Genomic DNA, 55,764 nt, shown 5'->3' on the forward strand with positions numbered 1-55,764 from the left:
TCTCTTTTCGCAGGAAAATGGTTGAAGGCATCGCGATCGAGAGGATTGTAGATAACGACGGCGGTCTCGTAATCGGGAAACCCTTGGTCGGAAAGCCGGACTTCGCGCTTGCGGTAAGCGGTTTCTTCCACCTCGTATTCCATTTCGCCCAATATGCCCTCTAAAATCGCGGCATAACGTCCCTTGTGATTTTCATACAAGACTTCAAAGGCGCGCCGCACGGTTTCGAAATTCTCTTCCTCGACGAGAATGTAATAAAGACGGTCCAAGGTAAAATAGGGCTGGTCCCCGAGTACTTCGTCGACGGCATACTCCCATTCCGGTTTTAAAACCCGCACAAACTTTTGAAAGCCTGCGACCAGGGCTTCAAAGTCCATCTCAAGAAGCCAGGAAAAAAGCTTTGCCTCGTCCGCCTGTCGCAAAATTTCCAGCCACTGGATAAAACCTTTGGGGCTTATTTGGTCCCGCTGCCAGCAGTCGATGTCAGAAATAAAAAAGAGCTGCCTCAAGTTGGCATAACGTATGACCTCAGAGCGCTCCTCGGGGTCCATTTCCCGCGTAATAAGGTAAAGCTCCTCATTGGATAACGCCTGGGTCAGTTTGAGTGGCTCATGAGCATGCAGGATAAGATCCCCACGTTCCTTGATGGAGCTCTTGGAAAAGACTTTCAGCTGCTCTTCGGGTCCTAGAGATTCGAAATCTTCGGTAGGTATGGTCACAAAATCACATTACTTGATTGGTTGCAGGATGATCTAAAGGCCTTATTTTACACTAGGCTGCACCGACGCCTTAAAAAAAAGGAGGTACCTGGATTAGAGGTACCTCCTTTGCCGTCCCTCCGGAGAAAAAGGGGGGAATCTCCGTAGGGATCTGAAACCTTTTTCACCGTTTAGGGGAAAAGCACTCTGTCTAATTGTGGTGAAAGGGTAACATGGGAGAAAGTGGATTTCAAGGGAGTTAATAATATTTTTTAATAAGTTATAACTAATTAATTTTATTGAAGTTACACTTTTTAAATATATTAAAATAAGTATTTTGCTAATGAAGGAGGTTGGATTCGAAGACAAGATCGTTTAAAGCTACGCCGATGGCCGATTCAGAGATGGGATAAAGCGTGACCTGATTGGTGCGGTTGAGCGCGGCTGCAATGCCGGAAACAAACCCATTTTCGAAAGCAAGAAACTCAACTCCTTGGACATCATCCGCTTTTTTTTGCAAAAGAGATTTAAACTGTTTCAATTCTGCTTCGGTCGTCTTCAGAAAAATGAGGCGGCCGCGGCGCATTTTTTTTGTGACATTCTGGGCTTTGAGAATGCTCACATACCCGCAATCGATCCAAAGGAGCGGTTCCCCCCTATCCCCCGTCACGACAAGATCGGGTTTGTAATGCATGCCTACGTCCACTTCGATTTGCAGCTTGGGATCATAGAACAGAATGTAGGCAAGCATCTTCAAAACGACATGCTCACGCAACTCGCTGTCCTCTTTGACGAGGATCATCTTTTTATGGAATTTTTTAAATTGGATATCCAGCGTAAATTTTTCAATCATGCCAGGATTTTATAAGAAAGGCGCGGGAAATACGAATATCTTAGAGGATGGGAAATTACAGTAAGAACCGTAGCCCCGCTAGATGTCGTTTTGCCCCCGCACCTGAACAGGGCTACGGTCTTACCATAAGGAAGAACGTCGTCATCCTTGCAAGTCAGATGCCAAATGGAGCCTTCGCTCTTAAAATCATAACACCATAAAAATCAAAGACTTAGAATTTACGAGCTAAGATTTCAGGGGCTTCGGCGACAGAATTGTGCGGGTGGAGACGCTTTTGTTGCCTCGGCGTCGTTCTCAATAATTATATTTGACATTGAAAAGGTCGGGCGTATACTACGGAACAAACAAGCTAGGTGTGAAGCTTTAGGGTTATACAACCGCAAGTTTTGATAGCTTGCGGTTTTTTTATCGAAGGCTGCCTGTTGTTTCACAAGAAAGGAACATGCAAGATGCCCCAAGGAACTGTTAAGTGGTTCGATAATAAAAAAGGTTATGGTTTTATCACGCCTCAGGGAAGCGGCAAAGATGTGTTCGTCCATCACACCGCGATCCAGGGGGATGGATTCAAAACCCTTAACGAAGGTGACTCGGTCGAATTTGAAATCGTTCCCGGTCCCAAAGGCGACCAGGCCGCTAACGTCGTTAAACGTTAAGCCTCAATCGTCCAACGAATCCCCCACTTCGAAAAAACGAGTGGGGGATTTGTTTTTATAAAAATTAAAGCAGAGAGAAGCAAATGTTGTTCACGAAGATTAAACTCCATTATCCGCGCTTTGTAAAAACCATGGCGATTGCCATGGCATGGGAAACGTCCATGTGTTCCCATGAAAGCGTCGTGGGTTTAAGGAGGTCTTCGGAGATTTAGCAGGCAACAAAATAGGCAACCTTAAGCCCACGACTGAGAAATCGGTCGTGGGCTTTTTTTTTGATTTTTTTCACAACAACCCAACAAGGAGGGGTTATGAAACCGCAGTACATAGAAAAACCCAGGAACAGATTTGCGTTCAAAAGGAACAAGGATCCGGTCAAGTTGACGGCCCTCTTGTACCTGAAGGAAGCCTTACAGGGAGAGCGCTACGAGGAATGCGCCGAGTTTATCGCTACGGCTCAGGAATTCGGCGCGACTCAGCGGGAAATTCAAAATCTCCTCGAAGATCCGCGGAGGATTCCTTAAATGACGGGAGAAAACGACGGAATGTGTCCGGAAAAACGAGGGTCAGGAGGATATGGGGGGTTTGCCTATCGATTCTTTGGCGATTCTTCTTCGTATCTCTCCTGCCCTCATCCGTCTCTTTTCTTCTTCGGTTTCGGCGATGAGGCGGGGAACCTCTTTGGGTTTACCCGTCACAGGATCCAGATTGACCATCGTAAAGTAACAGGAATTCGTGTGCCGCTTGCGGCCCGTCTTCAAATTCTCAGCGACGATTTTGATGCCGATTTCCATCGAGCTTCTCCCGACGTAATTCACGGAAGCCAGAAAAGTCACGAGCTCGCCAATGAGGATAGGTTCGTGGAAATCCACGCGGTCGACGGATACCGTCACGCAATTCGGGTCCGAATGCCGGGACGCGCAGACATACGCCACGCTGTCCGCAATCGATAAGATCGTCCCGCCATAAATCGTGCCGCCGAGATTGGCGTGCTGCGGCATCATCAGCTGGTTCATTTCGGTTTTGGAATCACTTACTTTTTTTGCGGTCACTTTTCTTTCTCCGCTTTTCTTTTTTGTTCTTTACGGAAGATTTGGGCAATGCCTCCCCGACAACAAGCCTTTCCTTGAATTTCTTGGAATAAGCTTTCACTTCGCATTCGCGGACAAGGGCCCGGGCACGTCCGCCACAAGGTTCCTGATAAAGAAGCTCGACGGGAAGGCGCGTCCGCGTGTAGCGCGAGGCTTTTCCTTTCTGATGCATCTGAAGACGGCGGTCCATGTTTTTGGTCACTCCCGTGTAGAGAGAGCCGTCGTTGCAGCGCAGGATGTACAGCGTCCAGGGATCCTCCGCCACGGTACCCCGGTCTTTTTCCAGCATCTTATAGATCATCTTCTTATAGGTAGAATGCATACGGTTCTTTTATCGGATTTATCCGGACAAATTTGATGCACGGAAAACTACGCGCGTGCTTTGTGGGGGGCCGCGCCGGCGCCCAGGAGCACATCCAAAGCTGCCGCAATTTGGGCGTGCCGGAATCCAAAAGCGTGGGCATACAGAATTCCGGAACCGAGAAATTCATGGTCATAGGGATTTCGGAGGAAAAGGACTTCCAACCCCCGGACCTTGGCCTGGAGGCTTTCGAGGAGCCGGCGATTGCCCGGGAAAAGATGCGCGTCAAAACAAAAGAAAAGTACGCGTCCGCCTGAAACTTTTTCGAGACATTCCCGGACCTGGCCTTCATCGGGATCCAAAGGAAGTAAAACCGTCGTTTTAGGCATGATGCCGTGTCTTGCGAGGAGTTCCGCCACGCATTTTGCATCGTTCTCTAGTTCAGGTTCGAGTGCAAACTTGACGCCGATCTCGGAAAGCCGGGGAAAGATTACCGTGACTTCTCGTGCATTCTCTTCCCTGCTCCTGGACGGCGGATTTCCCTTGGCGACCCCTTCACGGGCGATTTTTTCAGCCAGGGTTTTTCCGTCTTTTTCGGGCAAGGGAATTCCCTGTAAAAAACGCTCGGGCCGGAGTTTTTTAAGCGCTTCTATTCTTGCGGCGCTTTTTTCCAGCTCCTCGGAATCCAGCCTGCCGTCTTCATAAGCTTTTTTGAGCTCATGAAATGCCTCGCGCTGATCTTTGGCGCTGGAACAAATGAGAATCACGTCATGGCCGGCCGCGGCCGTCTGCACTGCGGCTTCCGCCACGCTGCCGCGTTGGCGAAGCGCGCCCATCTCGAGGTCATCGCTCAATATCAAACCCCGATAACCGAGTTCCTTCCTTAAATAATCGTGGATGATTTTTCTGGAAAAGGTAGCTGGAATGTTTTGCGGGTCGAGATTGGGATACACGGGATGCGAGGACATTACCGAATGGACTCCGGCCTGAAACGCCGCGAGGAAGGGCTTCAGATGGATTTTTTTCATTTCCTCCCACGTCGTCGGCAGAACGGGAAGGCCCAGATGCGCGTCCAGCGGCGACTGCCCTTGTCCCGGAAAATGCTTTGCGCATGCGGAGACCCCGGCTTCCTGCATTGCGGCAATGCGGGCGGCGCCGAGGCGCGCTGTAAGGTCCGGATTCCGTCCGTAAGAACGGATGCCGATGTTCGGGCTGTGAACTTCCGTCAGAACGTCGAGAGTTGGGGCAAGATTCAGGTCAATTCCCAGGCGCCGGAGTTCCAAAGCCTCGATGCGCCCCTGTTCCCGCACGTACTTTTCGCGGCCCGCATAGCCGGCCGCCAGATTATCGGGAAAAAAGGTAATGCCTTCCTTCAAATGGATGACGCGCCCGCCCTCATGGTCCACAGCGATGAGAAGCTTCCGCTGCAAGGCGCCTTCGAGCGAAGCAAGAAAAGTGCGAAGCTGCTCCGTGGAATGGAAATTCCTGCGGAAAAGGATCAAACCTCCCGCGAAGGTTTCGCGGAAAAGGGCGACAAGCTCGGGCGTCACCTCCTGCCCGGCAACGCCGATCATCAAAGTCTGGCCGATACGTTCTTCCAGTTTCATCGCGGCGATTTTATCACAATTGCCGCGGGCATCCTATCTCCCGGTCCCGGATCGGACCGGGACTGAGAAAACCGTTTCGGCGTAAAGCCGGAATCGCTGCCGGTCCCCGTTGTCACGGCGGCTCCTAATATGTTATGCTCCCTCACTTCTATGAAAAAAATCGACTACGCCAAATTGCTGACCGAGCAGCGCAACCCGCGCACGCGGAACCTGGACCGGCTCGACACCGCAGGAATTCTCCGGCTCATGCACCATGAAGACATGAGCGTTCCACGCGCGGTGTGGAAAGTGCGCAAGCAGGTCGCGCGCGGGGTGGACATGGTCGTGGCGGCCGTACGGGCCAAAGGCCGCGTTTTCTTCGCCGGCGCCGGCACGAGCGGAAGGCTCGGAGTGCTCGAGGCGGCTGAATGCCCGCCGACGTTCAACACGCCGCCGGGTCTCTTCCAGGCCGTCATCGCGGGCGGTAAAAAGGCCGTGTTCCGTTCCCAGGAAGGCGCGGAAGACCGCGAACAGGAAGCCTTCCGCATTTTTTCCAAAAAACTGCGCCGGGGAGATCTTGTCATCGGCATTGCGGCCAGCGGCGTCACGCCTTTCGTGCGCGGGGCCCTGCGAGCCGCGCGCAAAAAGCAGAACAAGACGATTCTCGTCTCCTGCAACAAGAAAACACTTCCCCGCGAACTTGTCGACTGCCTCATCGTTCCGGAAACCGGCCCTGAAGTCATTTCCGGATCCACGCGCCTCAAAGCGGGAACGGCGACGAAACTTGTCTTGAACATGCTCACCGCAGCCTCGATGGTCCGCCTCGGAAAAGTCTATGAAAACTGGATGGTCGACCTCCAGCCCAAGTCCAAAAAGCTGCGCAGCCGCGCCCTCCGGATCATCCAGCATCTCGGCGAAGTCTCGCCGCGCGAGGCCGAAAACTGCCTCGCCGAGTCGCGCAGGAATGTAAAAGTGGCGATTCTCATGGCGAAGAAAGGCTGGGATTACGAACAGGCCCGTTCCCGTCTGAAAGAAACCGCGGGCTTTCTCGGCAAGGCCCTGTCCTGATGGGGAAACTCGCGCTGGGGCTCATGTCCGGCACCTCCGCAGACGGAGTTTCTGTCGCGGCCGGAAGCTTTGGCGGCGATTTCAAAATTTACGGGTACGAAACCTACGATTTTCCTCCCGCTCTCGCGCTTCAAATCAAGCGAGCCCGTTCGCTTAAGATTGACGAGTTCTCGCGGCTGAACGTTTCCCTCGGAAAATTCTTCGGGCGGTGCGCGCTTTCTTTCATCACGAAAAACAAATTAAGCCGTTCACGGATCGCGGTCATCGGCTCTCACGGACAAACCCTCTACCATGGACCCGCGGACAATCCCCCTAACACCCTGCAGGCCGGCGAACCGAGCGAAATCGCGGAGATCACCGGCCTTCCCGTGGTCGCGGACTTCCGGCCCCGTGACATCGCGGCAGGCGGCGAGGGAGCCCCGCTCATTCCTTTCTTCGACCAGTTCTTTTTCGGCAAGGGGCGGCCACGCGCCTTGCAAAACATTGGCGGAATCGGAAACGTTTCGCTTGTCGGGAAACCGGTACGGCCGCTGGCCTTTGATACGGGGCCGGGCAATTGCCTGATGGATTTGGCAGCCGCAAGATTTTCGCGCGGGAAGAGTTCCTGCGATCGAAACGGCATTCTCGCTTCACGCGGGAAAGTGGATTTCAAAGCCGTGAACGAAATGATGCGCCATCCTTTCTTCCGCCGGAAGCCTCCCAAATCCACGGGACTGGAACTTTTCAATGAACGTTTCGTCCCCGCGCGCCTGTGGCGCCAGGAGAGAGAAGACTGCCTGGCGACGCTGACGTATTTCACGGCGCATGCGATCCGCCAAAGCTATGAGGCATTTCTTCCCCGCGGCGTCGCGGAAGTCATCGTGAGCGGCGGCGGCGCTTTCAACAAGACGCTGATGAAATTTCTCCGACAACTCCTCGCGCCCGTACCCGTCCGGTCCATCGCCGACTACGGCATGCACCCGCAGGCCAAAGAACCTCTGGCATTTGCTTTTTTTGCGTGGGAAGCGATCCACGGCAGAATCAATCATTTTCCCGCAGGGACGGGAGCTCAAAAAACGCGCGTGCTGGGAAAAATCATTCCGGGAGGACGTGGTGCATCTCATTGATTGGCTTGTCATCCTCGTTTATACCGTCATTACTCTGGGGCTGGGCTTTCTTCTAACCCGAAAAGCTTCCAAGGGCATTGAGTCTTATTTTGCTTCGGACCGCAAACTCGCATGGTGGCTGGCGGGAACCTCCATGGCAGCCACGGCATTTTCTTCGGATACTCCCCTTCTTGTCACGGGTATCGTGAGAAGAAAAGGCATCTGGGGCAACTGGGAAATATGGGCGCTGGCGATCAGCACCATGTTTTCCGTTTTCTTCTTTTCGCGGCTGTGGAAACGCGCTGGCGTCCTGACCGAAGTCGAGCTCGTGGAATTACGCTACAGCGGCAAGCCCGCGGCTTTTCTGCGCGGCTTCAAGGCGATTTACTGGGGCATGATTTACAACGCCTTCATCATGGGGGCCTGGCCCATGACCGGACTCGTCAAAGTGATGCAGGAGACGACGGACTGGTCCAAAGTCACTTCGATCATTTTTTGCATGGCCATCACCATGATCTATTGCCATTTTTCCGGCTACTGGGGCGTGGTGGTTACGGACTTTTTTCAGTACATCACGGCCATGGCGGGCGCCATTCTGCTGGCTTTCTATGCGGTCCACGCGGCCGGCGGCATGCAGGCCATGCTTCATCAATTGAGCCCGGAAAAGCTTATGATCATCCCGCCGGCTTCGGGACATGCGCCTCTAGAATACCTGCAGTCCCCTTTCGGATGGTTTCTCGCTCTTCTTACGATCCAGTGGTGGGCCTGGAAAAATACGGACGGCGGCGGCATCCTGGTCCAGAGAATCGCCTCCTGCAAAAACGAGCGCCATGCGGTGCTGGCCACGCTGTGGTTCAACATCGCGCAGTATGCGCTGCGGTCCTGGCCCTGGATCATTACCGCGCTTGCCTCGCTCGTCCTTATCCCGGACCTGGCGGACCATGAGCGCGCTTATCCCCGCTTGATCGCCATGCTGCTTCCCACGGGCCTGAAAGGCATGATGATCGCTTCATTCTTTGCCGCCTTCATGTCGACCATGAGCACGCATCTGAACTGGGGGGCTTCCTATTTCGTGAATGATTTTTACAAGCGTTTCATACGTCCCGAAGCCTCGGAGAAACATCTGGTGACCGTCGCGCGCCTGGCCCAGATATTTCTCGCCTGCGCGGCCATGGGCGTGGCTTTTTTTACAAGCAGCATTTCCGGCGTTTTCACGTTTGTCCTGAACCTGAGCGCGGCCATCGGCCCGGTTTATCTTCTGCGGTGGTTTTGGTGGCGGACCAATGCCTGGAGCGAAGTCCTGGCGCTGGCTTCAAGCCTTCCGGTGATTTTGCTGCGGCCGCACTTTTTCCACGCGCTCGGAGTTCCGGAAAATCTGGCCTTTGATCTCCTCTTCATGATCCTGGGCAGCGCGGCGGTCTGGCTGCCGGTGACTTTGATGACGGCGCCCGCCCCTGACGATCAGCTGCGGCTCTTTTACGCAAAAGTCCGTCCCCCCGGGTTCTGGTCCCGATTTGCGCAGGAAACGGAAGCCGCGAGCGAATGGACTGAAGCTCTCAAAGTTTGGGGGATTTCGACGGCCGCGATCCTGCTCGTCACGATCGGGCCCTTGAAGCTGCTGCTCGGTCAAATACTGAGCGGCGCGCTTTTGACGGGATCCGCCGTAATCTTGTGGATCTACGTCGGAACCAAACTGCAGGAAAAGAAATAATTACAAATACCCTCTTAGGATCCGCCACGCGTTTTGCCGTAAAGCCATAAGATCGGAACGCAGGTCCGGCTGTTCACCTGCGATCAAATCTTCAAAATCCTTTTGCGGAAGATCGAGCGACGCGACCGCGGCCATGGTGCGCCGGTCCGTTTCCGAACGAAGCGTTCCCATGATTTCCCCGGTGCTTCTCCCGTCGACAAAGCGGAGGCGCACGAATTCGGCGATCCTGTTAAGGGCCCTACGGAACGAAGATCGGTGCTTTTTGGGGTGTCCCTCTTTTTTCTTCATGATTCCCTCTTTCAGAATTCGAACTTACTAAAGCTTAATAGAAAGGTACTTCCCCCTTATTGAGGGAACAAGTGCTTCTTACTAGCAACAGATAGCCTGCTATCCTTTGACAATTTTTTGATGAAATTGATTCAATTTATTTTTGAATGCTTTTCTTGAATTTCGCCCATTTTGAGGTTAGTTTTGTTAGTACTAATTGTCACCACCTCAAACGAGACGGCTAATAAAGGGAATCCTTCATGAAAACGATGCATGCGCGAAACGTCCTCATTCTCATTACCGGGTTACTATTGGCGGGATGCGGCGGCCAGGTAGACCCCGCGGCATCGGTGAAAACGCCCAATTCGCTGGAAGCGGCCATGTCGCTTTTAAATCAGGGAAAAACCCTGGAAGCCGTGGGCAACCTTACGGAAATCATCAAAGCGGATCCGAACAATGCCGAAGCGTTCCGGATGATGGGCGATATCTTTTTCGCGAAAAACGAGATTCAGCGGGCGGAATCGTTCTACATGCGTGCGGTGGAACTGAACACGCCGAACGGCGCGGTGTACGACAGCCTCGGGCAGCTCTACATTAAAAAGGGAGACGCGCCGGGCGCGGTGCAGTTTTTTCTCAAGGCCGCCGAAAAATCTCCGAATCTTCCCGACCCTTACTATCACCTTGGCGTGCTCGCGCTGGCTTCGAAGGAAACCGAGGCCGCCATCAACTTCTTCAAGAAAGCTTTGGCCGTGGATCCGAACCATCAGCCGACGCTCGTGATGGTGGCGCAATTGGAAGAAGCGGCCAAAAAAGTGGAAGCCGCCGGTGGCCAGCAGCAACAGCCGCCGCAGCAGTAACCCTCAGGAATCGGTCAACTCCGGCAGAAGGATCACTCGCAGAGTCTCGCTATTTTCGTTCCGGAAGAATTTGGTCTCGAATTCCGATTTGCGCCCCCCCACTTCCACGGGCTCACCCGGCGGCACTTGGTAGGTGGCAGCCAGCCGGCTGACCGCGACAACGCCTTTCCCTTCCTCGGTCTGATAAGAAATTCCCGGTACGACCTCGATTTGGATCACGGCTCCCTCCACTTTAGGGTGAAGCAGGAGAACCGATTCCACTCCGCTGAGCGGGACGGAGCTGGCGAGATAGCCTTCCTTTTTGAGATAACCCTCATACCATTCAGGCTCTGCGGTTTTGGAAAGGGGAAGTTTTATCTCCTCGCCTTCTTTGACCTGGAAGAAAAGCATGGCGTCCGGCGGTTGAGGCTTAGAAGACGCGGGCGCGTCCGGAGCGCCGACCGGTTCCATGATTTTGATTTTGGCGACGAGCTGGATTTTTTCGCCGGCTGCGCGGCAAGGAGAGGAATAGAAAAAGACCGCGCAAAAGACGGCGGCCAGCAGGCCTGCGGAAAAGTATTTTTTTGCCGCATCAAGAGACATGAATCTACCGTCCCGACAGCTTGGCAAAACAGCCGCAGGCAATCAGGCCTGTTCCTACGATATAGATGTTGATGGCCTGGAACTCAAAAACCGCCGCCTGGTGCAAGAACCTGCCGATGACGCTCGCAATGCACACCACGATCCCCAGCACTCCGATAAAATTTCCGATGTGTTTCATGGAAGCCTTCCTTTCGAGAAAGGGTTGTTTAGGCCTTTTTGACCGTCATGCGGGCCTGGCTTTTTTCCCGTAGGCGGCGTTCATGTTCGACGGCGGCGCGGAGATCCAGGGCTTCCGCCAGAGGATCGTAATTCCGGTCGTAGGCCACCGTCTCTTCGGCATTGTCTTTTTCATGAATGGGCTGGATGCTGTTTTTCGTTTTCACGTTTCCTCCCGTTTGCTTTTTAAGCCTTGGACTGCCGCGAGCTTCTCCTTCAAAAAAAATTGCTCCAAAATGTCATGCGCCTGCACGAGGACCGGCTCGCCGTCCCCGACCAGAATGATCTCAAAAAAAAGCGCCCGGAGCCGTTCCAATCCGAGCCGCGCTTTGGCGGCATCCTTGTATTTTGCCGCCGGAAGCAGATTGAGCCGCCCCGCGGGCACGCCGATAAGCGCATCGCCCAGAATCAAAAGGCCGCGGTTCCGCGCGTAAAAAGCACATTCGCCCGGCGATTTCTGGTCCGGCAAATGCAGCACTTCCAGGCCGCAGGCCAGCCTTTCGCCTTCCCTGAAAACGTGATCCGGCGCTTCCTTCAGAAACGGTTTGTCCTTTTCGTGGATCGCGACAGGTATTTTCCAATCGCGCCGCAAGTCATAGGCCGTGCGCTCATGATCTTTGTTGGTCAGATAAATGGCTTGGAAAGGCCCCAGCGCTTCCACCTGCCCGCGCTCCTCGTCCGACATCACCGCGGGATCGACGAGGACTCTCTCCTGGCCCGCGGCCAACACGGTTCCGTTGAACGCGTAGCCTTTTTCGGGAGACCTCCACGACCACGTCCAGACGTCTTTGACGATTTGCCTGAGCACGGCAAGCTCCGGTTCTCAGCCCGCGGCGGCCGGGACAAGGGGCGCGAAAACATGACTGCCATTTTCCAGTTCCCAGCGCCTTTTGCCTTTGTGTTCGAGATAAAGGGACCTTAGGGAAGCGATGAGACCGCCATTTTCCTCGCGGATCCAGGGAAACGTGCTGCCCGACGATCTGAGATTTTTCTTCTTGTCGCAGGGATAGCCCAGGAGGATCGTGTCCCCTTCGTTCAAATCCAGGCCTTCGGGCTTGCGGATGATTTTTTTTACCTGATACTTTGCCTCGCAGCGGCAGGCAAGATGCGCCAGGGATTTGGCGCCGCAAAAAGATTCGCTTCCGGATTTCAAATAAGTGAGCTCGGCCTCGACATCCACACGCTTGACATAGCCCTGGACCCAGGAATCGTAAACCGCCGAAGGCACCGCAGCCTGCGCGCCGGCAGGAAGAACGAGAAGGATGGAGAGCATCGCAAGAAAACCACGGCGTTTCATTTTTCCTCCCTGGGATGGGCCGATCGATCCGCGGGTTTACTGCCCGGGCATCGACAATTCGGCATAAGGGCTGTCGTCCGTATTTGGATCCGGCGCTTTTTCCACCTTTTCCTTAGGCGGGGCGGCAGGCCGGCTTTTTTGCTTCATGATTTTTTCGATCCGCTTGCGCGTCGAAGGATGCTGAAAGGACATTTTGGCTTTGATCAAGAACGGAGAAAAGTCGTAATACTCCTCGTATAAATAAGGCTCCAGGTAAGAAACAAAAACCGCCCTTTCCACCCGCTCGTCCTCGTTTTGCGCGGCCGCGGTGAATTTATCCACGGCACGCTGGAGAAAATCCGCTTTCCAGCGCGGAAAAAAATCGCTTTCGACGACCGAGGGTTCGTGGATGAAGACTTGCGTCTGGCTCGATTTCGGAGCGTCCTTGTAAGCGATCAGCAGCGTGAAGATGGTCCGGAATTTTCCGGAAGGCAGCGCGGCAGTCGCCACGTAATATTCGATTTTCGCGAGCGGAACACGGCGTCCCGCGGCATCGATGTCGCTCAAACCAAACGAGGTGCCCTGGATGCGCTCGGGAACCGGGAATTCGCGGCCCTCTTCGGATTCGCTGACGATGTTCAACTCTTCGTCCCTGCGGTAATCTTCCTGGCGCACGGTCATTGCCGTTTTGGAAGATCCGCGGGCCTTGCGCGCGGAAGGCGCGGACACGGCGGCGGATTGTTTTGCCCTGTCTTCCGCGGCATCTTTATCGATCATGGCCTTGATGACCGCCGGCAGCTCCCGCAGGGTTTTTTCCACGTAACGTGACGAAAATTCAACGAGTGCCTGCGCGAAATCGCCGCCGTACTGCGCTTCGAGAGCGAAAAACTGGCCCCGGACCAGCGACGAGAAACGGTCGCGGAAATTGCGCACGAAAACCGGATCAAAGGCGAAATCGCCGCTTCCGACCGTGGTCGACATCCTCAGACTTTTCGTGCCGCCGTCCGGCATGCGCAGGGTAATAGATACGCGCACTTCGTAAAATCCCTGTTTGAACGGCTTGAGCACGACCTCCGAATCGAAATGGCCGAGGTTCAAGGCCGTACCGTCGGGATTGAGCCCGCTTTTGATCTTGGCGGAGATCTGGGAAGACCCGGTGGTGACGATTTCCCGGGCTTTCAAAAGCGGCGCGCCGTCCGGGACAAGAAGGCCGGCCTGCGGCAGGGCGCGGACGGACATTTGGTATTCCGAAGGGCTGTTGTGGATGTCGATGGCAGTCAGCCTCGAGTCTTCGGCATGCGCGGAAACCGCAGCCGAAAAAATCAAAATGGCAGCCATCCAGATTTTTTTTTGAGCCATTGTTTTCATGGGAAGCCTGTTAGGGGCTGGCGGATTATACTATGCCTGACTCAAAATCCCAAGGTCCCGGACCTTGAAATCTCCGCATCTTTCTATTGCTCCGAATCGTTTTCAGGTATAATACGGGCGCCTTTCGAAAAAAAGAGGGAGAACCCATGAAGATCTTGTCTTACCTTACTCTCTTCGGCATTTTTTTGGAAAAAAACGCCTGGGCTGCGGAAGCTCAGAGCTCCCATTCGGGCATGACGCTCTGGCAGACCCTCCAGTCGGGCGGCGTGGTGATGGTCATTCTCGGGATTCTGTCCCTGATCATCCTTTCCCTCATGATTTTCCTGCTTCTTTACCTGGATCCGCTCAAGCTCGTGCCTTCGGAGCTCACGCACAAATGCCTCCAATACGTGACCCAGAAAAAATACGATCTCGCGCGCAAGGCCATTTCCGGCAACGAGAGCCTGGTCAAAAACATCATCCTGGCCGGCCTGGACCGGGTGAACCTCGGCGAAGAGGCGGTGCATGAAACCGTGGAGCTGACCGCCCGCAAAGAAGTAACGACCTTGTGGAGCTTCCTCAACTACATTTCCGACATCGGGCAGGTCGCGCCCATGCTGGGACTGCTCGGCAACGTGCTGGGCATGATCCGCGCTTTCAATAACGTGGCCTTCGAAACCGGCGTCGTCAAGCCCATCGCGCTTGCCGGCGGCGTGGCCGAAGCCATGATCACGACCGCGGGCGGACTTTCCATCGGCATTCTGGCCATGATCATCTACCCTATCATCCGCGCGCGCGTGCAGAACATCACGAACCTTCTCGAAACCGAAACCTCCGTCATCCTCAAGGCCTTCAGCCATGGCACGGCTTGATCCCCCGGAATACAGCAAACGCCCCCCGACGATCCAGATCGCCCCGCTGGTCGATATCGCCTTCATCACGCTCATTTTCTTCATGACCATGTCGGTCTTCAACCAGCTCGAGAACGAGCTGTCGATCAATGTCCCCAAAGCCAAAGAGTCGAAAGAAATGGAGCGCACCCCGGGCGAGATTGTGATCAACGTCGACCGCGAAGGTGCCGTCGTCGTGAACCAGAAGAAATTCGACCCCGCGGAACTGGAGCAGATGCTCAAACGCCTTTCCTCGCTGTACCCCAATCAGCCCGTCATCATCCGGGCCGATGCCAAGACCACCCACGAGCATGTCATCCGCGTCCTCGACGCCTGCGCCGGCGCCGGCATCTGGAACATTGCTTTTGCGACTTCAAAAGAAGAAAAAACTTCTTAAAGGAAAAAACATGAGAATCCGCATTTCCCTTCTCTGTGGCCTGTTGTGTGCCTTGTCTCTGTCCATGCTTCCCGCGGTTCGGGCCGAAGAGCCGGCCGCGGCTCCGGCACCGGCGGCCTCCGGCATCGATGACCGGTTCGATTTCGCCGATGGCCTTTACGCCCGCAACATGTACGACATGGCTGCCACCGAATATCAGAACCTTATAAAGGAAGCGCCGGATCATCCCCGCACGCGCGATGCCTCTTACAGGCTGGCCGAGTCGTATTTCTTCCTGAAGCAATACGACAAGGCCATGGCCGGATACCAGGCTTGGCTTGCGAAATTTCCGTCTGAGGCCCAGGCTGACAGCGCGAAGCTCCGCATCGCGGAAAGCCTTTACTATCAAGGTAAAACTGACGAAGCCCTGGCCCAATTCGGAACCATGGCCGGAAGCCCGAAGCCGCTGGTCAAAAGCGCCGCCCATTATTATCTCGGTAAAATCCTGCTGGAAACCGGACGCGAGGCGGAAGCCAAGCCGCATTTCGAGGCGCTTCGCGAACCCGGGCCGGACAATGGCTTTTCCGAAATCGCCGTGTACCACCTGGGCCAGATCGCCTTGAAAGACAAGGATTACAAAACCGCGGCGGACGAATTCAAAAAACTCGGATCGAGCGAAAAGGCGGATTTAAAAGAGCTGGCCGCCTTCGGCCTCGGTCAGGTCTCGTTTCTCTCCGGCGATTACGAACAGGCCCGTCAGGCTTTTCTGCAGACGTTCCAGCTTTCCAAAAAGCCCGAAGTCCGCCAGGAAGCGCTTTTGAATGCCGCGAAATCGCTTTTCGAACTCAAGCAGTATTCCGGCATCCTCGATCTGATGAAGCCCGAAAATCTGCAGGGACTTCCGAACGCGGCTCCCCTGAAAATGATGGCGGCCACGGCGCGTTTCGAATTGGGGCAATTCAATGAAGCGCTCGCGCTTTATGACGAAATCCTGGTCCTCCCGGGAATTACGGCCCAGGAAAAAGAAGCCGCGGAACTGGGAAAGGTCGAGGCGATCCTCCGCAGCGGCGATGCGGCCAAGGCGCTGGCCGCGGCCCAGGCTATGCCGCAGGAGCGTTCCTTTTTCAAAGACCGCTGGACGTACCTCATGGCAGAAGTCATGAAGCAGGCCGGAAAATCCGACGAGGCGCTGAAGCTTCTCGATTCCCTGCCCCAGGACACGGATCCGGAATTCCGTTCCCGCGCCGAACTCAACCGCGCGCATATTCTCCTGGATTCGGGGGACTTGAAAGGCGCGCGCGCGCAGATGGACCAATTCCTGAAGGATCATCCGGATCATCCCCTGGCCAAGCAGACGCTGATGAACCGCATCAGCCTGGACATCAAGCTGGGCGAGCTCCAGGAGGCGACCAAGAGCTCCGACGCCTTTCTCCAGAAATTCGGCGAGACCCCTGAAGGCAAGCAGGTGCGGTACCAGCTGGCGTCCCTTTATCTCTCGCTCAAAGATTATCCCGGCGCGTTTTCCGCATATGAAAAGTACCTCCAGCTTTATCCGGACGACGAAAAAAAGCACGAGGCACTTTTCTACATGGGCTACGCGAAGCAGCTCGCGGGCGACATTCAAAAGGCCGTGGAGTATTACACCCAGGTGCAGCAGGGAAAATTGCGGGAGGATCTGTACGCGGGCGCTTTAAAAAATCTCGCTTACTGTTACGTACGCCTCGAAAAATGGGACGCCGCGGCCGCCGCTTACCGCCAGCTGTTGAAATCGGGTTCCGGCAGCGACGTGGGACCGGACATTTATCTGTGGCTGGCGGAATATTACCGCTCGCGTCAGGATGGCCCGGCGCTCACTGAAGTCATGGAGTCCTTCAAGTCCTCGCCCAAGGCCGCGGAAAATGCCGCGGAGGCGGAATACTTTTCGGGCGAGGCCGCGCGTCTTACGAACCAGCCGGACAAGGCGCTCGCGCATTATGATGCTTGCCTTCAGAAAGAATCCCCGGTGAAGGCCAAGGCGCTTCTCGGAAAAGCCACAGTCATGCTGGACCGGAATGATCCCGCGGCCGCGGTCCCGATTCTAGAAGACGCCATCCGGCAGTCCAAAGACGACCAGGAAATGAATCTCGAGGCGCGCATGAAGCTGGCTTCGGTTTATAAAATCCAGAGCAACTTCCTCGAGGCGGCCAAGGCTTATCTGGCTGTCGCCATTCTTTACGATGATCCCGCCTCCACGCCTGACGCCCTGTGGAACGCCGGGGAAAATTTCGAGAAGGCGGAGCATTCCGATGAAGCGCGCAAGGCCTATCAGGAACTCACGCAGCGTTATCCCAGCCATCCGCTTGCCGCTCAGGCCCAGAGCAAATTGGGAACCTCGCCGTCATGAAAGAAAGAAACATTTTCTTCCTGTCCGCCGGCGTTTCGCTTTTGGCCCACCTGGCCATCCTCTGCGCCACCTTCTTTATATGGATTCCCGGCGTCACGGGCTCGGCCATGAATGCCGCGACCGTCCCTCAAGCCCGCCAGATTTTTCACGTCAAAAGCATCGCGCCTGAAAAGGTCTCCGCTACGGCAGGAAGCGTCCAGGCCGGACGCGTGAGGAAGATCAAATTCGAAAATCCCGCGATGGCCGCGGCCGGCAAGGCTGCCGCGGAAAGTTCTTTTTCGCAGGCGCCGCCGCAGATCAAGGCCCCGGACATCCTGGGAAACGTGCTGCCGGAAAAAATGTCGATGGACACGTCCGCCCCCCTGCCCCAGCCCGAGGCGGCGCCCGAAGTCCTCAAGGAAAAAATCCAGCTCGCGACGCGGCAGGTCGACCGGAATCAGGCGCTGGGAAAGGCGGAAGTGTTCGTGTCCTCGACAAATCTCACGGAAAGCGCGGGTGCCATGGAGCTGCCGAAAGAATTCCGCGAACAGATGCCGGCCTTTACGCCGGAAAAATTTCTGCAGGGAACCCTGACGCCGTCCAACGGCGGCGCGGACTCGGGCGTAGCTTCCGGCATCATGAACGGCGAGTTCGGCTTCCAGCCGGACGAACAGAACGAATCGCTCGATGCCTTCCTCAATGTGAGCTTTTTGACTTACCGCGATCCCGCGGACGGGCAGGGTTATTACCAGATCTCCATTTATTCCTCACCGCAGGCCAAGGATCTGGAAGTTCTGCCCAAGGAAATCATCTTCCTGGTCGACGCGTCACTCAGCATTCAAAGGCGCCGGCTCAACGGCTTCCGAGAAGGAATCAAGTACGCCCTGCAGCATTTGAATCCCGAAGACAAATTCAACATCTTCGTTTTCAAAAACGAAATCATCCCTTTTGCCGAAACGTCCGTCAGCACACGCACGGATTCAATCCTCCGCGCCATGGATTTCATGGACCGTATCGAGCCCAGCAACCGCACGGACATTTATACCGCGTTCTTTCAGACCATCCAGAAGCCGGCGGCGCTGGAGCCTTCTTACATTGTCCTGCTCAGCGACGGACGTCCGAGCGAAGGCGAGTCGTCGACTGGGAAATTGATCTCGGAAATCACGCGCAAGAATGACCAGAAGCGCCCCATTTTCGCGTTCAGCGGAGGCGCGCGCGTCAACCGGTTTCTCCTGGACTTCCTCGCTTACCCCAACCGCGGATGGTCGGAGTTCGCGCCGTATGATTCCCAGATCCAGGAAAAATTTTCCGCCTTCTACGACAAAATCCAGAATCCCATCCTCGCAAATTTACGGTACCAGCTCACGCCTCTGGACGAAAAGCAGGCCTATCCCAAAAATCTTCCGGACTTTTACCGAGATACATTGTTCACCGTGTACGGAACCTTTAAAGACGAGACGAAATTTTCGATTCGGATCCTCGGGGAAGAGGGCGGGAACACCAAAGAATTCATTTTCTCGCACGATCTCAGGCAAGCGCAGCAGGGAACCTCGGAGATCGCCAAACACTGGGCCTTCAACAAGGTCTATTATTTGATCAGCCAGATGACCTTGCACGGCCCGACGCCGGAACAGAAGGAGGAGATCCAGAAACTGGTCAAAAAATTCGGACTGGATATCCCCTACAACGTGGACGAACTTATTTAAATCCCCCACTTTTGACTTAATTTATGCTTAAAATTGGGCTGGTCTCTATCTTTTTGGCTATTTTTCTTATTTATCTGGGCGATCATCAAAATAGCTTAAAATAACGCCCTCCAGCCACAAGTCCTGCCTCCAAGGCCATTTTCCACTCACAAATCCTAAATGACCTCCGCGGGAAACCAGGCAAAGCCGCAGGCTGGCATTGCTCTCGATCGCTTTCAAAGGCAGGTATCGTCCTTCGAAAAATGGATCGTCCGCAGCATGAATCAAAAGCGTGGGAACGCGAATCGAGTCCAGATAGCGGGCGGAGCTGGACTCCGTCCAATAATGCAGCGCGCTGTGGAAATGATTCAAGCGCGCGGTCACTTCTTCATCGAATTCGCGAAAAGTCGTGCATTTCAGGACTTTGGCAATATCGATGAGGCCCGGGAAATCTTTCTCCTTCTCCAGGGACTTGGCCTTGAGCGAACTCAAAAGGCTGCGCGTATAAACGCGGCGGTTGAAACCCTGGTCCATCAATTCCACGGATTTGACGAGGTCGTATGGTACGGAAACCGCGGCGGCTTTTTTAATTTGGCCGGCGGCGGAGGCTCCCTGCTCCCCCAGCCACTTCAAAACAATGTTGCCGCCGATGGAATAGCCGGCGAGATAATAATTTTCCCAGGCGGTCTTTCGCAGGAGATGCTGGACCACCCAGTCGAGATCGTCAGTTTTTCCCGAGTGATACGTCGTGGGCAGCCGGTTGGGATTTTTTTCAGCGCCCCAATCGTTGAAAAGCCGGCGTCCTTTTCTTTTGACCGCGCTGCATCCCCGGAAATTGACTGCGGCGGCATGCCAGCCCCTCTTGTGAATCTCACTCAAGAGGCTCCGGACATACGGCGCTTCCGAAGAACCTTCAAGGCCGTGCAGCACGATGACTCCGGGCTTGTCACGCGCGCCCTCCAGGATTTCGATATCCAGAAAATCACCGTCCGGAGTTTCCAGGCGTTCGAGCGTGAGCTCAAGCGGCGGGGCGGGACGGAAAAAACGGGCGAAGATCGTCTGCGCATGCGCGCCGGGGCACCACCATGCAGGCCGGAAAGGACGGGGCTCGAAGCCGGGCATTCTTAGAGAGGGGCGGAAGTTTCCGCGGCTTTGGGAGCGGGCGCGGACTCGATGGTGGACGCGTCCGCGGGTTTTGTTTCTACCGGCGGAACTCCAGGCACGGGCGCGGCGGCCGCGGGGGATGAAGGAGTCTCGGAAACATCGTAGGAATAATTCTGTTCGAATTCCAGTTTGCCTTCGTGGTCGTATTTTTTGCGGTTGACCCGGTTGCCATTGTCGTAGATGTCGATGTACTGGATCTCGCCGTCCTCGTAATACGTGATGGCCGGGCCCTGCTTTTTCCCGTCTTTGATCTGCCAGCGCGTCTTGACCGCGCCATTGATATAATACGTTTCAACCTGCCCATTCTGGGTCCGGGCCAGCATCATTTCGGAATATTCTTTGCGCACGATGACAGGCATGTCGCGAAACGTGACGATGTCAAGCTTGGCTCCGTTGTCGCCGTCGCGGATGTAAACATCTTCCACGCGCGAGACAAGATCCTCGTATTCCGAAGGACTCAACGAAAGCGGTTTCAGCGCGCTGCGGACATTGAAATAGAACTGCTGGACCAGCTCGTTCTGTCTTCTCTCGATCTGCTTTTCCTTGACGTAGTCTCCGATGCTTTCGGTCACGGTCTTGGCAAAAGAGCCGGCCTTTTCCGCGGTTTTGATCAGCGAAAGAGCCAGCTTTTCATTAGCCGTGCTGTCATCGTAGGACAGAGGTGCTGAAGAACCCGCCTGCTGGGCCGTCGTAGCCGCAGCCGGGGAATCAAGGGCGGAATATTTCGAAGCCAGCGGATTTTGCTGCTGCGCATCGGGCTGGACCGCTTCGGCAACGCCTCGGGGCGGATGGCAAAACGCGATGAGGAAGACGACAAGAATCAGGAATTCATATTTTCTGCCGAAAGAGGCGCGCATGGGAGCTCCAGAAAAAAAGTCGATAGAACACGTTTATTATCGGCAAAAAACAGGTAAGATTAACGCCGGTCCAGGAGGATTTTACAGCCCCATGAAAAAAACAGTCCGCGTTTTCGCGGCGGCCTTTCTCTCTCTATCCATAATTGTGGCCATGCTTTGGCTTGGCCGCAGGCCTCTCCTGGAAACCCTGATCAATGCCTCGATGGCGGATTTTTTCAAAGGCTCGGTGCGCCTTTCTTCGGCGGAATTCGACTCGCATCTGCGCCTTTCCTTGAAAGGCATCAGCGGAAACTTCCAGGCCAAGTCCGGCATCGTGGCTTTGCAGTCGCGAGAAATCAAGACTCTGGATTCCCTGCTGTACTTGCTCGCGGCAAAACCGGTCCGGTTTGTCATGGACGGCCTGCGGCCGCTGGCTTCGATGCAGGAAGGCATACGGGCACGCGGCAGCTATCGCGCCGGCATCCACTGGCGCTTCGAGATGGAGGCGGACATTCTGGGCGTAGGGCTGCAAGACCTCGTGGCCCTCAGTCCGGAAAATCTCGCGGAGTCTACCGGAACGCTGCAGGGCACCCTGCATTTTGCGACCGACGCCCGGCAGGATCCCGCTTTCGGCCTTATCCTGCGGGCGCCGGAACCCGGAGGCCGCGTCCACGCGCATTTTTTTGACATGCTGCTGCCCTACCTGCCGCAGGCCGCGGTGCAGGCCAAGGTCAAGGAGATCAGCGCGGGGGCGACGCGCCTTGTATCGTACCGGGATGCGGACTTCCACATGAACCTCGAAACTCCCGACCACATGAAACTTTTTCTGCATATTCTCGTCCCTGAGTATAATATGGACTTGAATATCAATATGCAGGTGCACGTCGATAAGAAGAACTCATTTTTTCAAATCGCCCAGATGCTCGGGCTTATCCAGGTTTCGTAACGATGAATAAACTGATTTCCGTCTTCGTCCTTGTGTTAGGGTTGGGGTTTGCGGCCGGCTGCACGGTGAAAGCCGTCGGGGATCCGAACCGCCCGATCACGATCAATGCCAACGTGGTGGTCGACATCCGCGGCCTGAAACAAACCGCCTCGGGCATTGAAGACATGGTTGCCAAAGGGAGATGATCGCCATGAAAAAGACCTTCTTCGTAGTCCTTTTTATTCTCGCGAGCATGGGCGCGGTGTGGGCGGCGCAGTACGACATCAAGCACATGACGCCCGAAATCCAACAGGCGCTGCAAAACCGGCAGAACCGTTACGAGGAATTGGGCCGCCTGAAAGCTTCCGGCGCCGTGGGCGAAAACACCAGCGGCTACGTGGATGCGCTGCAGGGCGGCGGGACTGACCTCGTTTCCGCGGAGAACGCCGACCGGCGCGTCATCTACAATGCCATCGTGGAACAAAACGGCCTCGGGCCCGGCGGACTTTCCCAGGTGGAAAAAGTCTTTGCCGAAGTACAGCGGGAAAAGGCCCAGCCCGGCGATCCCATCCAAGTTCCTTCCGGAGCCTGGACCAAGAAATAACCTCCCTTCCCTCCGGCTTCCGCGGCAAGGTGTATAATACTGCCTTCCATTTTGAGAAGCGGGAGAGCCATGTCTGTCCTCGAAGAAAAAAACGTCAGCCCGGAAAATCCTTACTATAGAAGCCTGGATGTTTCCTGGAAGGAAGGAATCCCCGCGGCCGTCATGATCGCGGTCACGGATTACTACCTCATCCCGCTGGGGCTTTTTCTAGGCGCCACCTCGCTGCAAGTCGGCTTACTCGTCGCCATCCCGCAGCTCCTCGGCTCCATCGCCATGCTGATGGCCGTGCGCGCCGTCAAAATGGTGGGCAGCCGGCTGGGTTTTCTGGTCCGCGCCACCGCGGCCCAGGCCGCGACGCTCGCCCCGCTCGCGCTGCTTCCGTTTTTCCATGTTCCTTACCGCGTGGAATTCATGATCCTGCTGACCGCGGCCTTCCGCATCCTCGGCAACTTGATCGGAACCGTCTGGGGCAGCCTAGCCAGTGACTACCTGCCCCCGGAAAAGCGCGGCAAATATTTCGGCTGGAGAAACCAGATCACGGGATTTGCAGGCGTCATGGGTGTCGTCTTCGGGGGGCTTCTTCTCTATAGCTTCAGGCACAACCACGTGCTTGGCTTCGGACTTCTTTTCGGCGTGACTTCCCTGGCGCGCTTCCTGTCCGCCTTTCTCATGTCCAAAATGCAGGACCCGCCGCTCAATGAAAGTCCGGAAAGCAACTTTTCGTTCTACCGCTTCATCGCGCAGTTCCGCAAAAGCAATTTCGTGAAGTTCGTGCTCTACGTCACGGCCATCACGTTTGCCACCAACCTGTCCGCTCCCTATTTCAACGTTTACATGCTGCGCGATTTAAAGCTGAATTACTTTTTCTACATGGTCATCCATCTCTCGGCCGTGGTGGGAAGCCTGGTTTCATTTCCCGTGTGGGGCCGCCATGCGGACCATTTCGGCAATGCCAAGATCCTCAAAGTGACGAGCCTGCTCATTCCCGCGGTGCCGGCGCTCTGGCTCCTGCCGCCGAGCATCCCGGCGCTGATCCTGATCGAGATTTTCGCGGGGTTTGTATGGGGCGGGTTCAACCTCTGCGCGCTCAACTTCATTTACGACGCCGTGTCTCCGGAAAAACGCGTGCGCTGCCTCGGATATTTCAATCTCATCAACGGCGTCGGGATTTTCGCGGGCGCCACGCTCGGAGGCCTCATCGCGGAAAAACTGCCGGCCCTCATGGGCTACCGGCTTTTTTCGCTGTTCCTGATTTCCTCGATCCTGCGCATTTTTTCCCATTTCCTGCTCTCCAAGCAGTTCAAGGAAGTGCGCGCTTCGGCCAAACAGATTTCGGGCAGTAAACTGCTTTTCAGCGTCGTCGGCATCCGTCCGCTGCTGGGCGGGACGCGCAACTGGAACCTTTTCTCTTTCATCAAACATTCGGCGTGGGAACAATAAAGTCTTGATTTGAGAACGCTCTTCTCTAAAATGCGTGCATGGTCAACATCGATCTAACTTATGAAGGCGGGCTGCACTGCCGGCTGAAGCACGGTCCTTCCGGAATGGAAATCGTGACGGATGCGCCCAAGGACAACATGGGCAAGGGCGCGGCGTTTTCGCCGACGGACCTGACTACGGCTTCCCTGGGCGCCTGCATGATGACACTCATGGGAATTTACGCACAGCGCCACGGCATCGAGCTGGCGGGCACGAAAGCCCAGATCACCAAAGAAATGGCTTCGGATCCGCGCCGCATCGCGCGCGTCACGGTCGTCTTTAAGATGGCCGCGGGCATTCCCGCGGACCAGCGCCCCATCCTGGAACGTGCCGCGCTCACCTGTCCCGTGCATAAAAGCCTGCATCCGGACATCGACAAGCCCGTCCGATTCGACTATCCCGATTAATTCCGCTTCGCTCCGTATTTCCGCGCCAGGCCCTGCGCCACGGCCACGCCGCTCGACCAAGCCCACTGGAAATTAAAGCCGCCGATACGCCCGTCTACGTCCAGGATCTCGCCTGCGAAAAAAAGCCCGGGCACGAGCCGGGATTCCAGCGTCTTGGAATCCACTTCGTCAAAGCCGACGCCGCCCGCCGTGACTTCCGCTTTTTTGTAACCCAGGGAACCGCTGACCCGAAGCGGCTGCGCGAGCAGCGCCGCGATCAGCTTGTCCCGATCCTCGCGTTTGGTCTGGCCGAGCGCGGCGTCTTCGGAAAAACGGTTTTTGCGCAGGAAGATTTCGACGAACCTTTCGGGCAAGGCCTCGGAGAGAAAGTTTTTGACGCGCTTGGTGGGCGAGCGCTCGGCCGCGCGCACCCATTTGTCCCGGAGTTTCTCGCGGTCCAGAGACGGAAGAAAGTTCGCGCTCATCTCGGCCTTGGAATTGTCTTCCAGCCGGATCCAGTGACGGCTCATGTCGAGGACGACCGGACCGCTGAAGCCGAAATGCGTGAAGAGAAAATCGCCTTCGTACTCGGCCAGGCTTTTGCCTTCGTGCCGCAGCTCCAGCCGGCAAGGCAGCGCCACTCCGGAAAGTTTTTTCCAATCGGGATCGTCTGTCAGAAGCGGTGTGAGCGACGGCGTGGTCGCAACAAGACTATGCCCAAGCGATTGGGCCACCCCATAACCCGTTCCGTCGCTGCCTGTCGACGGAAACGAAAGCCCGCCCGTGCACAGCACCACGGCCTTGGCGGCGTATGAAAAACCTTCGCCCCTGATTTCAAAGCCCGCGGCGGTTTTGCTCACTGCTTTCACTTTCCGCGGCGTTTTGAGTTCGACGCCCTCTTCGCGCATTTTTCGGACCAGCGCGTCCAGCACGGTTTTCGCCTCGTGCGTGGCCGGGAAATATTTGCCGCCGGGTTCGAGCACGAGATCCACGCCCAGCGTTTTAAAAAATGCCGCGGCCTTGTCCGACGGAAAAGCGGCCAGGACGTTTTTGACCGCGCGCAGATTTCCGCCGTTAAAATCTTTTTCCGTGACCTTGTGATTGGTGACGTTGCAGCGCGTGCCGCCCGACATGAGGATTTTGGCGCCGATCACTTCGCGGCCATCGAGGAGAAGGACCTTCGGGAAAAAGGGCTTGGCGGCGATGGCCGTCATGAGGCCTGCGGCACCTGCGCCGATGATGGCGACGTCATAGACGGGAACGGTCATTGTTTCTCGTTCAATTCATGCACGATGACTTCAGATTCGATCTTGGAGTCTTCGCGGTCGGACTTTTGCGCGTGAAGCGCGGCTTCGATCGTGCCTGTCGCCACGCCAACGCCGGCCACGCCGTATCCCAGGCCTCCGGCCCCCGCGCCAGCGCCTGCCGCGGCCGCGGGAGCAATCGGCGCGAGCGTGCCTGCCAGGACTCCAGCCGTTGCCAACCCGGCCGCGAAATAATAAACCTTCCGGCGGTCACTGTATGGCCCGTCGTAAGGAATCTCCCCCCTTTTAGCATTGGGATCCAGCATACGGTAATCGGGCCGCGAAAACTTTGCCGGGCTGCCATGAAACGGAAAGCCTGCATTCGGGTTTCGCGCGTCCACGACGCTGACAAAAGATTTCCCGGTTTTCGGATTCTCGCGCACAACAACGGTTGTGCCTGTTTTCGGGACAACTTCCGACTGTTCCGCGAAAACCGGGGCCTGGAAGGCCATGATTAAAATCAGCGGAAGAACGATTGTCTTCATACGCTCGTCTTTCCTTCATGCGCGTTCAAAAAGTCCTGGAGGTATTGGATCGTGACAATGACGTTGTTCTCCAGCGCCGCATTCAAATTGACTTCGGGGCCGCCTTTTTTGGCAAAGACTTTTTGCGCATCGCTCGAGCCTTTGGCCGTGAAACGCGAAACGAGATTCATGTTCGTATCGAAAATGCCGTCTTCGGTTTCGTAGACGACCGCCTGGCCTTTCATGGTTTTGTAATTATGAAATTTTCCCAGGTCCACGGCCACAAAGTAAGGGATCGCGTACTGCCGCAGGATTTCGGGCGTGGGCTCCACTTCCAGATAAATAAATTCTTCGAAGGCCTGCTGGAATCCTTCGACAAGGAGCGGCGTGAGCGCTTCGCCGATGTGATAATTCTGCGGATCGGAAAAACGAGTGCCCTTATCGGTGGAGATGTAATTCCGCAGGCGCGGGGTTATGTAGAGGCCGACGCGGATTTTCGAAGGCGCGACCTGGGTGTAAAAATTCTGGGAGAGAAGGCCCGGGGCGTGGATGTCCCAGCCGAAAAGCCGCGCGCAGCCCGGCAGTAACAGGAGGCACAGCAAGGCTTTCCGTAAATGCCAAGCGGGGCCGCCGGCCCCTTGAGAAGCGGTTTCGATCACGTTTTCCCTGCTGCGGACGTTGTTAACATCGCTCATAATCACGATTTACGCCCGGCCGCGATTTGTATAGAATAGCACAGCTTTCCGGACTTGGAAGAAAAACAAGCCCCCCTGTTTGGCATCCGCGGTCAAGCTCCGAAGCACATTGGGATCTTCCCAAGGAAATCCTATGGACATGGAAAAAGCGCTGGGTTGGCGCACGGAAAAATCGGGTTCTGCCGTTCAGAACGAAAAGTTAATCCAGTACATTAACTTGAAGCTGGCGGCCATGGGCTACCCTGTGTACGGCAGCAAAACCGATTCGGAATTTCTCGAGATCGCGCAGCCGCTGCTCAGCAATTACCAGGAAAAAAGCCGCATCCTCTCCAGCTTCCTTTGCCCGGCCGACCGCAGGATCCAGGACTTCCTCGACGATTATCTCAAAGACGTGGCGCCGGAAAAGCCCATCCGGCTGCCGGTCAATACGTTCATCCTGGACCGTCATGGGCTGGCACGCACGATGTCGCTGCCTCCCAATAAAGACAGCTTTGAATCCGACATCGTCAGCTCCTACCGGGTCAAGCAGGGCGTCCTTCACAATCCCAAAAGCGACCGGCGCACCACGCAGGGCGTTTTCCACATCGCCGAAGGCGGCTTCGCGATTCCCGACGACAAGACCGCGGTACCGAAGCTGGTGTTTGCCAACCTCCTGGCCGAAGCGCTGCGTCCGCCGCAGGACCTGCTGCGTCTGCCGTTTACTTCGGCGCAGAACGAACAGGCCGAGCTTTTTATTTCCCTGCTGCTGCGCCCGCTCGTCTGTCCCGCCGTGCACGGACGGATTCCGGAAAAAACCATGGAGATCCGCTTCTTCGCGCCGGGCAATCTCGTGAGCAATCTGGACTTCGTCGAATCCATATTCGGAAACGCAGGCGACCCTTATCTCCCGGAAAACGACGCGGCGCTTGACGCCTGGCACTGGACCGGCCACACCGGCTGCGTGATCCTCGCGCCGCACATGATCCACCTGAAAAAGAAAGACCTCGGGCTCCCCCATTACGACCAGGCCACAGAACGCCAGCGGCGCGACCGCATGTGCTGGAAAAAAGAAAACGAGCCTTACAATGACGGTGACGCGTTCAAGATCACCTGCCGCGACGAGCGCGGGATCATGGTCACGCTGATCGCGGACAATTATTTCGGGTACTGCAAAAAAGAGGTCAAAACACAGATCAGCTTTTCTTCCAATCTCTACGGCCTTTCCGAAGAAGAGCACGCCGGCGGCGCCATCGCTTTTCCCAGCTACGATCTCGGCGAAGAATTCTCCCTGGACCCCGCGATCTCGAGCAATGCCCTGAAATTCGCGGACGTCGTGCGCCTTTACGGTTCTTTCATGGACGTGAAGCCTGAGGGCTATGCCGTGGACAAAAAATACCCGCAGATCATTTACGTGCCCGAAGGCGCGGTCTTCAATCTCCAGCAGCAGTCGGTCACCTGGACCGTGGACGGCCGGGAACAAAAAATCCGCCTGATCGCGTCCAACCTCTACATGCTTCCTTCCGGGTATAAGATCCACATCAAGAAGCTGACCGGCGGGCACAACTGGATCCTGATCGGGACCGTGGCCGAGGGCACAACGTGCCACAAGCCGTGCACGGTGTCCGGCGGCGGCAAATCCGAAATTTCCAAATCCATCGTGGACGCCATGATCCAGGGGCCGATGTTTACCGCGGATTTTCACAAAGACTTCGAGCTCGTCGCCGAAATCATCGAGCGCGATTTCGGCAGCCGCTTCAAAGAAAAGTACATGAAAAAGCGCCCGAGCCGCCCGATCCTCAGCTCCAAACGCTCGCTGGGCTCGGTCATCAAGCTCTTCACGCCTTCGGCGGAATTCACGGACGAATACAACGACTGGCTGAAGTCCCTGCCGCCGCACATCAAGGACGTGATCTTCATCGTCAAGCGCCATTACCGCCGCCACTGGGGCAAGAACTGGCGCGAGCATTTCAGCGTGGACGTGGTCAACGGGCATCTCGGCCACGAGCTCAAATACGCGGGCCGCGAGCTCGTCTCCAATTACCTGCGCGTGGGCCGTGAAAAAGACGGCTCCTGGCGCATCTACCGCGTGCGCCAGGATTTCAGCCCGGCGCAAAAAGTCCAGACCGAAGACGACATCTCTACTTCCGTCGTCGTTCCCGGCGAGCACGTTTCCCCGGACCTTGCGGCTTCCGCCAAAAGCGTGAAGCTCGTCGCCAACTGCGAATACCGCCTCTTTCAAAGGCCCGACGACGCCATCCACCGCGGCTACGACAAACAGGCGGAACTGGATCTCGCCACGCCGGGGACATTCCTTTCCAATTACGAGCCGCTCACCGCGAGCGACGCAAAAGAGCTGCTGCTGGATGCCATGGGCTTTGATCTCTACACGCCGCCGATGAAAAACCTGATCCAGGACTTCGTGGAAAAAGGCAGCCCGACTTATTTCGTGGCTTCCTCGCACCCTCGCGTCGTGGACGGCAAGCCTTCAAAAAATCCGCGCTATCTGCAGAACCGGCCGGATCTGGTCAATCCCGTGCAGCGCTACTTCGCGGAAATGGGCGTGCGCCTCTGGCGCAAAATCCCCGAAGGGCAGCCGGTGCAGTTCACGGTAAACGCCGTGCTGCCGGGCCGCAGGAACAACCCGCGGGATGCCAAGAACAAAATCCCAGCGCTGGCTGTTTACAATCCGATCCATTACCAGGAACTGCCGGAACTCTTCATGGATTTCGTCTGCAGCGTCACAGGAAAATCACCGTCCACGACGGGTTTCGGCTCCGAAGGCGCGCTGACGAAGGGCCCCTTCAACGCACTTTGCGCCACGGCCGACCTGAACAACGCGCTTGTGTCCTACATCCTGACGGGCTATGCCGCCTTCTCTTCCGCTGCCGGCTATGTGGGCCCGAACTTCCAGGTAGACCACGACGTCACGCTTCTCATCCCCGAGGTCTGGTCGCGCATGGCCGTGCATGAACGGGATCCGGAATTCCTGATCAAGAACCGGTATCTCGAAAAGCTGGAGGATTTTGAACATGAAGGGCGTGTGGTCAAAGCGAGCATCTTGGGCTACAGGATCACGCTCAAATTCATCCACGCATTTCTCGGCCGGATTTTCAGCAACCCGAATGCCGTCTTCCACGAAGAAATGCTCAAGCCCGAACAGCAGGACATGAGCATGTTCGCCGAAGGCATCGACAATCTCGTGGCCACGCAGAAAAGAGTCGCCCAGCATTATTTCAACGACGGCAGCATCGAGTCCGCGTGCCCGCCGCTCGCGGCGCTTCTTCACATCATGGCCCACGGCCATTATAATGGTAAAGACCTCAATCATCCGGAAGTGAGGGGCATGTTCACGCACGATTACCTGATCGCGAGCCCATGGTACCAGGAAAGGCTGGCCATGAAGCAGCACCGGGAAGTCGCGCTATGGCAGCGGCACATCGCGTATCTCGAAAACTTTGTCTCCAAAGACAGCCATTACGAAGCCATTCAGGAGCTGCGGCTCAAAGAACGCCTCGAAGAAGCGCAGCGGCATCTTGAAATTGTGAAATCGCCTGCTTATCTCAAAATTCTGCACGGCACTATCGGTGCTGATCCTCTGCGGGGGCAGTTCCATGCATCCCGGCCGAATGTCAGTCTCGCCAAAGAACGAGTCTAAGCCGTTCTGCCGGACCTCCGGCCAACAGATAGGAAGCCTATGAAAAAAGCCATTCCGTCTTTCGCCCGCGTCCTCCTGGCCTTCGCCGTTGTTTTTTTGCCATTTACCCCGTCCGTCCTGCCGCAGGATTCCTATATGCGTTTCCAGGACGCGCCTTTCCTGAGCTTCGATGACCTGCGCGCGCTCAGCATGGATCCGACGCCGAAGGGGACGCTAAAGGACCGGCTGGAAAAATTCTGGAAGACGCCCCTCATCAGCAATGAGGCTTACTACAACGGCGCGCGGCCGGAACCCAAGGCAAGCCCCGAGATGGGCCCCTACCTGCGCATCGCCACCTGGAACATTGAAAAGTCCTATCACATTCCCGAAGCCATCGAGGCCTTTACTTCCTCAGAAAAATTTCAGAGGCAGATCGACCCGCTGAAAGCGCCGGAAGGTTCCAAGAAATGGCACACCGTGATGGATCAGCAGCAAAAGCTTATGGGCTCGGATATTATTTTTCTGCAGGAAATGGACATCGGCATCAAGCGATCCGGATACATCGACGCCCCGCGGGAGCTCGCTAAGGCACTGAACATGAATTACGCTTTTGCCGCGGAGCAGCTGGAAGTCGATCCCGTCATGCTTGGGCTCGAAGATCTGTATTACGACAACAAAAGCCCGGACAAAGAAGCCACGGATTATTACCGCGTCGATGCCGCGAAGGAAAAAGGCGCTTTCGGCGTCGCAGTTTTGTCCCGTTACCCCATCAAAAAAGCGGAATGCTTCCAGCTGGATTACCAGGCCTATCACTGGTACACCATGGAAAAGCAAAAGGCGGGCTTCCTGGAAATCAGCCGTCGTTTCGGGGCCAAGACAGTCCTCAAAAACGAAGTCACCCGCGAAATGAAAGTCGGGGGCAGGATTTATTTCCGGGTCGACCTTGAAGTGCCGGGGATTCCCGGCAATACCTTGACTCTCATCAACATCCACCTCGAAATTAAATGCCTGCCGAAGGCACGCGAGCAGCAGATGCGGGAAATCCTGAGCTACATCCGGGACATCAAAAACCCGGTGATCGTGGCCGGTGATTTCAATGCCGCGCCGACGGACATCAGCGCCACTTCCTTGCCGCGCGTGATCAAACGCACGGCCAAGAATCCCACGACCTGGTTCGCAGTCGGGGTTAATTACCTGACACCGCACGGTTTGATCATCAACAGCACGCGCACCGTGTCCAACATGACGAAAAATTTTCAAGACCCTCTTTCGAAAAACATTTCGGTCGTGGCGCCGAATCCGGTCTATGGGCTTTTCAAGGAGATCGAGGATTTCCGGTTCTCGGACGGCGGGGCGTTTGACTTCCGGGGAGACAAGGAACGTTCGGTCAATGGGAAACACGGAAAATTGTCTAATTCCAACCAGCGGGACAGGAAAGGATTCAAAACTTCTTTCAGCGTGAAGCGGCCGATCGGGCCTTTCGGCAAGTACCGCCTGGATTGGATTTTCGTGAAGTCCGTGCTGAAGGATCCGCTGGCCGACGCCGGTTCCTATAAATTATCGCCGCATTTCGGGGAGACGCTGGAAGAGATGAATACCAGCCTCCGCCAGCCCATTTCCGACCATCATCCGAGCATCGCGATTCTTCCGCTGGAAGAACCCAAGATCAAAAAGTCCTGATCACGCCTTCGGCAAAATCTTTTCCACGCTTTGCAGGAACTCCGGCGACAGCGGGTCTACTTTCGAGTCGAACCGCGCCACCACGTTTCCCTTGGGATCCACGAGGAATTTGTTGAAGTTCCACGTGATGGGACCCTTGAAATCCGTGGCCGTCGTGAGATAGCGGTAAAGCGGGTGCATGGCGTCGCCTTTCACGGGAATCTTGGAAAAAAGATCGAACGTGACTTTGAAACGCAAGTCACAGAACTTCTTGATTTCCGCGTCCGTGCCCGGCTCCTGTCCCCCGAAATCGTTCGAAGGAAACGCGAGCACCTTCAGCCCCGCGTCCTTATATTTCTCATACAAGGCTTCCAGCGAAGCGTATTGCGGCGTGTACCCGCACTGGGAAGCGGTATTGACGATGAGGAGCGCCTTTCCATCATACTGGGCGAGGTCGACCTCCTTGCCGTCAATCGTTTTCGCTTTAAAGTCGTGCACGTTCTGCGGCGCGGCCCCCGCGTTCATGACGCCCATGAAGAAAATCGCCCCCATCCAAAGTCCTTTGAGATCCAAGCTCATGTCGTTCTCCTGCTTTTAATTTTATTTGTCCAGCGATGCGCGTATTTGTTTGTCCAGCTCTTCGGGATTCACGGGCTTGGGAAGCACGGGCTTGGCGTAAAAGGGCCGCCCGTCCACCATGCCGAGAAAAAGTTCTTCCGTTCCCTTGACCGCAAGCGCGGTCATAAAGACGATCGGGACGTGCTTCAGCTCGTCGTCCGCCTTGATCTGCAGCGCCACGCTGCTGCCCCGCATGTCCGGCATGATCACGTCCATCAGGATCAGGTCGGGCCGGAAAGACTTCGCGGCCGCGTGGGCCTTCGCCGCTTCCGTGACGGTCTCCACCTGGTAATTCCCCATGCTCTCCAGATTTTTTTTGACCATCTTGCAAAACATGGGCTCATCGTCGACCATCAGGATTTTTTTCTTTTCCATAAGCTACTCTTCCAGCATCCCCGCGTTTCCGCTTTCCGCAGTGTAGGGAATGGTTTTGAACATTAACGTGACCCGGGCGCCTCCGCCCTCGAGATTGCTCAGCTCGATCCATGCGTGATGCAGTTCGATGATCGTGCGGACAACCGCCAGGCCGAGCCCCGTGCCTCCGGTATCTCTTTTCGTCGTATAAAACGGATCGAAGATTTTGCTGAGCGCCTCTTCCGGAATGCCGGGCCCCGTATCGTCAATCTGGGCCACGGCCACTTTTTCTCCGGGCCGGAACAGGTCCGTGCTTCGATATCCCGTATTTTCTCCCACGGCGGCGACCGTATGCAAGAACGTTCTTACGGTCACGGTTCCCCTTTCTCCTACGGCCTGGGTGGCGTTCATGATCAGGTTGATGAAGACCTGCACGATGCGATTGGCGTCAAGATGGATCTCCATGAGCCCGGGGTCCAGCTCCTTCTTGATCCTGATCTGATGCTTGTCGAATTCGTGCTTGGTCAGGCTGAGAGCCTTTTCGATAAGCGTGTTTAGGTTCTCGGACTTGAGATTCAGGCTGGAGGCCGCGGAAAAACCCAAAAGGTCTTTGACGACCCCGTCCGCTCGCAGCGCCGCTTCTTCCATGTCTTTGAGGACATCCAGCACGTCTTCCGTGCGGGAATCCGAGGCCGCGAGCCGCCTCAGATAATAAATTCCCTGGATCAAGATCGCGAGCGGATTCTTGACTTCATGCGCGGCACCGGCCGCGAGGCGGCCCACCGACTTCATCTTTTCGATCTGGATAAGCTCGTTGGTGCGGCGGATGACTCGCTGCTCCAATTCCTGATTGATCCGGTGCAGTTCTTCTTCCGCCCTTTTGCGCTCGGTGATGTCGCGGATGATGCCGATGGAGCCCGTAATGTTTCCCTGCGCGTCTTTCAACACGCTGATCGAAATGTCGATGTCGATCACCTCGCCGCTTTTCTTGATCATTTTGGTTTCGAGATGATGCTGCATGCCTTTCTGCCGGATGTTGTAGGAGCGGATCTTCTTCCATTCCTCTTCGGAATAAAGCGTCTTCACGGGCCTCAGGTAGAGATCGACGTGGCCCATGCCCAGCAGATTCTCCGCGAAAGTGTTCCAGGAGATGATGCGTTCCTGCGCGTCGGTCAGCGTGATGGCGACGGCCGAATTATCGAAAACCGTGCGGTATTTTTCTTCAGCCAGCTGCCGTTCGCGCTCGGCGCTGCGGCGCTCTGTGACGTCGCTCATGAGGCCGATGGAGCCGGTGATATTGCCGTCGGGATCTTTCAGCACGCTGATGGAGATTTCGATGTCGATGATTTCGCCGTCGTTTTTGATGGCCTTGGTTTCCAGGCGTTCGTGCATGCCCTTGTCGCGGATGTTGTAAGACCGGATTTTCTTCCACTCCGCTTCCGGATACAGCGAGCTGACCGGCCTGAGATACAAATCCTCCGGCCCCATGCCCAGGAGTTTTTCCGCGAGCTTGTTCCAGGAAATGATGCGTTCCTTCGCGTCGGTGACCGTGATGGCCACGGCAGAATTTTCGAAAATGGTCCGGTACTTTTCCTCCGCCGCCCTGAGCTGCCGGATGGCTTCGTCGTCATTCAATTTCTTTTTCGAAGGTGCGGTCACGCCGTTTCAGCCCCTTTCTCGCCGGCGGGAATTCGCATGCTGAAGCAGGAGCCTTTGCCGGGCTCGCTTTGAACGCCGACGGAACCGCCGTGGGACTCCGTGATTTTTTTGACCAGGCTGAGGCCCAGCCCGGTACTGTCCTGCTTCTGCTGGCGCGATTTCCGTACGTTGTAGAACGGCTCGAAAATGCCGCCCAGGTCCGCGGTGTCGATACCGATGCCCGTGTCCTCGACGCGGATCAGCAGGAAATCTCCGGCCCTTTCCGCGCCGACCACAATCCTGCCGTTCTCGCGGTTGTACTTGATGGCATTGCTGATCAGATTGCTCACGGCCTCCTTGATCCAGTCTGGGTCGCAGTAAACCTTTTCCAGGGGCCCTTTGATTTGGAGTGAGAGATCGATCTTTCTTGCCTCGGCCTGCGGCTTGAAAAAAATGACTTCCTGCTCGAGCCATTCCGCGGGATCGGTCCACTGCTTGGCCATCTTCAGGCTTTCGGATTCGATCTTCGCGAGATCGAGAAGATCGTTAAGAAGCCGGTGCAGCCGTTCGGCACCCATGCGCACGCGGCTGAGAAAAGTCGTCTGTTTCTCGTTCAGCGTGCCAATGTGGCCTTCGAGAAGCATGGAGATGTAACCGTGGATCGATGTGAGCGGAGTGCGCATCTGGTGGGACGCAGTGGACAGGCGCTCGGTCTTGACGATCTCGTCCTTTCTCAATTTCTCGTGGGCATTTCCCAATTCCTGGGCGAATTTGTAAAGCTCCTGGTTGACGCCCGCGAGTTTCTTAATCGTGAGGCTGATGTCTTCCCCGGCCGCATTCGCGGACACGACGTGCCGCAGCAGGCGCAAAAAAATTCCCGCATTGCCGTCGCGCGGAACAAAATAATGCCGTGCGCCTTTTTCCAGGGCGGCGACCGCCTCTTCCTCCCGCGAAGGTTCCGCAAGGATGAATAGCGGCAGCGACGGCGCGGCCACGGCCAATTTGGCCGCAGCTTCCGCCGCGGAAATTCCCGGAAGGTCGAGCGAGAGGAGCGCGGCATGAAACGTTTCCTGCGGGATAAGTTTCAAGGCGTCTTTGAGCGAAGCCGCGGTGGTCATCGCAGGCGCGCCGGGAAGTTCCCGGAGGGATTTCATGAAAAGGCCGGCCGGCCCCTTTTCGGGGGCGATCCAAAGCAGGTTTATCGGTGCAGGTGTTTCCATATTCTCCCGGCTTCAGGCCGGCCTTCGCTTCTATAAATATATACGCCCCTTGGAGGAAAGCCAAACGGCAGGCCACGATGTTATTGACACTCCCCGGTAAAAGCCCCATGATGGAACATCTTACCCATGAACCTTTTACCTAAAAATTCGGCCCGCTACGTCCTTCCTTTTCTCGTCTTTCTCCTTCTGACGGAACTCCAGCGTTTTGGGACGCCCCAATCCATTTTCTGGATTTACGGCTTTAAAATCGCGGTGACCACGGCCGTTCTCCTGTTCTTGTTTCGCGGCCGCGGGGCGGAAATATCAGGACGATTCGATCCTGCAGCCGCCGGGCTCGGGCTGATTGTCCTCGCAATCTGGATTGTGCTGGGCAACAGCATACCCGCGGAGCGCGGGGTTTCTTTTGATCCAGGGGTTTTCGCGAACGTGCCGGTCAAAGCCTTTGCCGTCGGCCTGCGAATCCTGGGAGCTGCTGTCCTCGTGCCCGTGATCGAGGAACTCTTCTGGCGATCCTTTCTGATGCGCGCGTTCGTCAACCAGGAGGACTTTCTGTCTGTGCCGCTAGGCGCTTATACGCGCCTTTCCTTCTGGGGAACCGTGGCCGCTTTCATGCTGGTCCACCGCTCCTGGGAATGGCCGGCCACGTTTCTAACCGGGGCTCTTTACGGCGGTTATCTCCTCAAGACCAAGAACCTCAAGGGCTGCATCCTGGCCCATGCCGTGACCAATTTCGGCCTTGCCGTCTATGTGCTCCTCACCCACCGGTGGTACTTCTGGTAGCCTCACGGGGATGCGTCCCGGGGCCTTTTATGCTATAATGCGGCCGCTTTTCCACGGACACCTCCTCGCGGAAAAAATCTGACTTTCAAAGGGTATTCCCCGTGATCGCAGCCAACGGCGTCACTCTACAATACGGCAAGCGCGTGCTTTTCGAGAAGGTCGGCATCGCCTTTACTCCGGGCAATTGCTACGGCATCATCGGCGCGAACGGCTCCGGAAAATCGACCTTCCTGAAGATCCTTTCGGGCGAAATCGAGCCCAATGCCGGCGACGTCAGCCTGGCCCCGAATGCGCGGCTTTCCACGCTGAAGCAGGATCAATTCGCCTATGACGAATACGACGTGCTCACCACCGTCATCATGGGCCATAAAAAACTCTACGACTGCATCCAGGAGCGCGAAAAGATCTACGCCAATTTCAACGAGGACCAGGGACTGCGAGCCGCGGAGCTCGAAGACCAGTTCGCGGAAATGAACGGCTGGAGCGCGGAAGCCGACGCCGCGAAGCTCCTGAGCGATCTCGGCATTCAGGAATCGCTCCACAGCATGAAGATGAAGCAGCTCGAAGCGCGGCAGAAAGTCCGTGTGCTCCTGGCCCAGGCGCTGTTCGGAGACCCGGACGTCCTTCTCCTCGACGAACCCACGAACCAGCTCGACGTGGAAACCAGCATGTGGCTGGAAGAATTCCTCTACGATTTCAAGAACACCGCCATCGTGGTTTCGCACGACCGCCATTTCCTCGACAAAGTCTGCACGCACATCTGCGACATCGACTTCGGCAAGATCCAGCTGTATGCCGGCAACTATTCTTTCTGGTACGAATCCAGCCAGCTCGCCCTGCGGCAGAAACAGGAAGGCAATAAAAAGGTCGAGGAGAAGCGCAAAGAACTGCAGGCGTTCATCTCGCGGTTCAGCGCCAATGCTTCCAAGTCCCGCCAGGCCACTTCCCGCAAAAAGTTACTGGAAAAACTGACGCTCGAAGATATCCGGCCCTCCTCCCGCAAATATCCTTATGTCGCGTTCAAATCGGAGCGCGAGGCCGGCAACGATCTTCTCGACATCGAAGGGCTGACCAAGTCCGTAGACGGCAAGGTCATGTTCCGCAATTTCGTGCTTCACGTGAATAAGGGCGACAAAATCGCATTCATCGGCCGCAACGACCTGGCCAAGACCACGCTGTTCCAAATCCTCATGGGCGAAACCGCGCAGGACGGCGGCACCTTCAAATGGGGCGCTTCCACGACGCGGGCCTACTTCCCCAAGGAAAACAGCAAGTACTTCGACACGGACCTCAGCCTTGTGGACTGGCTGCGGCAGTTCTCGAACGAGAAAGACGAAAACTTCATCCGCGGCTTCCTGGGACGCATGCTCTTTTCCGGGGAAGAATCGCTCAAAAGCGCGCGCGTGCTCTCCGGCGGCGAGAAAGTGCGCTGCATGCTGTCCAAGATGATGCTGACCGGCTCGAACGTGCTGATCCTCGACGAGCCCACGAACCATCTCGACCTGGAATCCATTACCGCGCTCAATACCGGCATGGAGCAATGCAAAGGCACGATCCTCTTTTCCTCGCATGACCATCAGTTCGTCCAGACCGTCGCCAACAGGATCGTCGAGATCACGCCGAATGGTTTCATCGACCGCCAGCAGACGACCTTCGACGAATACCTCATGGACGAGCACATCAAGAAGCGCCGCGAAGCGCTCTACTTGCAGCCCCAGGCCTAAAAACTATTCCTGATTTCGGGACAATGCGGTAAGATGATCCCGCCATCATGGACCCTCAAAAAAGTGCTTACATCCGGGAAAATTTCCGCAAGAAAACCGTCCGCGAGCTTTCGCGCGACCTGAATCTCAGCCGCAAAAAAATCGAAGAAGAAATCGGGCGGCTTTCGGGGAAAGTGAAAACCGGGGAGACCGCGGCGCCGGCGCCGGCCGCGCCCGCCGAACCCGTTTCCCGCAAGCAGCACCTGATCGCGGCGGGCGTCCTCCTGCTTTTTACCCTTTGCCTGTACGCCCGGACGATTTCCTACCCGTTCAGCAACTGGGACGACCAGGAATACGTGGTCGACAACCCGGATATCCGCAGCATGTCGTCGGAGAACGTCCACCGCTTTTTTACCAAGTCTTACGTCGGCATCTACGCGCCGCTGACCATGCTGAGCCTCGCGGGCGATTACCAGCTTTATCATTTCAATGCCATCGGTTATCACGCGACCAACCTCGCGCTCCATGCGGCCAATGCCGTACTGCTTTATCTCATCCTGCTCGCCTTGACCGGACAATGGAACCTGGCTCTCGGCATCGCGCTGCTGTTCGCGGTCCATCCGGTCCAGCCGGAATCGGTGGTCTGGATTTCCCAACGAAAAAACGTCCTGTCCTTTTTCCTTTTTCTGAGCGCCTTCCTGGCCTACATCCGGCATTATGAATCGCCGAAGCGGTCTTTGCTTTGGTACGCCGCCTCGTTCGCGCTCTTTGTGCTGTCGTGCATGGCCAAGCCGCTCTCGGTCACGTTGACGGGCATTTTGTTCGCCTATGACTACTGTTACAAGCGTCTCAATGCCAAGGCCTTCCTGCGCTACCTTCCTTTTGTCGCGATCTCTGTCGTCTTCGGCCTCATCTCGATCCACATCGCCCAGAGCGCCACAAAGGGCGATTACATCGGAAACAGCCGCTGGGTGACGTTTCTCACGGTCATGGTGGCCATGATGAAGTACGTACAGCTCATTTTCGTCCCGGTCAACCAAAGCATTTTGTATCCGTTTCCGCTCTACAGGACGATTTTCCATCCGCACATCCTGCTTTCCATGGCCGGGCTCGCGGCGCTCGGCTTTGGATTTTTCCAGCTGTGGAAAAGAGACCGGAAACTTTTTTTCTGGGGCGCATGGTACCTCGTTCTCCTGGCGCCGGTCTTGAACATCATCCCCCTTCTCGACTACATGCAGGACCGCTGGCTTTATCTGCCCGTCGCCGGGATCTTCATGATCGTTTTCACGCTGCTGCAAAGAAAGACGGGCAAAGGCCTGGTGAACACGCTCATGGCGATCCTGGTCTTCGTGTATGCCCTTTTAAATCTGAACCGCCAGCAGGTCTGGGCCAATCCCCAGAACCTGTGGCTGGAGACGCGGCGCGTGACGGAGAACGTGTGGAGTTCGCCCTATTACAACCTGGGCTATTATTATGTGAAACAGGGAAGGCTGGACGACGCCGTGGCGGAGTTTCAAAAAACCATCAACCGTTTCAATCTTCCCGGCGCCTGGGGCGGCATCGGCACGGTATTGAGCAAGCAAGGCAAGCTGGACGAAGCCATTCCTTATTTTCAGAAAGCCCTGGAGCTGGCGCCCGAGGAACCGGTTTTCTACAATGAATTGGGGCTCATTTATAAGGAAAAGCAGCAATACGACCTGGCGCTGGATCAATACGAAAAATCCCTTCAAAGGGACTCGGCGAATCCGGACACTTACAATAATAAGGCCGTAGTCCTGGCTCTGATGAGCCGCAATGACGAGGCGGACCGGGTTTTCCAGCAGAGCCTGGGAAAAGATCCGGATTTCGCGGAAACGCTGATCAATTATGCCAGCTTCCTTTATAAGACCAGCCGCTTCGATGAATCGGAAAAGTACGCCCGTAAATTCCTTTCGCTCTATCCCAATTCCGAATACCGCCCCCTGGCCCTGCGGCTCATGCAGAACATCAATGCGGCAAAAAAAACAACGGCTTCGCTCCAAAAGTCCGAATGGAAAACGGCCCAATAACTTTTCCCGCGGTTTAGATTAGGGCCGGCTTTGTCGAAATATCATCGGAACGCTGTCAACGCGCACTCATCCATGAAAACATCGAAACCCATTTGGTTCCGTTATAAATTCATGCTCCCTGCGGGAAAGACGCAGGAATTCCATCTGGAGCTGGATCCGGAAACGCTCGCGCTTATCCCCCAACCGCGGACCGATTATCCGGACTGGACGCGGCTGTCTCATTTTCAATGCGCGCATTGCCCGCTCAAAGAGGCGGATTCGCCGCGTTGTCCGATTGCCGCCAACCTCGTCGACGTCATCGAGTTTTTTAAATCGGCGGTTTCCTACGAGGAAATCGACCTGGAAGTCGAAAGCCCTTCGAGAACCTATAAGGCGCGCACCGCCCTTCAGTATGCGCTCAGCTCCCTCATCGGCCTTTACATGGTGACGAGCGGCTGTCCGGTCATGGACAAATTGCGGCCGCTGGCCGCGTTTCATCTTCCGCTGGCCAGCACCGCGGAATCCACGTTCCGCTCGCTTTCGATGTATCTCCTGGCCCAGTGGTTTCTTCAAAGAAAAGGCGAAACGCCGGACTGGTCCTTAAAGGACCTGGAAAAAATCTATGCGGACATCCAGACCCTCAACGAATGGTTCCTCAAAAGGGTCCAGGCCGTGCACATTCAGGACGCGGGGCTGAATGCGGTTTTCCATCTGGACTGCCACGCCCAGTACACCAATTTATTCCTGACTGCCGAAGGGCTCGACAACATCGTCCGGTTCTTTCATCCTTATTTAAATCCTTGATCTTCCGCCGGCTCAAGGCCTTGTTTATTTTTTAGTCAGGGCCGTGTGACAAAAAAATTCAGTCCCGTAGAGCCGTCCCTCACGGCGCCCCCGCATCTCCAATAAAAACAATGACTTAAGATCTCGTTTTTCGTGGCACGCAATTTGAAATTCGCCTCAGCGGAAAAACATCAATCCAAGAAGGAGGAAATACCATGGAACTCGTCAGAAAAATAAATGGCTGGGATCCGTTCGACATCCTCGAAGATCTTCAAACGGACATGAACCGTGTTTTCAACCGGTCTCTCCAGAAGAGAGAGGGTTTGGAGAATGCCTTTCAGCCCCATCTCGAAGTGCGGGAAGATGCGGAAGCCTACATTTTAAGCGCGGATCTGCCCGGCTTGAAGAAAGAAGACTTTTCCATCACGGTGCAAGGAAACCGTCTGGTCTTGAAAGGAGAAAGGAAACAGGAAAAAGAATTGACGGAAAAAGGAATGCATTACTCCGAGAGATCCTACGGCTCCTTCATGCGGAGCATGGAGTTTCCGGTCGAAGTGGCCGCCGACAAAGTCAAGGCGAGTTATAAAGACGGCGTCCTCGAGATCAACTTGCCCAAGGCTGAGAATGCCAAGCCCAAGCAAGTGTCGGTTGAAGTGAAATAATGTTTCCGGAGCCCGGCGGATTACCGCCGGGCTCCGGTTCCTGGAGGAATACCATGGAAACGCCTAATACAAATGCTGCTCCTGACAAAACAACGATGCCCGGTTGGGCTGTCGCCATTTTGGTATTGCTCGTGGCTTTGCTATGCCTTCAGTCCGTGCTTTTGGTGAAGACGATCAAAAACGACAGAGCCATCAGAAGGTTTGCGATTCAGAAACAAGTGTGGGATGCCAATCGAGCCGCGGCCGCGCTTCCGCAAAGAATGAACAGGCAAAGCTCCGCCGCTTATCAGCCTCTCCCAAACCGCTTTTACGGGCCGAGCCCTTACGGTTCTTACAGCGCTTCTCAGTTGGAAGACAGCATGAATCGGCTTTTCACAAATCTTCTGTCCAATTTTGCAGCGCCCTTATCGAGCATGATGGCAAGCCCGGCCGCGGCAGACTTTGATTTCATGCCTACCGCAGACATGGAAGAAAAAGACAATCTTTATATTGTGAAAGTGGACCTGCCCGGCTTGGACAAGGACCAGATCAACATCACGGTGAGAGACGGCTTGCTCACCATCGAAGGCGTTAGGAAATCTGAGTCCGAATCCAAAGACGACAAGACCGGATTTTATTCCCAGGAGCGCAGCTATGGATCGTTTTCCAGATCACTTCCGCTTCCCGGCCCTGTGGATGATGCCGGAATCAAGGCGGATTATGCCAATGGAGTTCTGACGATCCAGCTCCCCAAGAAGCCGGGAACCGAAAAAAATGCGACGAAGGTAAGCGTGCAGTGAGTTTCAGAGCGGAGAAATAAAAAAGGCCCGGAGGATTTCCTCCGGGCCTTTTTTATTGAAACTATTCTTACTTGATGAACAGCATCTCCTGGTACGTCGGAAGCGTCCAGAGATCATCCGCCACAAGCGTTTCCAGCTGGTCCGCGTATTTCCGGACCGTCCCCATCGCGGGAAGAACTTTGTAGCAGTAATACTCCGCTTCGGCTTCCAGGCTCTTGGCGCCGTGGTGTTCCTTGAGCTTCTCCAGAGCGCTGATGCTGCTCTGCAGGCCCTTCACGGCGGCCACAACCTCATCCAGCGTCGTGCTGTCGAACTTCACGCCGGCGGTTTTAGCAGCGGCCGCGGCCTGACAGAGTTCGGTCTGATAGCGGACAGCCGCAGGAAGGATCATGGTCTGGGCCATCTTCACGACGAGGTTGGATTCCAGGTTGATCGTCTTGCAGTACTGTTCCACGTAAATATCGTGGCGGCTTTCGAGCTCGCGCTTCGAGAGCACCTTGTACTTGGCAAAAAGATCAGCGGCTTCCTTGGTCTTGGCGGCCTTGATCGCCTCGACCGTGGTCTTATCGTTCGGAAGACCGCGCTTGGCGGCTTCCTTGTGCCACGCTTCGGAATAGCCGTCGCCGTTGAAAACGACAGCGCCGTGTTCATCGATGATTTCCTTGAGCAGCTTCTGCACGGCGGCATTCAGCTTCTTGGAATCACCTTTGGTGGCCTTCTCGAGTTCCGTCGCAACGTAATCGAGGGAATCGGTGAGGGCCGTGAGAAGCATGACCAGCGGACCGGCCAGCGACATGCTGGAACCGACCGCGCGGAACTCAAACCTGTTGCCGGTGAAGGCAAACGGGCTGGTGCGGTTACGGTCGCCGGCATCCGAGGGAAGCGGCGGCAGCGTGTCGACGCCGACCACGAGCTTGTCTTTCTTCTTGGACGACTTGGCTCCGCCCTTCTTGATCTGATCGAACACGTCGGCAAGCTGCTCGCCGAGGAAGATCGAGATGATCGCCGGAGGAGCTTCGTTCGCGCCGAGGCGGTGGTCGTTATTGGCCGTGGCGACGGAAGCGCGCAACAGGTACGAATACTTGTGGACCGCGCGGATCGTGGCGGCGCAGAAAACGAGGAACTGCGCGTTTTCGTGCGGCGTCTCGCCCGGATCGAACAGGTTACCCTGCGTGCTGTTGCTGATCGAGAAATTCAGGTGCTTGCCCGAGCCGTTGATGCCCGCGAAAGGCTTCTCGTGCAGGAGGCAGGTCATGCCGTACTTCTCGGCGACACGCTTCAGGGTATACATGAGGAGCTGCTGGTGGTCCGTGGCGATGTTCGCGCTCTCGTACAGAGGGGCGATTTCGTACTGGGCCGGAGCAACTTCGTTGTGGCGGGTCTTCACCGGGACGCCGAGCTTGAAGAGCTCACGCTCGCATTCGAGCATGAACGCAAGCACGCGTTCGGGAATCGCGCCGAAATAGTGGTCTTCGAATTCCTGGCCGCGCGGCGGCTTGGCGCCGAAGAGCGAACGGCCGCAATTCAGAAGGTCCGGACGGGCGTAGTAGAAATTGCGGTCGATCAGGAAGTATTCCTGCTCGGGACCCGCGTTCGCCACGACACGGGAAATCGCCGTGTGGCCGAACAGGCGCAGGATGCGCTGCGCGTGAACATTCATGGCCTGCTGGGCGCGGAGAAGCGGCGTCTTCTTGTCGAGCGCTTCGCCGGTCCAGGACACGAACGCCGTCGGAATGCAAAGCGTCGTCCCATTCGGATTTTCGAGGATGTACGCCGGGCTCGTCACGTCCCAAGCCGTATAACCGCGGGCTTCGAACGTCGCGCGGATGCCGCCGCTCGGAAAGCTGGAGGCATCGGGTTCCCCCTGGATAAGCTGCTTGCCCGTGAATTCCGCGATCGCCGAACCGTCACCCGTCGGCGTGAGGAAGCTGTCATGCTTCTCGGCCGTGGAGCCGGTCAAAGGATAGAAAACGTGGGCGTAATGCGTGGCGCCCTTTTCGATGGCCCAATCGCGCATGGCCGCAGCCACAACGTCCGCGATCGTGGAATCGATCTTCTCACCCTTCTCGATCGTCTTCATCAGAGAAATGTAGATGTCTTTAGGCAGCCGGGCCTTCATGACCGACGGACTAAAAACATTCGTTCCAAACAAACTCCCCGTCGAAGTCTCCGCGAAATTCAGAGGCTCCGAAATGGGCTCGTAACCGGTAACGGCCTTAACAGCCTGTAGACGTGCAGTACTTCCGCTCATTGTTGAAATCTCCTTCTGATGTGTTGGGATTTTATCCTGCTGCCAGGATTTCCGGGGGCAAATTTGAATAAAGCCGTAAAATTCACGTAAGAAAAAATAGGACCGTATTATAGCGGATTCCCTACAGATGCAAAGCTCAAAATTCCTCGATTTTTCAAGGCCTGCAGGGCGATAAGATTCTTCGTGTTAGCGTTTGGAGCATATTAAGCATGGGTGATAAATAATTTTATGAATTGCTCCCGGATGGAGAAATAAATACAAAGGGCCAGAACGAATTCTGGCCCTTTGAAAAAAATGGAATGAGTCCATCTGCTACGCCTGCGAGATTAGCTCCCCTGGGTTCGGACTGCAGATTATAGCCCGTCTGCCTCGCGGCAAATTCACCCGTAACTGGTTCTCCCGCTCCCCGGATGGGAATTAGGCGGCACTTCCGGATACGTTGCCCAGGCTTAGTAAGCCGCCGCCTTGGCCGCCGTATCGACGGAAGTCGCTGCACCGGCATCATCCGTGGCGACAGTCACTTTCTCGCCAACGAGGCTAGCCGGATCCGTAACGCCCGCAGGCCACTTGGTCGTGGCGCTGTAAGCCACCCAAGAAGAACCCGCGTCCGTCGCGATTTCCAGCTTGCTCTGCTGAGCATCCACAGACTGAACGGTGCCTTCAACGCTAGCCGCGAACGTCACTCCCTGGAGGGAAGCAATCGCCACGAGCATCACAACAACGATGAAGAACGCTTTTTTCATTTGTATCACCTCCTTTCGTTATTGAAATCCCTGGCCTAAGCCAGGCCAAAAAAAAAGCCTTCTAATTTTGTTCGGACCTCCCTTGCGGGCGCCACGCAAAATTAAAAGGCTCTATTTGTTTGCCGTCAGCGATCGACCTATCGCTGCTACCCAGTCGGCCTCAACGAAGCCGTTTCCATGTAAGGGGGGCTGGGACTCTTTCGGAAATATGATCTCCGGTTAACTGCCTGAGAATTCTAATAAATTTGTCATGGAATATCAATATGATGATAGCGATTGATTGTTAATGCTATATCTGCCTCTGAGGAAGGACCGATTGAAAATGAACTTCAACCGAATTTGACGGCGCAGACTTTGAGGTAAGATTCCTCAACCGGCTGTTTGGGAAAATCCGCAGCCGGTTCATTAAAAAAATCCTGGATACGGGCCGGGAAAGCCGCGATCCCCTTTCGGACTTGATTCAAAAACGATTGCCGGGACAACTGGTGCGAATTATTGCAGACCCAGAGAACCCCGCGGGGCTCCACCACGGGAGCGGCCAGCGAAACCAACTTTTCATAATCCCGCTGCGCCACGAACCGCGACGACGGGCCTGTCGCGTAAGTGGGCGGATCCAGAATCACGCTTTGAAACCGTTCCTGCCGCCGGCCGAACCGCTGCAGCCAGTCAAAGACGTCGCCCGTGACGAAATCACGGTCCTGCGCCTCGAGCCCGTTGCACCGCATGTTCCGCTTGCCCCATTCCAGGTAACGGCCGGAAAGATCGATGTTCAAGGCGCGCGCCGCTCCGCCCAGAACCGCCGCTACTCCAAAGCCGCAGGTATAAGAGAAGCAGTTGAGGACCGTCCGGCCCGCGGAAAGCCGGCGTATTTTGTTTCGGATTTCCCGCATGTCCAGGAAAAGCCCCGTGCTGAGCCCCTCACCCGGCCGGATTAAAAAACGCATGCCATTTTCCAGGATTTCGAGTTCGGGAACGGGTTCCCCCCAAAAGGGCGCCGAAGGCGCGTGGGATTCGCGCTCCGCGCCTTTCAGGACGCTGGCTTGTTTCGGACGGTATTTAAGATACACGGCGGAAGCCTTGCATCGTTCCGCGAGGACTTTCAATAACGGCATCGGTTCCTTGGTTTGCGCGGCCCCATAAAGGTTCGCCACCAGGACACAGGCGTAACGGTCCACGGTAATTTCCGGGAAACCGTCCGCCGCGCCGTGGATGAGGCGGAAAGCGTTCGTTTCGCGGCTCCGCATAAGAGCTTCCCTTTTTTTCAAAGCGGCCTCGATCCAGAATCCGAGAGGCTTTTTCGGGAGCTCGGGCTGAGGGGCGGGACGCGTTGAGAAGCGCTTACGCGGGTAGGAAGGACGCGGCTTTGATTTCTTTTTGAATTTCATGCTTTTTGAAAGATGAAAATCACCGCCAGGACCAGGCAGCCGAAGGCGGCGAAATAATTCCACCGGATCTGTTCTTTGAGATACAAGAGGGAAAAGCCGCAGAAGACGACCAGCGTGATGACTTCCTGCATGATCTTAAGCTGCGCCGTGGTGAAAGTATACGAGCCGATGCGGTTGGCCGGGACCTGGAAGCAATATTCCACGAAAGCGATCAGCCAGCTTACGAGGATCACTTTCCATAAAGCCTCCTGGCGGAATTTCAAATGCCCGTACCAGGCAAAGGTCATGAAAATGTTGGAGATCGTGAGAAGCACCAGGGTGATCATGCGAGATTTTCCTCCGCCGGCAGTTAGGGTGCGGGTGATCGACTCAGAAAAAAATGAACGTGACTCCCATGAAAATAAAAATCCAGCCGGCCGCTTTGCGCAGGATGGCCGGACGGACGCGCGAAGCCATGGCATGCCCCAGGAACAGGGCAATGCCTGAAGACAGCGCCAGGGCCGACAGGGTCGCGAGCACGACAAGCGCAAGATTGTACCGCGTGGCAAAAAGCGCGGCGGCGATTTGCGTCTTGTCCGCCCATTCCGCCAGGAACGTGAATCCGAAACCCATCAAAAAGGGATGCTGGAAGAGAAATTCCTGCTGCGGTTCCGACTCGCCCACCGAGCGCAGCATGAGGAACCCGAAGACAAAGAAAATAACCGCGGCCAGGAGTTTCATGATCCACACCGGCACAAACCGCGAGATCCACGCTCCAGCAAAGATGCCGAAGCCGTCGGCCAGCATGAAGCCGAGCATGGCTCCAAAAAAAAGGACAAGCCGCTTCTGGGTTTTCGAACCCAGCACGAAAAGCGCGAGCTGGGTCTTGTCGCCCAGTTCCGCGAGGAAAATGGAAATAAACGGAATGATGAAATGAACCAGCATAAATTCTCCCGTTAAGCCCGGCCGCCCACTTCGCCGGTTTCGGTATTGACGCGCACGACAGCGCCTTCCTGAATGTACTGGGGAACGCGGACTTCGAGGCCGGTTTCGAGCGTGGCCTGCTTGTTTCCGCCGCCCGAAGACGCGGGAGGCGTCGAGGTAACTTTGAGCTCCACGTAAGGCGGCAGCTCGAGCGAGACCACGTTCCCATTATATTTTAGGGCCTCGAGGATCACGCCCTCTTTCAAATAAGGAAGAAGTTCGGAAATCTTCCCGGCGGGAAACGAAAATTGCTCGTAGCTTGTTTCATCCATGAAATGATACGTCGAGGATTCCAAGTAAAGGAACGAGGCCTTGGTTTTTTCGACGTCCGGCTCGTTGAATTTTTCCGCGGTCTTGAAACTTTTCTCGAGCACGGCGTTGGAGAGAAGATTCCGAACCTTGGCCCGCACCATGGTCGAAGCCCCGCGGGCCGACGGCGAGGCAAAAAAAACTTCCAGCACGAGGTAAGGTTCCCCTTCCACGGAGATAAGCATTTTCCTTTTTAATTCATTGGCGCCGATCATTTCCATTCTTCCTTTTTTTCATAAGCTTTCATTGGACAGACATAAGCCATTATAGATATTACAGTTGCGCCTTTCAAACAATCTTTTGTTGACAGAACAGTTTTATAAGTTAATATCTCTACTAAATCCATAGAGTAAACATACTATGATTACCAAGAAAACCAAATACGCCATTAAAGCCCTCCTCATGCTGGCCGGTTCTTCCGGTGCCGAGAAGCCCATGCTCATTTCCGAGCTGGCGCGGAAGGAGCGGCTTCCCAAAAAATTTTTGGAGCTCATTCTTCTAGAGCTCAAAAAAAGCGGCATCTTGGGCAGCAAGAAAGGAAAAGGCGGCGGCTATTTCCTTGCCAAGGAGCCGGCAAGCATCAAATTGGGCACCGTCATGCGCATCCTGGAAGGTCCGCTCGCTCCCCTGCCGTGCCTGAGCCGCACGGCGTACCGCAAATGCGAGGAATGCGTCGACGAGCAAACCTGTCCGATCCGCGCCGTGATGAAAGATATCCACGAAGCGAACATTGCCGTTCTGGACGGGACCAGCCTCCAAAACATGCTGGAAATGGCCGCGCAGCCTGAACGGCAGGAGATGTATTTCATTTAACATGGAAACCGAATCTGAAGAACAAGCCGTCGCGAAAATCCGCGAGGCCCTCAAAAAAATAAAGTACGGCGCGGTGGAGATCATCATCCACGATGCCCAAATTGTGCAGATCGAATGCCGCGAAAAAATAAGGCTCGATAAGACTCAATAAAGTTTCAAAATAAAAAAAAGAACTGACCGGACCACCGGAGGTTTTCATGAATCCAAGGAGGATTTCCCATGAAAATTCCACGGTGGTTCCCGGCAACGGCAATCGTGTTAGTACTCGCTTTGCAAAATTCAACACTAGCGCAGGCCCAGCTTCCCGCCCCTCCTGCCAAGACAATCGAGGAGCGGCTGGCGGAGCTGGAAAAAGAGATGAGTCTCTTGAAACGCCAGCAGGAAGTGCAGAAAGAAGTGGATCTGAAAAAAGAAACTGAAACCCCCGTCGTCGTCGCAGGCAAAGACGGATTTGGATTGAAGTCAAAGGACGGCAACTTTCAACTGAAGTTCCGCGGCCAGATCCAGACTGACGCTCGCTTTTTTGCGAACGACGACCGCAATCCCGGCGTGAATCAATTTTTGCCCCGGCGCATCCGGACCTCGCTCGAAGGAACGGTTTTCAAGTATTTCGATTTCCGCTTGATGCCGGATTTCGGAAACGGTACCGTGACTTTGCAGGACGCGTGGGTGGATTTCAAATACTGGCCCCAGGCCTCGCTTCGCGCGGGTAAATTCAAATCGCCCATCGGGCTGGAACGGCTGCAATCGGACCCGAACACGATCTTCGCGGAAACCGCGCTTTCCACGAACCTCGTGCCGAACCGCGACGTGGGCATCGATCTCCACGGCGATTTCTGGGACGGCACGATCACTTACGACGCGGCCGTCATGAATGGCGTCGTGGACAACGGCAACTTGGATACGGACCTCGCGGACGACAAAGATTTTGTCGGCAGGATTTTCTCGCACCCGTTCCGCAATACGGACATCGACGCTTTGAATGGCCTCGGAGTCGGGTTAGGGATGAGTTACGGGGACGTGCACGGCACCGTGGCATCGCCGCAGCTCCCGACCTTCCGCAGCTTCGGACAGCAGACGGTTTACAGTTACCGCTCTGACGGCACCGCGGCGGGAACGACGATCGCCAATGGCGGCCGCACGCGGTTTGCCCCACAGGCCTACTATTATTGGGGGCCGGTCGGCCTTTTGACCGAATTTGTGTGGTCGTCTCAGGACGTGAAACGCAATACCGAACGGTCGAGTTTGAAGAACTGGGGCTGGCAGCTTGCCGGCTCTTATGTGATCACCGGCGAAAACGCCAGCTATAACGGCGTGGTTCCCCGTTACAACTTCGACCCGCGCGAAGGAAGATGGGGTGCCCTGGAGATCGTGGGCCGTTTCAGCGAACTCACCGGCGACAGCGACGCATATGCCCTGTTCGTCAATCCCCAGACTTCCGTCCGGAAGGCGCGCGCATGGACGGCGGGCCTCAACTGGTACTGGAACAAAAACATCAAGTGGATGCTCGATTACGAACAGACCTTTTTCCAGGACGGCTACGCTTTGAGCGGCGCCGCGGCTCGCGAGCGCGAAATTGAAAACGCTCTGATCGGCCGCCTCCAAATCGCCTTTTAAATTTGCATCGTCAAAGGAGCACCACCATGAACTCGAAATTAAATGTGTTACGCGCCGCAGCCGCGGTGACGGCCGCGCTCGTTTTGACCGTTTCTCCCGCGGGAGTTGCAGCCGAAAAAATCGCGCTGCTGAACGTTTCGTATGATCCGACCCGCGAACTCTACCAGGAAGTCAACGCGGCCTTTGCCAAACAGTGGAAGGACAAGACGGGCCAGGACGTCGAGATCAGCCAGTCCCACGACGGCTCCGGCAAACAGGCGCGGGCCATCATCAGCGGCCTGGATGCGGACGTGGCAACGCTCGCGCTTGGTTACGACATCGACGCGCTGGCGGAAAAGGCCGGCCTGATTTCAAAAAACTGGCAGGGCAAGCTGCCGAACAACAGCTCGCCCTACACGTCGACGATCGTTTTCCTGGTCAAGAAAGGCAACCCGCAAAACATCAAAGACTGGGACGATCTGGCGCGCGACGGTATTTCCGTCATCACGCCGAACCCCAAGACTTCCGGCGGCGCTCGCTGGAATTACCTCGCAGCCTGGGCCTATGCCAGCAAAAAATTCGGGGGCGACGAAAATCAAATCAAGGAGTTCGTCAAAAAGATTTATAAAAACGTGGCGGTACTCGACACGGGCGCGCGCGGGTCCACGACGACGTTTGTGGAACGCGGCATCGGAGACGTCTTGATCGCCTGGGAAAACGAGGCGTTCCTGGCGGTCAATAACATCGGCAAAGACCAATTCGAAATCATCGTGCCGTCGCTCAGCATTCTCGCGGAGCCTCCGGTCACCGTCGTGGATAAGATCGCGAAAAAGCACCACATGGAAGAGGCCGCCAAGGCCTATCTCGAATTCCTTTACACGGACGAAGGCCAGGACATCATCGCCAGGCACTATTACCGCCCTCGCTCGGAAGCCGTGCTGCAAAAATACGCGGCCCAATTTCCGAAAATCGAGCTCGTGACCATCGACAAGGATTTTGGCGGCTGGAAAGAAGCGCAGGCCAAACATTTCGCGGACGGCGGCATTTTCGACGAGATCTATCTAAGCTAACAAACAGGAAAAGGCATGGGCTTCAAAAAACACAGCGTTCTCCCGGGATTCGGACTGACCCTGGGCTTTACCCTCTTTTATTTGAGCGTGGTCGTTCTCTTCCCGCTTTCGCTTCTCTTTTTCAAAACGGCCGCGCTCACCTGGCCGCAGCTCGTCAAGGCCCTGTCTTCCGCCAGGACGCTGGCCGCGTTCCGCCTGACGTTCAGCGTGTCGCTGGCAAGCGCGCTTGTGAACGCTGTTTTCGGGATGCTCGTGGCCTGGGTGCTGGTCCGTTATAATTTCCCGGCCAAAAAAGCCGTGGACGCGCTGGTGGATCTCCCCTTTGCGCTTCCCACGGCTGTCGCCGGAATTTGTCTCACTGCGATTTACGGCCCCACGGGCTGGGTCGGAAAATGGCTCGCGCCCTGGGGCATCAAAACCGCATACTCGCCGCTCGGCATCGGCATCGCGCTGGTTTTCATCGGGCTGCCTTTTGTCGTGCGCACGCTGGAACCGGTGCTGCAGGAAATGGACATCGAGCTCGAAGAAGCGGCGCACAGCCTGGGGGCTTCGGCCTGGCAGACATTCTCGCGCGTCATTTTTCCCACGCTTTTTCCCGCGCTGCTGACCGGCACAGCCATGGCGTTCGCGCGCGCTCTCGGCGAATACGGCTCGGTAGTTTTCATTTCGGGCAACATGCCGGGCAAAACCGAAATCCTTCCGCTTCTCATCATGACCAAGCTCGAGCAATTCGATTATCCGGGTGCGACGGCCATCGCAAGCGTCACGCTTTGCATTTCCTTTCTCCTTCTTCTGTTCATCAACATGCTCCAGGCCTGGAGCCGAAGATACCAGAAGGTGTAGCCATGGCCGGAACCGTTTCATCCTTAACTGCAAGAGCCGTCAAGACTGCGCCGTCGGTTTCCCAGGAATCGCCGGCCGTCAAGGCCGTGCTGATCACCGCTGCGTTTCTTTTCCTCGGCCTCTTTCTGTTCCTGCCGATCGCGGTGCTCCTGGCCAGCGCTTTTTCAAAAGGGCTGATCGCTTATTTCCACGCGCTCGCGGAACCGGATGCCTTTTCCGCGGTCAAGCTCACGCTTCTCGCCGCCGCAATCAGCGTTCCGCTGAATCTGGTCTTTGGCATCGCGGCGTCCTGGGCCATCGCCAAATTCGATTTCACGGGAAAGAAAGTACTTCTCGCCCTGATCGATCTGCCGTTCACGGTGTCCCCCGTGATCTCGGGCCTGATCTACGTGCTTCTTTTTGGGGCGCAAGGGTTGTTCGGTCCCTGGCTCATGGAGCATGACATCAAAATCATCTTCGCGGTTCCGGGCATCGTGCTGGCTACGATCTTCGTGACGTTTCCGTTTGTCGCGCGGGAACTCATCCCGCTCATGGAAGCGCAGGGCAACGAAGAAGAAATCTCCGCGATCACCCTCGGCGCCAGCGGATGGCAGACATTCTGGCGCGTGACGCTCCCCAATATCAAATGGGGCTTACTCTACGGCGTGATCCTCTGCAATGCGCGCGCCATGGGCGAATTCGGCGCCGTGTCGGTTGTGTCAGGCCATATCCGCGGCAAGACCAACACCCTGCCGCTGCACATCGAGATTCTCTATAATGAATACCAATTCATGGCCGCCTTTGCCGTGGCCTCGCTCCTCATGCTGCTGGCACTCGTCACGCTCGCCCTAAAGACCTGGGTCGAGCTGCGCGCAGGCGCAAGCATGCAGGCCAAAACCCAACTCTAGGTGATGCGTGAGCATTAAAGTCCAGAACGTAACCAAAAAATTCGGGGATTTCACGGCGCTCAAAAACATCGATCTGGATGTGCCGAACGGCGAACTCGTCGCGCTTCTGGGACCGTCGGGGTCCGGAAAGACCACGCTGCTGCGCATCATTGCCGGCATCGAGCATCCGGATTCCGGCACCGTGCTTTTTTCCGACGAAGATACGAAGGGGCTCAAAGCCTCGGAACGCCGCGTCGGCTTCGTCTTCCAGCATTACGCGCTTTTCAAGCACATGACCGTTTTCCAAAACGTGGCCTTCGGCCTCGAGGTGCGTCCTAAGGATTTGCGGCCTTCCCGGCGCGAGATCCAGCGGAGAGTCCTGGAGCTCTTGAAGCTCGTGCAGCTCAACCGCATGGCGCACCGCTATCCTTCCGAACTCTCGGGCGGCCAGCGCCAGCGCGTGGCCCTGGCGCGCGCGCTCGCCATCGAACCGAAAGTTCTGCTCCTCGACGAGCCGTTCGGAGCGTTGGATGCGAAGGTCCGCCGCGACCTGCGGCAGTGGCTGCGGCGCCTGCATGACGAGATTCACGTGACGAGCATTTTCGTGACGCATGACCAGGAAGAGGCGCTGGAAGTTTCGGACCGCGTGGCGGTCATGAACGACGGAAGGATCGAGCAGGTCGGAAGCCCGGACGAAGTTTATCATCACCCGGCCAGTCCCTTTGTCTACAATTTCCTCGGCAACGTGAACCTGTTCCACGCGCGCATCGAAGACGGCAGGGCCGTCCTGGGCGACGCGTCCCTGAAGCTTCCTTCCAAACAGGAAGCCGAGACGAAAAAAGCGGCCGTTTACATCCGCCCGCACCTTCTGGACATTGCCCGGGAATCCCGGGACAAAAACAGCCTCAAGGCCACGGTGCAGTACATCAACCTGGCCGGCCCCTTCGCGAAAATCGAGCTGACCAACGAAGCCGGCGATCTCATCCGCGTCGAACTCACGCACGACCGCTTCCGCGAACTGGGCCTGAAGAAAAGCGAGGATGTTTTTCTGGTGCCTCGGGAAATGAAAATCTTCGACGACTTCTCAATCTGACAAGGTTTCAGGAAGAGGCGGCCGGCGGCGAAGAAATAAATTCCCTTTCCCGCGTCAGCACGTCCGTCAAAAGGCGGGACTCTCCGCCGCAGGTAACGTGGTAAGGCTTGCCGGTCGTTGAAGACCTCGAGGCCACTTTGGCAATGAACTCTTCGGCTGTCTTATAAGATCCGCGCCATGGCGGCGTCATCATTTTCATGCGGAGAAACCGCGACGCGTCCTGTCCGCGATAGAGCTCTCCGTTCCTCTCGAATTCGCACGACGACTCCGTCATCCTTTCCAGGAGGTAATAGATTTTTTCCATTTCACTCTGGCTGAGCCTTGGATGCTTTTTCTGGTATTCCTCGACGGATGCCGGGCTCGGGGCTGGGTCAAGATACGGCGCCTTTTCCCCCGCGTAAAGCAGCGGGCACAGCGCGAACAAAAAAAGAATGAGGCTGGTTGATTTTTTCATCGTTGCTCCGGGGAGTTTACGCCCTCAAAGAAGAAGGCTTGTCTTTCCAGCGCCGGTGTCCCCACATCCATTGCTCCGGATATTTGAGGATTTGGCGCTCGAGAAGGCGGTCCAGCTCGCGCGTCGTCGCGGTTTCCCAATCGCCCTCCGGCTCCTGGACCGGAACTTCCGGATGAATCTGGATCTCGTATTTCCACGGCGCGGTACGGACGCAATACGCGGGCACGAGAGCGCATCCGGTCCGCTTCGCAAGGCGCGCGGGAATCGACGTCGTGGAAGTCTCCGCGCCGAAAAGCGGGCTCCAGATTCCTTCCGGCCCCGCCCACTGGTCGATCAGGATGGCCACGCCGTGGTCTTCTTTCAGTTCCTGCAGCACCTTGCGGGTGGAATTATTTTTCAGGATCGGCGTGACGGTCATCACGCGCCGCAGCGCGTCGATTTCGCGGTTCATGAACGGGTTCTTGATGTGCTTCACCACGACCGACCAGCGCTGGCCGGTCAGGAAAGGCAGGAACGACAAATATTCCCAGGAACCGATGTGGGAAATGACGAGCACCACGCCGTTCCCCCGCGCAAAGGCCTTTTCCAGGACTTCATTGCCCATGAGCGAAAAATGTTCCCGGGCGCGCGCCGCGATTCTCCGGACCAGAAACAGCTCGGCAATGGAAAGCGCCGCGTGCTGGAATGCGGCGCGCACGAGATTTTTTTTCTGCGCATCCGAGAGGCTGCTGCCGAAGGCTTTGTCGATGTTCGCCGCAGCCACTCCCCTTCGCTTCGGCATGAA

The 55,764-nt window shown here is 56.0% G+C and carries 59 protein-coding genes and 1 riboswitch (1 of these 60 only partly in view); of the genes, 30 read left to right on the plus strand and 29 right to left on the minus strand.

The window, feature by feature from the left end:
• Positions 1-719, minus strand: a 719-nt coding sequence (locus VL688_05565; protein HTL47513.1) for a DUF6178 family protein, incomplete at its 3' end; no start/stop codon positions are given.
• 319 nt (positions 720-1,038) lie between these two features.
• Positions 1,039-1,551 (minus strand): YaeQ family protein, encoded by a 513-nt coding sequence (locus VL688_05570; protein ID HTL47514.1) that lies wholly within the window; start codon positions 1,549-1,551, stop codon positions 1,039-1,041.
• A gap of 449 nt (positions 1,552-2,000) precedes the next feature.
• On the opposite strand from VL688_05570, the gene VL688_05575 reads away from it, so the two are divergent.
• Both VL688_05575 and VL688_05580 read left to right on the plus strand, forming a co-directional pair.
• Positions 2,001-2,204 carry a cold shock domain-containing protein gene (locus tag VL688_05575; protein HTL47515.1) on the plus strand — a complete coding sequence of 68 codons (204 nt, stop codon included), beginning with the start codon at positions 2,001-2,003 and terminating at the stop codon, positions 2,202-2,204.
• A 308-nt stretch (positions 2,205-2,512) separates the two neighbouring features.
• Complete coding sequence (locus VL688_05580; protein HTL47516.1) at positions 2,513-2,725, plus strand: hypothetical protein; 213 nt, start codon at positions 2,513-2,515, stop codon at positions 2,723-2,725.
• Between the two features lie 42 nt (positions 2,726-2,767).
• On the opposite strand, the gene VL688_05585 is transcribed toward VL688_05580, so the two are convergent.
• From VL688_05585 to nagZ, 3 genes are read right to left on the minus strand one after another with little or no spacing between them, the layout of a single operon-like run.
• Positions 2,768-3,253: an acyl-CoA thioesterase gene (locus tag VL688_05585; protein HTL47517.1), complete on the minus strand. Its 486-nt coding sequence runs from the start codon at positions 3,251-3,253 to the stop codon at positions 2,768-2,770.
• Complete coding sequence (locus tag VL688_05590; protein ID HTL47518.1) at positions 3,231-3,614, minus strand: GIY-YIG nuclease family protein; 384 nt, start codon at positions 3,612-3,614, stop codon at positions 3,231-3,233. Before VL688_05590 ends, VL688_05585 begins: the two co-directional genes overlap by 23 nt.
• 47 nt (positions 3,615-3,661) lie before the next feature.
• A complete protein-coding gene (gene nagZ / locus VL688_05595; protein HTL47519.1) occupies positions 3,662-5,200 on the minus strand; it encodes a beta-N-acetylhexosaminidase in 1,539 nt (512 codons plus the stop codon).
• Positions 5,201-5,350: 150 nt separating this feature from the next.
• On the opposite strand from nagZ, the gene murQ reads away from it, so the two are divergent.
• Genes murQ through VL688_05610 form a run of 3 tightly spaced genes read left to right on the plus strand, consistent with a single transcriptional unit; the run spans position 5,351 to position 9,043 of the window.
• On the plus strand, positions 5,351-6,247 hold the full coding sequence (murQ, locus tag VL688_05600) for an N-acetylmuramic acid 6-phosphate etherase (GenBank protein ID HTL47520.1): 897 nt from the start codon (positions 5,351-5,353) through the stop codon (positions 6,245-6,247).
• The gene (locus VL688_05605; protein ID HTL47521.1) at positions 6,247-7,353 is read left to right on the plus strand and encodes an anhydro-N-acetylmuramic acid kinase; all 1,107 of its coding nucleotides are present in this window, start codon (positions 6,247-6,249) and stop codon (positions 7,351-7,353) included. The genes murQ and VL688_05605 overlap by 1 nt, the downstream gene beginning before the upstream one ends.
• Positions 7,340-9,043, plus strand: coding sequence for a sodium:solute symporter family protein (locus VL688_05610; protein ID HTL47522.1), 1,704 nt, complete (start codon positions 7,340-7,342; stop codon positions 9,041-9,043). Before VL688_05605 ends, VL688_05610 begins: the two co-directional genes overlap by 14 nt.
• Here VL688_05610 and VL688_05615 read toward each other — a convergent pair whose 3' ends face one another.
• Positions 9,044-9,331, minus strand: a complete 288-nt coding sequence (locus tag VL688_05615; GenBank protein ID HTL47523.1) for a hypothetical protein — start codon at positions 9,329-9,331, stop codon at positions 9,044-9,046.
• A gap of 239 nt (positions 9,332-9,570) precedes the next feature.
• On the opposite strand from VL688_05615, the gene VL688_05620 reads away from it, so the two are divergent.
• Positions 9,571-10,167, plus strand: coding sequence for a tetratricopeptide repeat protein (locus VL688_05620; GenBank protein ID HTL47524.1), 597 nt, complete (start codon positions 9,571-9,573; stop codon positions 10,165-10,167).
• Positions 10,168-10,170: 3 nt separating this feature from the next.
• Here the strand turns inward: VL688_05620 and VL688_05625 are convergent, their stop codons facing one another.
• The 6 genes from VL688_05625 to VL688_05650 are packed head-to-tail and all read right to left on the minus strand — an operon-like array spanning position 10,171 to position 13,609.
• The gene (locus VL688_05625; protein ID HTL47525.1) at positions 10,171-10,749 is read right to left on the minus strand and encodes a hypothetical protein; all 579 of its coding nucleotides are present in this window, start codon (positions 10,747-10,749) and stop codon (positions 10,171-10,173) included.
• 4 nt (positions 10,750-10,753) lie between these two features.
• Entirely contained in the window at positions 10,754-10,927 is a 174-nt protein-coding gene (locus VL688_05630; protein HTL47526.1) for a hypothetical protein, read from the minus strand.
• A gap of 28 nt (positions 10,928-10,955) precedes the next feature.
• Positions 10,956-11,132 carry a hypothetical protein gene (locus VL688_05635; protein HTL47527.1) on the minus strand — a complete coding sequence of 59 codons (177 nt, stop codon included), beginning with the start codon at positions 11,130-11,132 and terminating at the stop codon, positions 10,956-10,958.
• Positions 11,129-11,773 (minus strand): hypothetical protein, encoded by a 645-nt coding sequence (locus VL688_05640; GenBank protein ID HTL47528.1) that lies wholly within the window; start codon positions 11,771-11,773, stop codon positions 11,129-11,131. Before VL688_05640 ends, VL688_05635 begins: the two co-directional genes overlap by 4 nt.
• 15 nt (positions 11,774-11,788) lie before the next feature.
• The gene (locus tag VL688_05645; GenBank protein ID HTL47529.1) at positions 11,789-12,262 is read right to left on the minus strand and encodes a hypothetical protein; all 474 of its coding nucleotides are present in this window, start codon (positions 12,260-12,262) and stop codon (positions 11,789-11,791) included.
• Positions 12,263-12,298: 36 nt separating this feature from the next.
• On the minus strand, positions 12,299-13,609 hold the full coding sequence (locus tag VL688_05650; GenBank protein HTL47530.1) for a hypothetical protein: 1,311 nt from the start codon (positions 13,607-13,609) through the stop codon (positions 12,299-12,301).
• Between the two features lie 146 nt (positions 13,610-13,755).
• Here VL688_05650 and VL688_05655 point away from each other — a divergent pair, with 146 nt between their 5' ends.
• The 4 genes from VL688_05655 to VL688_05670 are packed head-to-tail and all read left to right on the plus strand — an operon-like array spanning position 13,756 to position 18,922.
• Positions 13,756-14,460 carry a MotA/TolQ/ExbB proton channel family protein gene (locus VL688_05655; protein ID HTL47531.1) on the plus strand — a complete coding sequence of 235 codons (705 nt, stop codon included), beginning with the start codon at positions 13,756-13,758 and terminating at the stop codon, positions 14,458-14,460.
• Positions 14,447-14,875 carry a biopolymer transporter ExbD gene (locus VL688_05660; GenBank protein HTL47532.1) on the plus strand — a complete coding sequence of 143 codons (429 nt, stop codon included), beginning with the start codon at positions 14,447-14,449 and terminating at the stop codon, positions 14,873-14,875. The genes VL688_05655 and VL688_05660 overlap by 14 nt, the downstream gene beginning before the upstream one ends.
• 10 nt (positions 14,876-14,885) lie before the next feature.
• A complete protein-coding gene (locus tag VL688_05665) occupies positions 14,886-17,237 on the plus strand; it encodes a tetratricopeptide repeat protein (protein HTL47533.1) in 2,352 nt (783 codons plus the stop codon).
• Positions 17,234-18,922: a VWA domain-containing protein gene (locus tag VL688_05670; GenBank protein ID HTL47534.1), complete on the plus strand. Its 1,689-nt coding sequence runs from the start codon at positions 17,234-17,236 to the stop codon at positions 18,920-18,922. Before VL688_05665 ends, VL688_05670 begins: the two co-directional genes overlap by 4 nt.
• Positions 18,923-18,988: 66 nt before the next feature.
• Here VL688_05670 and VL688_05675 read toward each other — a convergent pair whose 3' ends face one another.
• Together VL688_05675 and VL688_05680 are read right to left on the minus strand one after the other, a co-directional pair.
• Positions 18,989-20,023, minus strand: coding sequence for an alpha/beta fold hydrolase (locus tag VL688_05675; protein HTL47535.1), 1,035 nt, complete (start codon positions 20,021-20,023; stop codon positions 18,989-18,991).
• Positions 20,024-20,025: 2 nt separating this feature from the next.
• Complete coding sequence (locus tag VL688_05680; protein HTL47536.1) at positions 20,026-20,922, minus strand: hypothetical protein; 897 nt, start codon at positions 20,920-20,922, stop codon at positions 20,026-20,028.
• Positions 20,923-21,013: 91 nt separating this feature from the next.
• Here VL688_05680 and VL688_05685 point away from each other — a divergent pair, with 91 nt between their 5' ends.
• The 5 genes from VL688_05685 to VL688_05705 all read left to right on the plus strand — a co-directional run bounded on the left by VL688_05685 (position 21,014) and on the right by VL688_05705 (position 24,316).
• Positions 21,014-21,847 (plus strand): hypothetical protein, encoded by an 834-nt coding sequence (locus VL688_05685; protein ID HTL47537.1) that lies wholly within the window; start codon positions 21,014-21,016, stop codon positions 21,845-21,847.
• 2 nt (positions 21,848-21,849) lie between these two features.
• Positions 21,850-22,032 (plus strand): hypothetical protein, encoded by a 183-nt coding sequence (locus VL688_05690; GenBank protein ID HTL47538.1) that lies wholly within the window; start codon positions 21,850-21,852, stop codon positions 22,030-22,032.
• A 5-nt stretch (positions 22,033-22,037) separates the two neighbouring features.
• The gene (locus VL688_05695; GenBank protein ID HTL47539.1) at positions 22,038-22,430 is read left to right on the plus strand and encodes a DUF1318 domain-containing protein; all 393 of its coding nucleotides are present in this window, start codon (positions 22,038-22,040) and stop codon (positions 22,428-22,430) included.
• 69 nt (positions 22,431-22,499) lie between these two features.
• Positions 22,500-23,870, plus strand: a complete 1,371-nt coding sequence (locus VL688_05700; GenBank protein HTL47540.1) for an MFS transporter — start codon at positions 22,500-22,502, stop codon at positions 23,868-23,870.
• 38 nt (positions 23,871-23,908) lie between these two features.
• Positions 23,909-24,316, plus strand: coding sequence for an OsmC family protein (locus VL688_05705; protein ID HTL47541.1), 408 nt, complete (start codon positions 23,909-23,911; stop codon positions 24,314-24,316).
• On the opposite strand, the gene VL688_05710 is transcribed toward VL688_05705, so the two are convergent.
• Genes VL688_05710 through VL688_05720 form a run of 3 tightly spaced genes read right to left on the minus strand, consistent with a single transcriptional unit; the run spans position 24,313 to position 26,758 of the window.
• Complete coding sequence (locus tag VL688_05710) at positions 24,313-25,563, minus strand: NAD(P)/FAD-dependent oxidoreductase (GenBank protein ID HTL47542.1); 1,251 nt, start codon at positions 25,561-25,563, stop codon at positions 24,313-24,315. The genes VL688_05705 and VL688_05710 overlap by 4 nt on opposite strands.
• On the minus strand, positions 25,560-26,084 hold the full coding sequence (locus tag VL688_05715) for a hypothetical protein (GenBank protein ID HTL47543.1): 525 nt from the start codon (positions 26,082-26,084) through the stop codon (positions 25,560-25,562). Before VL688_05715 ends, VL688_05710 begins: the two co-directional genes overlap by 4 nt.
• Positions 26,081-26,758 carry a hypothetical protein gene (locus tag VL688_05720; GenBank protein HTL47544.1) on the minus strand — a complete coding sequence of 226 codons (678 nt, stop codon included), beginning with the start codon at positions 26,756-26,758 and terminating at the stop codon, positions 26,081-26,083. The genes VL688_05715 and VL688_05720 overlap by 4 nt, the downstream gene beginning before the upstream one ends.
• 133 nt (positions 26,759-26,891) lie before the next feature.
• Between VL688_05720 and VL688_05725 the strand changes: the two genes are divergently transcribed.
• Positions 26,892-30,392, plus strand: coding sequence for a hypothetical protein (locus VL688_05725; protein HTL47545.1), 3,501 nt, complete (start codon positions 26,892-26,894; stop codon positions 30,390-30,392).
• A gap of 39 nt (positions 30,393-30,431) precedes the next feature.
• Positions 30,432-32,051 (plus strand): endonuclease/exonuclease/phosphatase family protein, encoded by a 1,620-nt coding sequence (locus tag VL688_05730; protein ID HTL47546.1) that lies wholly within the window; start codon positions 30,432-30,434, stop codon positions 32,049-32,051.
• Here VL688_05730 and VL688_05735 read toward each other — a convergent pair whose 3' ends face one another.
• From VL688_05735 to VL688_05750, 4 genes are read right to left on the minus strand one after another with little or no spacing between them, the layout of a single operon-like run.
• The gene (locus VL688_05735; protein ID HTL47547.1) at positions 32,052-32,609 is read right to left on the minus strand and encodes a glutathione peroxidase; all 558 of its coding nucleotides are present in this window, start codon (positions 32,607-32,609) and stop codon (positions 32,052-32,054) included.
• Between the two features lie 21 nt (positions 32,610-32,630).
• Positions 32,631-33,023, minus strand: a complete 393-nt coding sequence (locus VL688_05740; protein HTL47548.1) for a response regulator — start codon at positions 33,021-33,023, stop codon at positions 32,631-32,633.
• Positions 33,024-33,026: 3 nt separating this feature from the next.
• Complete coding sequence (locus tag VL688_05745) at positions 33,027-34,661, minus strand: PAS domain S-box protein (GenBank protein HTL47549.1); 1,635 nt, start codon at positions 34,659-34,661, stop codon at positions 33,027-33,029.
• Positions 34,658-35,860, minus strand: coding sequence for a HAMP domain-containing sensor histidine kinase (locus VL688_05750; GenBank protein HTL47550.1), 1,203 nt, complete (start codon positions 35,858-35,860; stop codon positions 34,658-34,660). The genes VL688_05745 and VL688_05750 overlap by 4 nt, the downstream gene beginning before the upstream one ends.
• 126 nt (positions 35,861-35,986) lie before the next feature.
• Here VL688_05750 and VL688_05755 point away from each other — a divergent pair, with 126 nt between their 5' ends.
• The 6 genes from VL688_05755 to VL688_05780 all read left to right on the plus strand — a co-directional run bounded on the left by VL688_05755 (position 35,987) and on the right by VL688_05780 (position 42,594).
• Positions 35,987-36,640 (plus strand): CAAX prenyl protease-related protein, encoded by a 654-nt coding sequence (locus tag VL688_05755; GenBank protein HTL47551.1) that lies wholly within the window; start codon positions 35,987-35,989, stop codon positions 36,638-36,640.
• 101 nt (positions 36,641-36,741) lie between these two features.
• Positions 36,742-38,364, plus strand: coding sequence for an ATP-binding cassette domain-containing protein (locus VL688_05760; GenBank protein ID HTL47552.1), 1,623 nt, complete (start codon positions 36,742-36,744; stop codon positions 38,362-38,364).
• Positions 38,365-38,411: 47 nt separating this feature from the next.
• Positions 38,412-40,391, plus strand: a complete 1,980-nt coding sequence (locus tag VL688_05765) for a tetratricopeptide repeat protein (protein ID HTL47553.1) — start codon at positions 38,412-38,414, stop codon at positions 40,389-40,391.
• A 72-nt stretch (positions 40,392-40,463) separates the two neighbouring features.
• Positions 40,464-41,174: a hypothetical protein gene (locus VL688_05770; protein HTL47554.1), complete on the plus strand. Its 711-nt coding sequence runs from the start codon at positions 40,464-40,466 to the stop codon at positions 41,172-41,174.
• A gap of 194 nt (positions 41,175-41,368) precedes the next feature.
• The gene (locus VL688_05775; protein HTL47555.1) at positions 41,369-41,815 is read left to right on the plus strand and encodes an Hsp20/alpha crystallin family protein; all 447 of its coding nucleotides are present in this window, start codon (positions 41,369-41,371) and stop codon (positions 41,813-41,815) included.
• 359 nt (positions 41,816-42,174) lie between these two features.
• Complete coding sequence (locus VL688_05780; protein ID HTL47556.1) at positions 42,175-42,594, plus strand: Hsp20/alpha crystallin family protein; 420 nt, start codon at positions 42,175-42,177, stop codon at positions 42,592-42,594.
• A gap of 67 nt (positions 42,595-42,661) precedes the next feature.
• On the opposite strand, the gene VL688_05785 is transcribed toward VL688_05780, so the two are convergent.
• From VL688_05785 to VL688_05810, 6 genes are all read right to left on the minus strand, one after another.
• The gene (locus tag VL688_05785) at positions 42,662-44,845 is read right to left on the minus strand and encodes a glutamine synthetase III (protein HTL47557.1); all 2,184 of its coding nucleotides are present in this window, start codon (positions 44,843-44,845) and stop codon (positions 42,662-42,664) included.
• A gap of 300 nt (positions 44,846-45,145) precedes the next feature.
• Positions 45,146-45,279, minus strand: a riboswitch (cyclic di-AMP (ydaO/yuaA leader).
• 15 nt (positions 45,280-45,294) lie between these two features.
• Entirely contained in the window at positions 45,295-45,588 is a 294-nt protein-coding gene (locus tag VL688_05790) for a hypothetical protein (protein HTL47558.1), read from the minus strand.
• A gap of 329 nt (positions 45,589-45,917) precedes the next feature.
• Positions 45,918-46,832, minus strand: a complete 915-nt coding sequence (locus VL688_05795) for a class I SAM-dependent rRNA methyltransferase (protein HTL47559.1) — start codon at positions 46,830-46,832, stop codon at positions 45,918-45,920.
• Between the two features lie 137 nt (positions 46,833-46,969).
• Positions 46,970-47,299, minus strand: a complete 330-nt coding sequence (locus tag VL688_05800; protein HTL47560.1) for a DMT family protein — start codon at positions 47,297-47,299, stop codon at positions 46,970-46,972.
• Positions 47,300-47,342: 43 nt separating this feature from the next.
• Positions 47,343-47,897 (minus strand): TMEM165/GDT1 family protein, encoded by a 555-nt coding sequence (locus VL688_05805; protein ID HTL47561.1) that lies wholly within the window; start codon positions 47,895-47,897, stop codon positions 47,343-47,345.
• Positions 47,898-47,908: 11 nt separating this feature from the next.
• Positions 47,909-48,466: an elongation factor P gene (locus VL688_05810; protein ID HTL47562.1), complete on the minus strand. Its 558-nt coding sequence runs from the start codon at positions 48,464-48,466 to the stop codon at positions 47,909-47,911.
• A gap of 139 nt (positions 48,467-48,605) precedes the next feature.
• Between VL688_05810 and VL688_05815 the strand changes: the two genes are divergently transcribed.
• The 7 genes from VL688_05815 (at position 48,606) to VL688_05845 (ending at position 54,526) form a co-directional block, all read left to right on the plus strand.
• On the plus strand, positions 48,606-49,058 hold the full coding sequence (locus tag VL688_05815) for an Rrf2 family transcriptional regulator (GenBank protein ID HTL47563.1): 453 nt from the start codon (positions 48,606-48,608) through the stop codon (positions 49,056-49,058).
• A 1-nt stretch (position 49,059) separates the two neighbouring features.
• Positions 49,060-49,209: a YezD family protein gene (locus tag VL688_05820; GenBank protein HTL47564.1), complete on the plus strand. Its 150-nt coding sequence runs from the start codon at positions 49,060-49,062 to the stop codon at positions 49,207-49,209.
• A gap of 68 nt (positions 49,210-49,277) precedes the next feature.
• Complete coding sequence (locus VL688_05825) at positions 49,278-50,675, plus strand: porin (GenBank protein HTL47565.1); 1,398 nt, start codon at positions 49,278-49,280, stop codon at positions 50,673-50,675.
• Between the two features lie 26 nt (positions 50,676-50,701).
• Complete coding sequence (locus tag VL688_05830; protein ID HTL47566.1) at positions 50,702-51,724, plus strand: sulfate ABC transporter substrate-binding protein; 1,023 nt, start codon at positions 50,702-50,704, stop codon at positions 51,722-51,724.
• Positions 51,725-51,739: 15 nt separating this feature from the next.
• Positions 51,740-52,567: a sulfate ABC transporter permease subunit CysT gene (gene cysT / locus VL688_05835; protein HTL47567.1), complete on the plus strand. Its 828-nt coding sequence runs from the start codon at positions 51,740-51,742 to the stop codon at positions 52,565-52,567.
• Between the two features lie 2 nt (positions 52,568-52,569).
• Positions 52,570-53,454, plus strand: a complete 885-nt coding sequence (gene cysW / locus VL688_05840; GenBank protein ID HTL47568.1) for a sulfate ABC transporter permease subunit CysW — start codon at positions 52,570-52,572, stop codon at positions 53,452-53,454.
• A gap of 7 nt (positions 53,455-53,461) precedes the next feature.
• Positions 53,462-54,526 (plus strand): sulfate/molybdate ABC transporter ATP-binding protein, encoded by a 1,065-nt coding sequence (locus VL688_05845; protein HTL47569.1) that lies wholly within the window; start codon positions 53,462-53,464, stop codon positions 54,524-54,526.
• Positions 54,527-54,533: 7 nt separating this feature from the next.
• Here the strand turns inward: VL688_05845 and VL688_05850 are convergent, their stop codons facing one another.
• Entirely contained in the window at positions 54,534-54,980 is a 447-nt protein-coding gene (locus VL688_05850) for a DUF5329 family protein (protein HTL47570.1), read from the minus strand.
• A gap of 16 nt (positions 54,981-54,996) precedes the next feature.
• Positions 54,997-55,764 carry the 3' portion of a lysophospholipid acyltransferase family protein gene (locus VL688_05855; GenBank protein ID HTL47571.1) on the minus strand. 120 nt of this gene lie beyond the right edge of the window, so 768 of the gene's 888 nt are visible here — the last part of the coding sequence; its start codon lies off the right edge, out of view; it ends in the stop codon at positions 54,997-54,999.

The sequence above is a fragment of the Verrucomicrobiia bacterium genome, from assembly GCA_035495615.1.
Classification (GTDB): Bacteria; Omnitrophota; Omnitrophia; order Omnitrophales; family Aquincolibacteriaceae; genus DATJFP01.

Excerpts from the sequence above, each read along its gene's own strand:
- VL688_05850 (HTL47570.1), bottom strand. The coding sequence starts at position 54,980 with ATGAAAAAATCAACCAGCCTCATTCTTTTTTTGTTCGCGCTGTGCCCG.
- VL688_05780 (HTL47556.1), top strand. The coding sequence starts at position 42,175 with ATGAATCGGCTTTTCACAAATCTTCTGTCCAATTTTGCAGCGCCCTTA.
- VL688_05650 (HTL47530.1), bottom strand. The coding sequence starts at position 13,609 with ATGAAAACAATGGCTCAAAAAAAAATCTGGATGGCTGCCATTTTGATT.
- VL688_05700 (HTL47540.1), top strand. The coding sequence starts at position 22,500 with ATGTCTGTCCTCGAAGAAAAAAACGTCAGCCCGGAAAATCCTTACTAT.
- VL688_05630 (HTL47526.1), bottom strand. The coding sequence starts at position 10,927 with ATGAAACACATCGGAAATTTTATCGGAGTGCTGGGGATCGTGGTGTGC.
- VL688_05685 (HTL47537.1), top strand. The coding sequence starts at position 21,014 with ATGAAAAAAACAGTCCGCGTTTTCGCGGCGGCCTTTCTCTCTCTATCC.
- VL688_05755 (HTL47551.1), top strand. The coding sequence starts at position 35,987 with ATGAACCTTTTACCTAAAAATTCGGCCCGCTACGTCCTTCCTTTTCTC.
- VL688_05690 (HTL47538.1), top strand. The coding sequence starts at position 21,850 with ATGAATAAACTGATTTCCGTCTTCGTCCTTGTGTTAGGGTTGGGGTTT.
- VL688_05680 (HTL47536.1), bottom strand. The coding sequence starts at position 20,922 with ATGCGCGCCTCTTTCGGCAGAAAATATGAATTCCTGATTCTTGTCGTC.
- VL688_05770 (HTL47554.1), top strand. The coding sequence starts at position 40,464 with ATGAAAACATCGAAACCCATTTGGTTCCGTTATAAATTCATGCTCCCT.
- murQ (HTL47520.1), top strand. The coding sequence starts at position 5,351 with ATGAAAAAAATCGACTACGCCAAATTGCTGACCGAGCAGCGCAACCCG.
- VL688_05715 (HTL47543.1), bottom strand. The coding sequence starts at position 26,084 with ATGAAGACAATCGTTCTTCCGCTGATTTTAATCATGGCCTTCCAGGCC.
- VL688_05810 (HTL47562.1), bottom strand. The coding sequence starts at position 48,466 with ATGGAAATGATCGGCGCCAATGAATTAAAAAGGAAAATGCTTATCTCC.
- VL688_05830 (HTL47566.1), top strand. The coding sequence starts at position 50,702 with ATGAACTCGAAATTAAATGTGTTACGCGCCGCAGCCGCGGTGACGGCC.
- VL688_05785 (HTL47557.1), bottom strand. The coding sequence starts at position 44,845 with ATGAGCGGAAGTACTGCACGTCTACAGGCTGTTAAGGCCGTTACCGGT.
- VL688_05625 (HTL47525.1), bottom strand. The coding sequence starts at position 10,749 with ATGTCTCTTGATGCGGCAAAAAAATACTTTTCCGCAGGCCTGCTGGCC.
- VL688_05820 (HTL47564.1), top strand. The coding sequence starts at position 49,060 with ATGGAAACCGAATCTGAAGAACAAGCCGTCGCGAAAATCCGCGAGGCC.
- VL688_05615 (HTL47523.1), bottom strand. The coding sequence starts at position 9,331 with ATGAAGAAAAAAGAGGGACACCCCAAAAAGCACCGATCTTCGTTCCGT.
- VL688_05645 (HTL47529.1), bottom strand. The coding sequence starts at position 12,262 with ATGAAACGCCGTGGTTTTCTTGCGATGCTCTCCATCCTTCTCGTTCTT.
- cysW (HTL47568.1), top strand. The coding sequence starts at position 52,570 with ATGGCCGGAACCGTTTCATCCTTAACTGCAAGAGCCGTCAAGACTGCG.
- VL688_05670 (HTL47534.1), top strand. The coding sequence starts at position 17,234 with ATGAAAGAAAGAAACATTTTCTTCCTGTCCGCCGGCGTTTCGCTTTTG.
- VL688_05800 (HTL47560.1), bottom strand. The coding sequence starts at position 47,299 with ATGATCACCCTGGTGCTTCTCACGATCTCCAACATTTTCATGACCTTT.
- VL688_05570 (HTL47514.1), bottom strand. The coding sequence starts at position 1,551 with ATGATTGAAAAATTTACGCTGGATATCCAATTTAAAAAATTCCATAAA.
- VL688_05720 (HTL47544.1), bottom strand. The coding sequence starts at position 26,758 with ATGAGCGATGTTAACAACGTCCGCAGCAGGGAAAACGTGATCGAAACC.
- VL688_05655 (HTL47531.1), top strand. The coding sequence starts at position 13,756 with ATGAAGATCTTGTCTTACCTTACTCTCTTCGGCATTTTTTTGGAAAAA.
- VL688_05750 (HTL47550.1), bottom strand. The coding sequence starts at position 35,860 with ATGGAAACACCTGCACCGATAAACCTGCTTTGGATCGCCCCCGAAAAG.
- VL688_05605 (HTL47521.1), top strand. The coding sequence starts at position 6,247 with ATGGGGAAACTCGCGCTGGGGCTCATGTCCGGCACCTCCGCAGACGGA.
- VL688_05675 (HTL47535.1), bottom strand. The coding sequence starts at position 20,023 with ATGCCCGGCTTCGAGCCCCGTCCTTTCCGGCCTGCATGGTGGTGCCCC.
- VL688_05790 (HTL47558.1), bottom strand. The coding sequence starts at position 45,588 with ATGAAAAAAGCGTTCTTCATCGTTGTTGTGATGCTCGTGGCGATTGCT.
- VL688_05705 (HTL47541.1), top strand. The coding sequence starts at position 23,909 with ATGGTCAACATCGATCTAACTTATGAAGGCGGGCTGCACTGCCGGCTG.
- VL688_05815 (HTL47563.1), top strand. The coding sequence starts at position 48,606 with ATGATTACCAAGAAAACCAAATACGCCATTAAAGCCCTCCTCATGCTG.
- nagZ (HTL47519.1), bottom strand. The coding sequence starts at position 5,200 with ATGAAACTGGAAGAACGTATCGGCCAGACTTTGATGATCGGCGTTGCC.
- VL688_05795 (HTL47559.1), bottom strand. The coding sequence starts at position 46,832 with ATGCGGAGCCGCGAAACGAACGCTTTCCGCCTCATCCACGGCGCGGCG.
- VL688_05665 (HTL47533.1), top strand. The coding sequence starts at position 14,886 with ATGAGAATCCGCATTTCCCTTCTCTGTGGCCTGTTGTGTGCCTTGTCT.
- VL688_05730 (HTL47546.1), top strand. The coding sequence starts at position 30,432 with ATGAAAAAAGCCATTCCGTCTTTCGCCCGCGTCCTCCTGGCCTTCGCC.
- VL688_05660 (HTL47532.1), top strand. The coding sequence starts at position 14,447 with ATGGCACGGCTTGATCCCCCGGAATACAGCAAACGCCCCCCGACGATC.
- VL688_05825 (HTL47565.1), top strand. The coding sequence starts at position 49,278 with ATGAAAATTCCACGGTGGTTCCCGGCAACGGCAATCGTGTTAGTACTC.
- VL688_05765 (HTL47553.1), top strand. The coding sequence starts at position 38,412 with ATGGACCCTCAAAAAAGTGCTTACATCCGGGAAAATTTCCGCAAGAAA.
- cysT (HTL47567.1), top strand. The coding sequence starts at position 51,740 with ATGGGCTTCAAAAAACACAGCGTTCTCCCGGGATTCGGACTGACCCTG.
- VL688_05740 (HTL47548.1), bottom strand. The coding sequence starts at position 33,023 with ATGGAAAAGAAAAAAATCCTGATGGTCGACGATGAGCCCATGTTTTGC.
- VL688_05725 (HTL47545.1), top strand. The coding sequence starts at position 26,892 with ATGGACATGGAAAAAGCGCTGGGTTGGCGCACGGAAAAATCGGGTTCT.
- VL688_05775 (HTL47555.1), top strand. The coding sequence starts at position 41,369 with ATGGAACTCGTCAGAAAAATAAATGGCTGGGATCCGTTCGACATCCTC.
- VL688_05710 (HTL47542.1), bottom strand. The coding sequence starts at position 25,563 with ATGACCGTTCCCGTCTATGACGTCGCCATCATCGGCGCAGGTGCCGCA.
- VL688_05575 (HTL47515.1), top strand. The coding sequence starts at position 2,001 with ATGCCCCAAGGAACTGTTAAGTGGTTCGATAATAAAAAAGGTTATGGT.
- VL688_05590 (HTL47518.1), bottom strand. The coding sequence starts at position 3,614 with ATGCATTCTACCTATAAGAAGATGATCTATAAGATGCTGGAAAAAGAC.
- VL688_05735 (HTL47547.1), bottom strand. The coding sequence starts at position 32,609 with ATGAGCTTGGATCTCAAAGGACTTTGGATGGGGGCGATTTTCTTCATG.
- VL688_05695 (HTL47539.1), top strand. The coding sequence starts at position 22,038 with ATGAAAAAGACCTTCTTCGTAGTCCTTTTTATTCTCGCGAGCATGGGC.
- VL688_05805 (HTL47561.1), bottom strand. The coding sequence starts at position 47,897 with ATGCTGGTTCATTTCATCATTCCGTTTATTTCCATTTTCCTCGCGGAA.
- VL688_05580 (HTL47516.1), top strand. The coding sequence starts at position 2,513 with ATGAAACCGCAGTACATAGAAAAACCCAGGAACAGATTTGCGTTCAAA.
- VL688_05620 (HTL47524.1), top strand. The coding sequence starts at position 9,571 with ATGAAAACGATGCATGCGCGAAACGTCCTCATTCTCATTACCGGGTTA.